Below are 55,463 nucleotides of genomic sequence, written 5' to 3'. Positions count from 1 at the left end.
TGTTTCAGGTTTGCAATGTCGCAAGTAAAGAAAAGTGATTCAAGGGCGCGCTGCCCGAGGCCTTGCTCGAGGCGGAAACGGCGCTGCTGGCGTCTATGGTCGGCGCCAGCGCGTCCGCTGCAAAGGTGCAATGGCAAGTGTACTGAAACGCCAATGCGACAGGTGTCGCAGATTTGTCTTGCATGCGTGTGACTGTTGTCGCATAATTGTGTCAACAGTCACTAAAAGGAATTTCCATGAGCACGCCCTCCGTCACCGAACTGTCGTTATTGAAAGCCTTGTGGAAAGACCACCCGCTGTCCGCGCGTGAATTGCATGCCAGGGTGGAAGACGAGCTGGGATGGTCATTTTCGTCCACGCGCAAGACGCTCGAGCGCATGCTGGACAAGGGCATGCTGTTGCAGCGCAGCGTGCATGGCGTGCTCGTGTATGAGGCGAACGTGGACAAGGTGGCCACCCTGGCCGCGTTTGCCCACGATTTTGGCCGGCGCGTGATGGAAATCGACAGTCCCTTGCCGGTCAGTATGTTTACGGGCAGCAAACTGGTGGACCAGCAGGAACTGGCGGCGCTGGAGCAACTGCTGCAGGACTGGCCGCTCGAGGGAAAGGAATAAGCGATGCTGCTGTTTTCTCTCACGCTGTTGCAGGCCAGCGCCGCCTGTCTCGTGACCGGCCCGCTGCTGTGGGCAATGCTGAGCCTGGCGCAGCGGCGCTGGCCCGCGCTGGCGGCGCAGCGCAGCGTGTGGCTGGGCGCCCAGCTGGTGCTGGCCGCCGTGTTTGTGCTGCCGCTGCTGCCCGACACGCGGCAGCTGAGCGTGGTGCCCGAGGTGAGCGTGCCCGTTTTCCTGGCCAGCGCAGCGCCCGACGTGCCAAAGGCCATGGCTGCGCCAGCTGCCGGGCTGCCATCCGCTGCTGCGTGGCTGGCCCTGGTGCCACCCGCCTGGGGCCTGATCTATGTGCTGGGCGTCGCTTGCGCGGCCTGGCGCTGGCAGCGTGGCCACGCCATGGTGCGCACCTTGCTGCAGATGGCGCGGCGCCGCCGGCTGCATGGCATGGATGTGCTGGAAGTGGATGCGCCTATCTCGCCGATGCTGGTGGGCGTGTGGCGGCCGCGCTTGCTGTTGCCGGCGCACCTGGCGCAATTTACGCCGGAACAGCAGCAGTTGGTGATCGCCCATGAGCTGACCCATGCACGCCGGCGCGACCCCTTGCTCCTGCTGCTGGCCAGCATGCTGCAGGCGTTGCTGTGGTTCAATCCGGCCGCGCGCTGGCTGGCCGGTCAGCTGGCTTGGGCGCAAGAGCTCGGTTGCGACCGCGAGGTACTGGCCGGCCGCGCCCCGCGCCAGTGCCAGCAATATGCGGCGGCCCTGGTCAAGCAGCTGGGGCTGCAGGCGCAGCCGCTGCCGGGGCTGGCCTTTGGCGGTGGCCGCATGGCCGAGCGCCTGCTGCGCATGCGTGAGGGGCAGCGACGCCCACCCGTGGCCTTGCGGGCGCTGATGGCGCTGCTGCTGTGTGCGATCGGCGCGGCCAGCCTGGCGCTGCAGCCGGCACTGGCGTGGGCCGTGGCAGCCACGCCGGCAGCCACGCTCGCCGCTCCGGCGACGGCGCCAGCTGTCTGGCGCAATCCCCTGGACAGCATGCGTGTGACCGGCTTCTTTGGCGTGGTGCGCCAGTTGACGCCACAAGGCCATAGCGGCATCGATATGGGCGCCAGGCGCGGCACGCCCGTGCATGCGGCGGCCGATGGCATCGCCAGCGTCAGTGTAGATGCGCGCCTTGGCAAGGCCGTGCGCATCGACCATGGCGGCGGCATCGAGTCGCTGTATGCCCATCTCGACCGGGTCACGCTCACGACCGGCATGGCCGTCACGGCAGGGCAGGCCATCGGCACGGTGGGCGCCACCGGTCTGGCGACGGGGCCGCATTTGCATTTCGAGGTGACCCGCGACGGGCGCCTGCAGGATCCGCAACAGTGGCTGGCCGATCTCGATGCCAACTCCACCGCGCGCGCCCTGCGCCTGCGCAAGGAACAATTCGGCCATTAGCGTGAGCTGGCCGCAGGTCGGCTGAGCGCACGAGCGAACAAGCCGACACCACCACAGACCTTTCAGGATTCCCCATGCGATTGAGTATTCTATTGTGCAGCCTTGCGCTGCCGTTGACGGCGCACGTCCGTGCCGAAGACGTCCTCCCTTCCGTGACGGTCAATGCCGGCACAGTGGATCAGCGCCGCAACGACACCGTCGCCGCCATCGTCGTCGGTCACGAGGAATTGATACGCCAGGGCGACCGCGTCCTGGCCGATGCCTTGAAGCGTCTGCCCGGCATCAGCATCGGCGCGCCCGCCGGCCCGGGGCAGGGCGGGCAAATCCAGCTGCGCGGGCTGGGCCAGGGTTATACCCTCGTCATGCTCGACGGCGTGCCCGTGCCGCCCGGTTTTTCGCTCGACTCTCTGGACCCGGAACTGGTCGAGCGCGTGGAAATCATGCGCGCCGCCACGGCGCAATTTTCTGCCCAGGCGATTGCCGGTTCCATCAACATCGTGCTGAAAAAATCGGGCAAGCGGCGCGAGCGCACCTTCAAGCTGGGGGCGTCCGCCAGCCATGGCATGCCCGCCGGCAGCGCCACCGTGCAGTGGGCGGACAAGGACGGGCGCCTGTCTTACGCGCTGGCCGGCACGCTCGCTCACACGGGGCGCCGGGGCTTGCTCGATGAATGGAACCGCGCATACGATGCGGATGGCAGGCCCACGGTGGTGCGCCATATGCCGCTGACGGAGCGCGTGACGAGCGATACCTTCGAGCTGGCGCCCCGTTTGCAATGGGCGCTGGCGGGCGAGGATAGTCTGGCCTGGCAAAGCCTGGTCAACTTGCGCCGCGTGGCCAGCCGCCGCCAGGTGGTGGAAACGGCTTACCTGGGCGGCCATACCGACTATCCGGACAATGACGCCACCTTCAGGCAGGACAGCGGCACCGTGCGCAGCGATCTGCACTGGCTGCGCAAGCTCGGACAGGGGGCCAGCCTCGATATGAAACTGGGCCTCGATGTCAACCACCGCGGCAGCGACTACCTGTTCCAGGGTGTCGGCGCGGCGCCCGGGCCGGCGAATGTGCGCCGGGTCGATGCGGGCGTGGACGAGGTGGGCGTGCAGACCAGCGGCACCTATCGCCGGACGCTGGGCGAGGGCCACGCGCTGGCGGCGGGCTGGGATGCGGGTCACCGGCGGCGCGCGGAGTTTCGCCGCGAGCGCCAGCTGTCGCCGGGCGGGCCGCCTGTGCTGCCGGACGAAGACTATGCGACCACGGTGCGGCGCGTGGCCCTGTTCGCGCAGGATGAATGGGAAGTCTCCGCGCGCTGGTCGCTGTATCTGGGGCTGCGCTGGGAAACCTGGCGTACGGCCAGCGCCACCGGTGGCGCTGGCCCCGTCGACGTGCGCGCGCAAGTGTGGAGCCCCGTGCTGCAAAGCCTGTGGAAGTTCGCTGGCAAGGATCAGCTGCGCCTGGCCGTCACGCGCACCTACAAGGCGCCGCAGATTTTCCAGCTGATCCCGCGCCCCTACCTCAACGACAACGGCAATAGCCCCGCGAATCCCGACAACCAGGGCAACCCGGCGCTGCGCCCGGAACTGGCGTGGGGGCTCGATGCGGCCTATGAGTACTACCTGGGAGGCGGGGCAGAGGGCGCCATGCTGGGCGCCAGCGCCTCGCTGCGGCGCATCGATGACGTGATGCTGGACCGGCTGTACCAGGACAATGGGCGCTGGGTGGCTACGCCCGTCAACCATGGCAGCGCGCAGGTGCGCGGCATCGAACTGGAAGCGAAGTTGCCGTTGACGGCGCTGTTGGCGGGCGCCCCGGCGCTGGACCTGCGGGCAAACGTGGCGCGCAACTGGTCGACGGTGGATGCCGTCGCCGGCCCGGACAACCGCCTCGATGAGCAGTTGCCGTGGAGCGCCAACCTGGGCGCGGATTACCGCCTGGCCAGCAAGCCGTTGACCCTGGGCGGCAATCTGCATTACCAGGGCGGTGGACTGTCGCGCGCATCGAAGCAGCTCCTGGCCTGGCAGGGCGCCCGGCGCGAACTGGATCTGTACGCGTTGTGGAAGTTCAGCGACCAGCTGCGCCTGCGCCTGTCGGGCGCCAATCTGCTGCGGCAGCTTGAGCGCACGCGCAGCCTGTATGCGGATGGCGCCGGCAGCCTGCTGCGCACGGTCGATACGCGCAGCTACCGCACGCTGCGCGTCATGCTCGAAGGCTCCCTGTAGGCTCTTAGTCGTCGATTTCCGCGACGACGTAATCCACGCCCTGCGCATCGAGCCAGGCGCGCAGGGCGGCCAGGCCGTGCCACGGGTCCGGGCGCAGGTGCTGGCAAACATACAGGCCGGCGTCCGTCAGCCTGGCTTCGGTGTCGGGCCTGGCGCTGCCGGGCGGGCGCGGCGCCGGCGCCGCCAACTCTGGCAATTGCGCGAGGTGCTGGCGCTGTTCCTGCGTCAGGCTGGCCGTGATCCTGAATTCAAATCCCATGTTTCCTCCTTGATGTGCGGGTGGCTGTTGCGCTTATTTTGTATCATCGAAAAAATTGCATATAGCTTGGCATTCTTTCCGTTTTTGTTTTCAAAGTATCTCGTCCATACTGCATAGCACTGGCCCGGCACACACAGCGTAACGCAAGGGCAGGAGCAGAAGCACCGTACAACGACATCCCTTTTTATATTCAATTATTTTCACTAAGGAAAACATCATGCCTATCGCCACCGCCCAAGCCGCACAAAAACTGCTGACCCCGAACGATCATACCCTGATCATGATCGACCACCAGTCGCAGATGGCATTTGCCACCCGTTCCATCGACCTGGCCCTGCTGCGCAACAATGCGGCCCTGGTGGCCAAGGCGGCGGCCGAATTCAAGGTGCCGACGATTTTGACGACGGTGGCCGCCAAATCGTTCTCCGGTCCGATCTTCGATGAAATCCAGTCCGTCTTCCCCGAGCAGGCGCCGATCGACCGCACCAGCATGAACACCTGGGAAGATGCGCGCATCGCCGACAAGGTGAATGGCTACGGCAAGGGCAAGATCGTGCTGGCCGGCCTGTGGACCTCCGTCTGCATCGTCGGCCCCGCGCTGTCGGCGCTGGAGCAGGGTTTTGAAGTCTATGTGATTGCCGATGCCAGCGGCGACGTCTCCGATGAAGCCCATGCGATGGCCATGCAGCGCATGATACAGGCGGGCGCGCAGCCGATGACGTCCGTGCAATATTTGCTGGAACTGCAGCGCGACTGGGCCCGCAGCGAGACCTACAACGAGACGGTGGCGACGGCCGTGGCGCACGGCGGCGGCTATGGCCTGGGCCTGATCTACGCCAAATCCATGTTCAACGCCAGCGAAGGCCATTGATTTTTCACTGATGCCCCGGCCGCGCCGCAAGCAGGCGGGGCCGTTTTTTCACCTGATTCGGGAGTTCCCATGCACGCAAACACGATCTTGCTCAATGGCCGTTTCCACACGGTCGACAGGACGCAGCCGCTGGCGTCCGCCGTTGCCATCGCCGATGGCAAATTTCTCGCCGTGGGCGACGTTGAAGACGTGATGCGTCATCGCGGCCCCGCCACGCAGGTAATCGACCTCGATGGCCGCACGGTCATTCCCGGCCTGAACGACTCGCACCTGCACCTGATCCGCGGCGGCTTGAACTACAACCTGGAATTGCGCTGGGAAGGCGTGCCCTCGCTGGCAGACGCCTTGCGCATGTTGAAAGAACAGGCGCTGCGCACGCCGAACCCGCAATGGGTGCGCGTGGTGGGCGGCTGGACGGAATTCCAGTTCGCGGAAAAGCGCATGCCGACCCTCGAGGAAATCAACGCGGCCGCGCCCGATACCCCCGTCTTCATCCTGCACCTGTACGACCGCGCCTTGCTGAACCGCGCCGCCCTGCGCGCCGTCGGCTACGATAAAAATACGCCGAACCCGCCGGGCGGCGAAATCGTGCGCGACGGGGCAGGCAACCCGACCGGCCTGCTGATTGCCCGCCCGAACGCCATGATCTTGTATGCGACCCTGGCGAGAGGCCCGAAGCTGCCGCTGGAATTGCAGGTCAATTCCACGCGCCAGTTCATGCGCGAATTGAACCGCCTCGGCATCACCAGCGCCATCGACGCGGGCGGCGGCTTCCAGAATTATCCCGAGGATTACGCCGTCGTCGACGAGCTGGCGCAAAAAGAGCAGCTGACCATCCGCATCGCCTACAACCTGTTCACGCAAAACAAGGGCTCGGAATTGCAGGACTTCCAGAAGTGGACGGGCATGCTCAAACCGGGCGACGGCACGGATTTCTATCGCCACAACGGCGCCGGCGAAATGCTGGTGTTTTCCGCCGCCGACTTCGAGGATTTCCTCGAGCCGCGCCCGGAGCTGGCGGCTGGTATGGAAGACGAGCTGGAAAAGGTCGTGCGCCATCTGGTCGAGCAGCGCTGGCCGTTCCGCCTGCACGCCACCTATGACGAATCGATCAGCCGCATGCTCGACGTCTTCGAAAAGGTCAACCGCGATACGCCGTTCGGCGGCCTGCACTGGCTGTTCGACCATGCGGAAACTATCAGTCCAAGGAATATCGACAGGGTCAAGGCGCTGGGCGGCGGCCTGGCCATCCAGCACCGCATGGCCTTCCAGGGCGAATATTTTGTCGAGCGTTACGGTGCCGACGCAGCCAAGGCCACGCCGCCCGTGCAGCGCATGCTGGACGCGGGCGTGCCCGTGGGCGGTGGCACGGACGCCACGCGGGTCGCCAGCTACAACCCGTGGACGGCGCTGTACTGGCTGGTATCGGGGCGCACCGTGGGCGGCCTGGCCCTGACGGATGCGGCGGGCAGATTGTCACGCGACACGGCGCTGGAACTGTGGACGGCGGGCAGCGCCTGGTTCTCCAGTGAGCAAGGCAAGAAGGGCCGCATCAGCGAGGGCATGCTGGCCGACCTGAGTGTACTGTCGGCCGATTATTTCACCGTGCCGGAGGAGGCGATCAAGTCCATCGAGTCCGTACTGACCATGGTGGGCGGCAAGATCGTCTACGGCCAGGCGGAATTCACGACACTGGCGCCGCCACCGATTCCCGTGCTGCCCGAGTGGTCGCCCGTGCGCACCGTGCCCGGCCATTACCGGCCCGTGGCCAGGCCGGCGCAAACGCAAGCCATGCTGCCGCACCAGTGCGCGGGCGCCTGCGGCGTGCATGCGCATGCCCACGACCGGGCGCGCAAATCGGCCGTGCCGATTGCCGACTTTTCCGGCTTCTGGGGCACCTTGGGCTGCAGCTGCTTCGCTTTCTAGCAAGCGGCCGGGGCTTACTTGGAAATGCGCAAAATGGCGGAGGCGAGCCGGGTAAAGCAGGGGCTCAGCTCGCTTTCGGTGGCCGCGTAGCAGTACAGGCCCACGGGTTCGGCCGGTTTGCGGCAAGTCGCTTTCGCATCGGGCGCATTGGCCAGGCAGCGCAGCAAGTCTTCGCCGAGTTCGTTGTCCGGTCCTTCCTTGGCTTTCAGCGAGGCGCCCATGCCCAGGGTAAACACGTAAATGCCTTCCTGGCGCGCTTTTGCCGCCATCGCTTCGACCAGGTTGCGCGAGGCGCGGTGCACATTTGTCCATTGCGCCTGCGCCGAGGCGACGGAAGCGGTCACGACGCGGGGCGTGTTGGTGACGATGGGAAATTCGCGCAGCGGGGCGGCGTCATTATTCGCGTTATACCATGCGGGAAGCGCGGTGATCTGCGTGGCGGCGCAATCGCCGTACTGGAGTGAATCGCTCACTTTCATCCTGTACAGGCCGGCCAGCGCCGGGGTTTGCAGTTTCGTGAAGGTGGCCAGCGCGCCCGCCGTCTGGCACCTGTCGCCGGTGTTGGGGAAGTACGAGGAAAAGGCGGCAGGCGAGCCATCGGAAAAAAACACGATGACGCGCAGGCTGGAGCGGTTGGCCTGTGCGATGTCGTTCAACTGTTTGCGTGCCTGGAACATGCCAGCGGATGAATTGGTGCCGCCGACAAAGGTGAATTGATCGATCTTTCCACCTTTCATGGTCATGCTGGCGCGGTCGAAACCGCGCTCGATCTGCCTGATCGGGACATCGATTTGCGCTTCCGAAGCGAAGTGCAGCAAGCCGACCCGGTCGACCGTGGAGTTGAATTTGTTCAGGAAGGACTTGCCCGCCGCCTGCACGGCGTCGGCATTGTTTTCCAGTGAGCGCGACGTATCCATCACCAGCACCATGTCCAGATCCTTGCGGATGGTTTGCGCGCTGGCGGCCACGTTCAGGGTCTTGAAGCCGAGCACGCCCATCAGCGAGACGGGCAGAGAGGCGCTGGCCGAGACGTCGATGGTGACGGTGCCCTTGCTGAACGTGACGTCGACCGGATGCAGGGTCGGCGTCGACAGCAGGAACTGATCAGGATAATTGATGTCAAAAAAATTCTTGGCCGACTGGCGCGCACTGGCCCGCTGTTCCTCTTCCGAACTGCCTGCCGTGACGCCGCGCGCCGCCGCCAGGCTGGCGGCATCGACGGCCGCATTGAGCTTGGCCTTGACGAAGTAGCCGAGGGCCGAATCGACGGCCAGGCCCACCGAGGCGACCAGCACGATGGCCGACAGCGCCACCATGACCAGCACTTGCCCGCCTTGCCGCTTGTGTGGAATGCGCATCAGAATACCGTCATCGAAGTGAGGTTGGGGCCCAGCACGGGCGTCGTGCTATTGCCAAATTTCAATGTGCCGAACAGCATGTCGAAATTGTAGAAAGTTTCCACGGCGTAGATCAGTTCGCCGTCCGCCAGCTGCGTACGCATCAACGGCACCGTGGGCGCATACTCGTCCTTGGCGATACCGGTGCACGTGCCATTGCTCCAGCTGCCGCACTGCCACACCTGGCTGGCGGGCAGGTAGCCGCTGGCCTTCGCGCCGGCATCCCAGCGATACTGTTCCAGCACGATATTGCGCAAGCCGTTCTTCGCCGTGTAGCCCATGATCTTGGTGATATAGATCATGCCGCGCGCCGGCATGTCCAGCGGCGGCGTGCTGGCCGCCAGCGCATTCATGATGTTCTGGCTCGAGCCGCTCAGGTCGGACGTGGAGCGCGAAGCCAGGTTGGCGCCTTCGCGGCTGATGTTGAGCAGGATGGTCTTGGCCTGGATGGCGCGCGACAGGTCGACCACCATGAACAGCAGCAAGGCCAGCAAGGGCAGCACGATGGCAAATTCCACGGCGGCGATGCCGCGCATGGCGCGCGGCGCGGGAGGGTGGATGCGCATCACAGGCCGCCAAAGCTTTCATTGCGCATGGTGGCAGCCACCACGAAATGCGCCTTGCCATCGCGGAACAGGGCCTTGACCATGGGCGTGGCAAACGCCCAGCGGCAATCGACGGAAATGACGACGATATCGCCGGCCTGGCCGAACATGGCGGCGCCGACCGCATCGCTGCCGTTGACGGAGATCACGGGGCCGACCTTGTCATACATGCCCATGGAACTGTCGCGTATTTTTTGCATCACGGCCTGGTAGCGCTGCTGGTTGGCGCTGTCGGGATCGAGGTCTTTGGCTCCCGTGACGGCATAGCGGGCGCCTTCGCGTACCGCGTGCTGCATGGTCATATTGGCAAAATAAGCCATGCTCAATTCGATGATGCCGATTATCAGCAGGAGAAAGACCGGTGTTATCAGGGCCAATTCAAGCAGGGTGGTGCCGCCCTGTCCGCTTTGCTTGCGGAATATGCGGGAATCGGCCTGTTTTAAACGCATGGGAATAATCCGGTTAAGTTCCGCGATGACGAATGTCGGGCGGCTGGCATTGCGCCATTTGACTGGCGATTATTCTATATCGATTTTCAAGGGTGTGGCCGCCATTTAAATTATTACAGGTCAAGATAATCGTAATTAACTGCCTTATTTCAAGTGTGCCGGCCCCGTCCCTACAGGGCCGGGGGTAATATGCGCGGGTATGAAAACAGGCCTGGTGTCAGGATTGTCCTGCGTGCAGGCAAGGACTTGTTTTGCAAGGTGATTCAACAAAAATGCTGCAATGTAAGCAACAGCAGCGGTGGCAGCAGCGATGGCGCGCCCGCGGCGCGCCCGCCCTGGCCGCGCTGCCCATTCATCGGCACACGCCCGCCATGCGGCGACCGCTGGCCTGGGTCACGCACCGCGTTTGCGCGTGCCGGCCCAAGGCCTCTTCCTTTGTGCCCCCATGACTTCTTTCCCCTGCGCGCGACAGCACATGGCGCGCGCGGACGAGGCAGGCAACCCGATTCGGATCAACAACATTCCCCCGATGGGAGTGGGCTTCAAGTAAAGAGGTAAAGCATGTCAACAAAAAATGTCATACGCGTCATGCTGGTGTCGGACCACAAGACCTGGCTGTGGGGCCTGGAGCAGTTGCTCGCCGGCGCCCAGCCGGCGATGCAGGTGGTGGCCAGCTCCACCGAGATCGACGGCGCGCTGCTGCTGGCCCGGACACTGTGTCCCGACGTCATCGTGCTCGACGCCGATCTTGGCTGCGGCGGCGCCTGCGCCATCGATTATCTGCCTGAGCTGCTCGGCAATGGCGTGTCGCGGGCATTGCTGTTCAGCGGCACGCAGGACCAGGCCGCATGCGGGCGCGCCGTGCGCAGTGGCGCGCGCGCGGTGATGGGCAAGGAAACGCCGGTCAAGCAAATGGTCGACGCCATCGCCCGCCTGCATCAAGGCGAATTGTGCCTGGATCCGGCACTGCTCGACAGCATGCTGGGAGTGCTGAACAAGCCGGAAGCGGCGCCCGATCCGGAAGAGCAGCGGATCGCCAGGCTGACGCTGAAGGAGCGCAAGATCGTTGCCATGATGGTGGAAGGAAATGGCGCGCTGAACCGCGCGATAGCCCAGCGCGCTTTTATCTCGGAGCAAACCTTGCGTAATCATCTGACATCGATCTACAGCAAGCTCGATGTCACCAACCGCCTGGAATTATATGTGTACGCCACCCGCAACCGGCTGGCCGAGCCCATACCTGCGGAATGACAGTACATATGTCCTGTTTATGAACAAAAAATTAAGATGGTTTGTACTGCGCATAAAATGACTTTTCTCTGATTCGATTTAATGTTTGTTTATATAAAATACACGCATCAGAAATTGGCAAATAAAAACAGAGAGAATGTTTTTATTTTCAGACTGTATTTTCAGTTTTTATCATGTTTAAAACTTGACCTGAAAGGGAATAATATGAATTTCATTAAAAACTTTATCGCCGAAGAAGATGGCGTGACTGCCATCGAATATGCGTTGATCGCTGCGCTGGTGGCTGCGGCGCTGGTAACGGCTGTCGGCTATTTCACCACCGGCCTCGATGGCGCCTTCAAGGCGATCGGCACCAAGCTGACGGGCGCGGCGATTTAAGGCGCCTGCCCACCGCGCTGCACCCCGACAGGCCGGCTACCCATGCGGACCGGCCTGTCGACCTCCCGCCCAACGATGCGCATGCTGTCATGCGGTCGGCTTGCATCAGGTACACGATGGACCCTCATTCTTTCTGGACGTTCAGCCCCGCCATAGTCTTGTGGGGGCTGCTTGCCGCGGCTGTCTGGCATGACGTGCGCCGCCGGCGCATTCCCAACCGGCTGGTGTTTTCCGGCGCCTTGCTTGGCGTGCTGCTCAACAGCCTGGCGTTGCCCGGGGTGACGCCGGCCGGGCCGTGGCTGGCGCTGGGCGGCCTGGCCGTCGGCCTGGGCTTGCTGCTGCCCATGTATGCGCTGAAGGCGCTGGGCGCGGGCGACGTCAAGCTGATGGCGATGGTGGGGGCCTTTCTTGGTCCGCGCCCCGCCGTGTTTGCCGTACTGTGCAGCCTGCTCGCGGGCGGCGTGCTGGCGCTGGTCGTCGCCCTGTGCCAGGGCACGCTGCGCCAGGCCATGGCCAATGCCCGGCAATTGCTGTTGCAAGGCTGGCTGCGCGCCGCGGCAGGCGAAGTGCCGCAGGTCGGCGCGCCCGCCGCGCCGGGCGGCAACTTGCCGTACGCGATCGCCATTGCCGCCGGCACCGCCATCTGGCTGGCCCTGGCGGCCGGCGGGTATGCGTGATGTGCCCGTCCGGAAACCCATGTTTTACCAAGAGGAAAAATCATGAGAAATAGCCGCGTTGCGATCGTGCTGCTGCTGGCGTTGCTGATGGCGGGGGGCGCCGTGCTGGCGGCGGCGCGCTGGATGTCAGGACAAGGCGCGCCGGCCAGCCAGACGGTGATGGTCGCGCTGGTCGATATCGGTGTGGGCGCGAAGGTGACGCCGGCCATGCTGCGCGGCATGGACTGGCCAGCGGGCGCCATGCCGCCGGGGGCGTTTGGCGAGACCGGCGCGCTCGACGGGCGCATCACGCGCACCGCCGTCAGCAGGGGCGAGCCTGTCCTGGAAAGCAAGCTCGCGCCGCCCGGCGCCACCGGCGGCCTGTCGGCCATCGTGGCTGCCGGCAAGCGCGCCATGACCGTGCGCGTCAATGACGTGGTGGGTGTGGCCGGCTTCGCCCTGCCGGGCAATTTCGTCGACATCCTCGTCCATACGCAGGATGACCGCGCCAGGCCGGCGGGCGGCGGGCCACTGGCCATTTCCAAGATCGTGCTTGAACGCATCCTGGTGCTGGCCGTGGCGCAGGAGTCCGGCCGCGACGACAACAAGCCCAAGGTGGTCAATGCCGTGACCCTGGAGCTGACGCCGGAGCAGGTGGAAAAGCTGGACCTGGCGCGCAGCGTGGGCAGCCTGTCGCTGGTGCTGCGCAATCAGGTCGATCCGGCGCCCGTCAACACGGGCGGCGCCACCAAGGAGTCGTTGCTGGAACTGAAGGCGCCGGCGGCCACGCCGGTGCGCGCGGCGCGGCGCCAGACGACCCCTGCACGTGCTCCTGCGCGCGACAGCATCACCGTCATCAAGGGCATGGATACGAGCGTCCAGCAATTTTAAAAATCAGCAGGCAAGCGAGCAAGGATGATCGATGAACAAATTTCGTAAGCACGCCTCGAGTGCGGGCATGCGCCTGGCCCTGGCGCTGGGCGGCGCGGCGGCAGGCCTGGCCTGGCCGGGCAGCGCCATCGCGGCAGCGCCGGCCAGGCAGGCCGTCATGTCGCCAGTCGCGGCGCCGGCCATGTCGCTGGGCGCCGATATCGCCCGCCTGGGCGCGCCCGTGCGCATCGCCGTGGGCAAGTCCACCTTGCGCAGCCTGAGCCTGCCGGTGTCGCAGATCGCCGTCAATGATCCGCGGGTGGCCGGCGCCAGGATGCTGGGCTCGTCCAGCCAGCTGTTCGTCTGGGGCCTGGCCCCGGGCAGCACCAACCTGATCCTGTGGGACCGGCAGCAGCGCCCCGTGATCGTCGATATTGAAGTCGAGATCGATGTCGAAGGCTTGCAGGCGCAACTGGCCTATGTCTTCCCTGGCGAGCGTGCCGTCAAGGCCGGCGCGGCCGGCGGCAGCATCGTGCTGTCGGGGCAGGTAAGCGACAGCGTCAAGGCCAGCCAGATACTGGAGATGGCGCAAGCCTATGCGCAGCGCGGCGCCGGCGAAGCGGCCGCGCCGGCCGACGGCGCCGCCAGTGCGGCAAGCGGCGTCAAGGTCATCAATATGCTGTCGATCGCGGCGCCGCAACAGGTCATGCTGGAAGTGAAAATCGCCGAAGTGTCGAAGACCCTGGTCGACCAGCTGGGCGCCAGCGTGGGCATCAGCGGCACGCGCGGCAACTGGTCTTACGGCCTGCTGTCGAACCTGCTCAGCGGCAATCCCAGCCAGCTGGGCGCCGTGCACGGCAAGAATGGCAACGGGCTGACGCTCGATGCGCAAAAGCGCGACGGCCTGGTCAAGGTGCTGGCCGAACCGAACATCATGGCCATCAGCGGGCAGGAAGCCAGTTTCCTGGCGGGCGGCAAGATTTTCATTCCGGTCGCGCAAGACAGCACCACCAACAAGATCACGCTGGAGGAAAAGGAATTCGGCATTGCCGTCAAGTTCACGCCCACCGTGCTGGAGGGCGGACGCATCAACCTGAAGGTGGCGCCGGAAGTGTCGGAGCTGAACCGCGAAGGTATCGGCATCACCACCGGCGGGGGCGCCGCCGCCAATGCGGTGCTGCCGGCCTTTACCACGCGGCGCACCACCACCACGGTGCAGCTGTTCGATGGCCAGAGCTTTGCCGTTGGCGGCTTGATCAAGAACAATGTGACGACCAATATCAAGGCTCTGCCCTTCCTCGGCGAGATCCCCGTGCTGGGCGCGCTGTTCCGCAGCAGCGATTTCCAGACCGACCGTACCGAGCTGGTGTTCATCATCACGCCGCACCTGGTCAAGCCGCTCGACAGCGCGCTCGACGGTGACATCGTGTTGCCGACCGACGCTTATGTGGCGCCCAGCCGCGGCGAGTTCTTCTTGCAAGGAAAAATGGAAGGCGCCGCCGCGCCACGGCCACGGCAGGAAGCGGCCACGCAGACAGCGCCAGCCGGCCCGGACATTCAATAGGAGCACATCATGCAGCATTCCCTTTCTCTTTCCGTGCTGCTGGCCGCCCTGGCCGCCAGCGGCTGCGCCGCCACCCCGAACCTGGACCGCCAGTTCGGCCACAGCGTTGAGCAACTGCGCCTGCGGCAAGTGCTGTCGCCGCAGGCGGGCGCGAACCGCGACCCCGTGGCCGGCATGGACGGCAAGGCCGCCCAAGCCGCCTACGCGGCGTATCAGAAAAGCTTTGCCGCGCCCGCGCCGCAAGCGGCCGCCTTTACCATCGGCGTCGGGGCGCGCCAGTGAACCTGGCATCGTCACCACAGAACAAGCAAGGCATATCGTGAAAATCGCCATCAATTCCAGGGATGAAAAAACGCTGTCCGAACTGGGGCGGCTGCTGCGCAGCCGTAATCGGCTCGACGAGATCAACGCAGGCGGCGAAACGCTCGAACCGCTGCAGGCGGCGCAGTCCCTGCCCGACGTGCTGATCTTCGACCGTCCATCGAACGATGGCGCCGACCTGGCCGCCATCGAGCGCCTCAGCAACCTGCATCCGCGCATGGCCTTCATCGTGCTGTGCCACCAGCAGGCGCCTGAATTCCTGTTGCAGGCCATGCGTGCAGGCGTGCGCGACGTGCTGCCGTTTCCCGCCGCGCCGGCCAGCCTGTATGCGGCGCTCGAACGCATCGAGGAAAAGCTGGAGCGGCGCGAGCATGGCAACGGCAAGGTGCTGGCCTTCATCTCCTGCAAGGGCGGCAGCGGCGCCACTTTCATTGCCAGCAACCTCGGTTATGCGCTGGCCGCCGGCGGCCAGCAGCGCGTTGCCCTGATCGACATGAACCTGCATTTTGGCGACGCCTCGCTCTTCGTTTCCGAGAACAAGCCGCTGGCCACGCTGTCCGACGTGACGCGCGACATCCACCGGCTCGACTCCTCGTTCCTGGGATCGAGCATGCTGCACATCCTGCCCAACTACAGCGTGCTGGCTGCGCCCGAAGACCCGGCCCACGCCAGCGAAGTGGCGCCCGAACACATCGACGCCATCATCCGGCAGGCCAGGCGCCAGTACGATTTCATCGTGCTCGACGTGGGCCGCAACCTTGACGCCGTCAGCGTGCGCGCGCTGGACCACGCCGACATGATCTTTCCCGTCCTGCAGGCGACCTTGCCCTACATCCGCGACGGCAAGCGCCTGCTGGGCATGTTCCGCTCGCTCGAATACGCGAAGGACAAGGTGCATATCATCGTCAACCGCCACGACAAGGGCGGCGAAATCCGTTTGCGCGACCTGGAAGCGGCGTATGGCACGACGGTCTACCGCACCGTGCCCAATCACTATGCCTCGGCGGCCGCCTCGGTCAACCAGGGCGTGCCGATTTTACAGCTCGACAAAGCCAGCCCGATCACCCGCTCGCTGCAGGAGTTCGCCGCCAGCCTGGCCGGCGGCGCGGCCAGCACGGCGCGCCAGGGCTGGCTGGGCCGCGTCCTGCGGCGCGCCTGATCACGCGTTTGATCCCCATCCCAGAACAGGAGCATTTCATGGCTAGTTCCCCCATCGCCGCCTTGTCCATCCGCGAACGGCTCGGCAGCGCCAAGATCGCCGCGCTCGCGCCGCAACGCATGGCGGCCATCGATAACCACGGCTACCGCGACCTCAAGCTGCGCATCCATGGGCTGCTGCTCGAACGGGTCGACCTGGAAAGCATGCAGCGCCTGTCGCAGGAGCGCATCCGCGAAGAATTGCGCGGCCTGGTCGAGCGCTTGCTGGACGAAGAGGCGGTGGTCATCAACGACGCCGAGCGCAAGAGCCTGACGCGCGACATCCAGCACGAGATGCTGGGCTTCGGGCCGCTTGAAACGCTGCTCTCGGACGCCAGCGTGTCGGACATCCTGGTCAACGGCCACAAGCAGGTCTATGTGGAGCGCGGCGGCCGCCTGGAGCTGACCGACATCAGCTTCGACGATGACGCCCACCTGATGAAAATCATCGACAAGATCGTCTCGCGCGTGGGCCGGCGCATCGACGAATCGAGCCCCATGGTCGATGCGCGCCTGCCCGACGGTTCGCGCGTCAACGCCATCATCCCGCCGCTGGCGATCGACGGCCCGGTGATGTCGATCCGGCGTTTCTCCGTCGATCCGCTGCGCCTGGCCGACCTGGTCGCCTACCACAGCATGACGGCCGAGATGGCCGAAGTGCTGCAGGGCCTCGGCAAGGCGAAGATGAATATCCTCATTTCCGGCGGCACGGGCAGCGGCAAGACCACCATGCTCAACGTGATTTCCGGCTTTATCGGCCATACGGAACGCATCGTCACGGTGGAAGACGCGGCCGAACTGCAATTGCAGCAGCCACACGTGGTGCGCCTGGAAACGCGGCCAGCCAATATCGAAGGCAAGGGCGAGGTGAGCCAGCGCGCGCTGGTGCGCAATGCGCTGCGCATGCGTCCGGACCGCATCATCCTGGGCGAGGTGCGCGGCGCCGAGGCGCTCGATATGCTGGGCGCGATGAACACGGGCCATGAAGGCTCGATGGCGACCATCCACGCCAATACGCCGCGCGACGCCATCACGCGGCTGGAAAACATGATCAGCATGGCGGCGGCCAACCTGCCCAGCAAGGCCATCCGGCAGCAGATCAGTTCGGCCGTGTCGGTGGTGGTGCAAGTGTCGCGCCTGATCGACGGCAAGCGTAAGGTCACGTCGATCCAGGAAATCACGGGCATGGAAGGGGAGGTCATCACGATGCAGGAAATCTTCAGTTTCAGGCAGACCGGCGTGGCCGAGGGCGGCGCGGTGGTCGGGCACTTCTCGGCCAGCGGCATCCGCCCGCGCTTCCTCGAGCGCCTGAACAGCTTTGGCATCGGCGTGTCGGCCGGCCTGTTCGAACCCACTGCGGCGGGGCGCTGATCCGCCATGCTTTCCTACCTTGTCTATCTGTTTCTCTTCCTGGCCGTCCTGCTGCTGGTGGCTGGCGCCTGGCTGGCGTGGCAAGCGGCGCGGGGGGCGGGCGCGGCGCGGGTGGCGCGGCGCCTGCAAGCCATGTACACGGCCAGCGACGGCGAACAGGCGCTGTCGATCACCAAGCAGCGCCCGCTGAGCGTCTATCCCTTCCTGCAAGGCGTGCTGGAAGGCTTGCCCGGCGCGCGGCGCCTCGAGCAACTGCTGCTGCAGGCGGGCATGCGCTGGCTGGTGGCCGGCTTCCTGGGCTATTGCGCACTTGGCGGGACGGCCGGCCTGCTGGTGGCCAGCGCGCTGCCCCTGCCATGGTATGTGCGCCTGGGCCTGGGTGTGGGCGGCGCCGTGCTGCCGTATCTGCTGGTGCGCCGCGCCAGGAGCAAGCGGCTGGTGCGCATCGAGCAGCAACTGCCGGACGCGCTCGACCTGATGAGTCGCGCCATGCGCGCCGGCCATGCCTTTCCGACCGCGCTGAAAATGGTGGGCGAGGAAATGACGGGGCCGCTGGCCGAAGAGTTCCGCGCCGTGTTCGACGAAGTCAGTTTCGGCGTCGCGATGGCCGATGCGCTGGGCAACCTGGCCGCGCGCGTCCCCAGCACGGACTTGCGCTATTTCGTCATCGCCGTGCTGATCCAGCGCGAAACGGGCGGCAATCTGACTGAATTGCTGAGCAGCATCAGCGCCATCATCCGTGACCGCCTGAAATTGCTGGGGCAGGTGCGCGTGTTGTCGGCCGAAGGGCGCATGTCGGCCTGGGTCCTGGGCTTGCTGCCGTTTGGCGCGGCGCTGATGATGCACATGATGAATCCGCAATTTATTGCCGTGCTGTACACGGATGGGGGCGGGCGCAAGATGGTCGCCGTATCGCTGGGCTTGCTGATGCTTGGCGTGCTGTGCATCAGAAAAATTATCAATATCCGGGTGTGATATGAAAGAACCGACACGATGAGCAACATGAGTGCGGCGCAGTTGGCTTTGCTGGGCCTGCTGTTCCTGATTGTTTTCGCACTGGCCTTGCTGGTGCTGCGCCTGCTCGCCGGCAGTGCGGTGCAGGAGCGGCTGCAGGCGCTGGGCGATGCCGGCGCCGCCGGCGACCGGGAGCGCCATGCCAGGCGGCGCTGGCTGGCGCACGCCGTCAGCCTGACGCGCCCGCTGGCCAGGCTGTCGCTGCCGGACGAGGGCTGGGAAAGTTCGCCCATCCGCAGCCGCTTCGTCCATGCCGGCTGGCGCAGCCAGGCCGCGCCCGCGCTGTTTTACGCGGCCAAGACAGGCTTGTTCGTGGGCTTGCCGCTGCTGGTGTACTTTCTGCTGCGCCAGGGCGGGCACAATTTGCCGCTGTGGCTGCTCGCGGCGGCCGCCCTCGGTTATTACCTGCCCAATGTCTGGCTGTCGCACTGCCTGAAGCAGCGTCAGCGCGAAGTGTTCGAGACCTTTCCCGATGCGCTGGATCTGATGACGGTGTGTGTCGAAGCGGGGCTGGCGATGGATGCCGCACTGGCGCGCGTGGCGCAGGAAATCGGCCTGAAAAGCGCGGTCCTGGCCGAAGAGCTGCAACTGGTGACCTTGGAGCTGCGCGCCGGCAGCGCCAAGGACAAGGCCTTGCGCAACCTGGCCCTGCGCACCGGAGTGGAGGATGTGGACGCGCTGGTGACCCTGCTGATCCAGGCTGAGCGCTTCGGCACGAGCATAGCCGCGTCGCTGCGCGTGCAGTCCGACCAGCTGCGCACCAAGCGGCGCCAGCGCGCCGAGGAAACGGCGGCCAGGATCGCCCTCAAGCTGCTGTTTCCGCTGATCTTTTTCATCTTTCCGTCGCTGATGGTAGTGCTGATGGGGCCGGCGTTCCTGCAGATTTACCGCGTGCTGCTGCCGGCCATGCGTGGCAGCTGAGGGCTGGGGACAAAAAAAAGCTGCCGGAGGAAACTCCGGCAGCTTTTTTACGTCAGAGCGCGCCTGGCAATCAGGCGAATGGCGTCAGCAGGGTAATCATCTGGCCAAAGATCTTCGGGCTGGCGGCGATGACGTCGCCCTTGTACAGGTAGTCCGATTCGCCGGAAAACTCACCGACGATGCCGCCCGATTCCGTGATCATCAGGGCGCCGGCGGCGATATCCCAAGGCTTCAAGCCTTTTTCGTAGAAGCCGTCCAGGCGGCCGCAAGCGACGTAAGCCAGGTCCAGCGCGGCCGAGCCGGCGCGGCGTACGCCCTGGCTGCGTTCGCCCATGATCGCGTACATTTTCAGGTATTCATCGAGCGCGCGGGCGCTGCCGGCCACGTAGCCGGTGCCCAGCAGGGCGTTCGAGATGCGGTCCAGCTTGGTGACGCGGATGCGTTTTTCGTTCAGGTAGGCGCCGGCGCCCTTGGTGGCCGTGAACAGGTCGTTGCGGACCGGGTCGTAGATGACGGCTTGCGTGATGACGCCGCGATGCGCGAGGGCGATCGAGATGCAGTATTGCGGGAAGCCGTGGATAAAGTTGGTGGTGCCATCGATCGGGTCGATGATCCACTGATATTCATTCTCGTCGTGCGAGTTGGCGGAAGCTCCCGATTCCTCAGCCAGGAACGCGTGGTCCGGGTAGGCTTTGGACAGCACCTCGATGATGGCTTGTTCGGCCGCCTGGTCGACGTCGGTGACGAAATCGTTATGTTGTTTTTCCGTGACGACGACGCGGTCGAGGTCAAAAGAGGCGCGATTGATGACGGCGGCGCCGCGGCGGGCGGCTTTGATCGCCGTGTTGAGCATTGGGTGCATGTGAGCTTCCGTTAAAAGCACGCGACCGCCCAGCGTCGCCTTTCGGCGCCGGTACGATAGAGTGCAAGAATGAATTAAAGAGCGGAGCGGTGCCGAAGTGGTTAAAATCCCGGCCTGGAGTCAGCGTTTTGTGACTCCGTTTCCCGAAATTTCCTGTATCGATACCGCGCAATAGCGCTATTTTAAATGAATCTGCCTGAAATCAACACGTCTCTTTTCAAACGCCTGCGATTTATTCTTGTCGAAACTAGTCGTCCTGGCAACATTGGCGGCGTCGCGCGCGCCATGAAAACGATGGGTTTTTCCGATCTGGTGCTGGTCAATCCCCGCTTTCCCGATGCCTTGACGGACGCGGAAGCGGTGGCCTTCGCCAGCGGCGCGCAGGATATTTTGTCTGGCGCGCGCATCGTCGGCTCTATCGCCGAGGCGCTCGAAGGCTGCAATTACGCGGCCGCCGTGTCGGCCCGATTGCGCGAATTTTCGCCGCCCGTCACCGCGCCGCGCGCCATCGCCAGCCAGCTGGCCGCCAGCGAAGACTTGCACGCGGCCGTCATCTTCGGCAACGAGCGCTTCGGCTTGCCCAACGAGATCGTCGAGCAGTGCAATGTGCTGATCAACATTCCCGCCAATCCCGCGTATTCCTCGCTGAACCTGTCGCAGGCGGCGCAGGTCGTCGCCTATGAATGCCGCGTGGCGGCCCTCGGCGATGCGCAGGCGGCCAGTCCCGTCGGTTTCCACGGCGACGCCGCCAGCCTGGCGCAGGTCGACGGCATGTATGCGCATCTTGAGCAGGCGCTGGTGGCCATCGATTTTCTCGACGCCGACAACCCGAAAAAGCTGATGCCCCGTCTGAAACGCCTGTTTTCGCGCACGGGGCTGGAAACGGAAGAAGTCAATATCCTGCGTGGCATCGCGCGCCATATCCTGGCGATGAGCAAAAAAGGCCCATGATAGAAACCCGGCTGCTGCGCCAGTTCATCGCCGTCGCCGAGGAACTCAATTTCCGCCGCGCGGCCGAACGGCTGCACATGGCGCAGCCGCCGCTGTCGCAGGCCATCCTGCGGCTGGAAGAGGCGCTCGGCTACCCCGTATTCGAGCGCAGCAACCGCAAGGTCAGTCTGACCCCGGCCGGTATGGCGTTCCTGTCCACGGCGCGTCAGGTGCTGGCCAGCCTGGAAGAGGGCGTGGCGGCCACGCGCCGCGTGGCGCAGGGCATCGAGGGGCACTTGCGCCTCAGTTTCATCCACATCACGCCATACGCTCACGTATTGACTGCCTTGCGCGCCTTCCGCGCCGCCTCGCCCGCCGTGCAATTTACCTTGCGCGAAGCATCGACGCAGCAACAGGTCGAGTGGCTGGAGCGGGGCGACGTCGATATTGCCCTGCTGCGCGCGCCGGGGCGCAGCACGCCAGGCTTGCGCTTCGAGCGCCTGTCCGGCGAAGACATCGTCGTTGCGCTGCCGTTGAACCACCGCTGCGCGGGGCAGGCGAGGGTGGATCTGGCGGACCTGGCCGGTGACGATTTCGTCGCCTCGCCGCGCGAGCTGGGCCAGGGTTTTCACGACCAGCTGGCGAGCCTGTGCCTGCATGCGGGCTTCGTGCCGAATGTGGTGCAGCAGGCGCGCCGCTTGCAGACGGTGCTGGGGCTGGTGGCGGCCGGCTTCGGCGTGGCCCTGCTGCCGGCCAGCCTGGCGGCGTCCAGGCCTGCCGGCGTGGTCATGCTGCCGCTGGCAAGCAGCGCGCCCGAGGCCTTGCGCCAGCTCGACCTGTACATGGCGTGGGATCCGCAGCGCACGTCCCCCGTGCGCGAGCGGCTGCTGGCGCAACTGCGGCTGGCTGCTGCTCAGTGAGACTTTGAACGTCTCGTTTCAAGATAAATAAGATATTTTACAGATGATGGCCCAGGGGGCAGCATGGCGCTTTGATTGTCAGGAATGGCCATGTCCAACGTTTCGTCGCGCAGCCGCGTGCTGCCCCCTTCCATTTATTGGCTGTCGTTGTGCAGCTTTACCTTCGGCTTGTGCGAATTCATTGCCGCCGGCCTGTTGACGCCCATGGCGCGCGACTTGCACGCCAGCGTGGCGGCGACCGGCGGGGCCATCGCCGCGTATGCGCTGGGGGCGGCCATCGGCGCGCCCGTGCTGACGGCCATGCTGGCGCGCCGGCCTACGCGCCAGGTGCTGGTGGCGACGATGGCCGTGCTGGCGGCCGGCAGCGTAGCCATGGCGGCCGCGCCGGCGCTGGGCGTGCTGCTGGGCGTGCGCTTTGCCGTCGGCCTCGCGCATGGCGTGTTCATGGCCGTGGCGTCGCACGCGGCCACCAGCCTGGTCGACCCTTCCCGCGCGGGCCGGGCGCTGTCCATCGTCTGGCTGGGGCTGACCCTGGCGCTGGCCGGCGGCGTGCCGCTGGGGACGTGGCTGGGCGCCGTCTCGTCGTGGCGCTGGGTGTTTGCCGCCATCGGCGTGCTGGCCCTGTGCGGCGGCGCCGGCTTGCGCTTCGCCATGCCGGCCGCGCACCAGGAAGCCGCTGCCACATCGGCCCTGGCCAGCCTGCGCGCCATCTTGCGGCTCCCTCTGCTGCTGGCGGCCGGCGTGGCGGCGCTGGTCAGCGTGGCCACCTTCAGTTTTTTTACGTACATCTCTCCCTTCCTGCTGCAACTGGGTGGACTCGACGCGGGCTGGCTGGGCGCCGCCATGCTGTGCTTTGGCGTGTGCGCCATCGGCGGCAACCTGCTGGGCGGCTGGTGCGCGGATCGCCCTTCCGCTCTGCGCGCCAGCGTGCTGGCCCTGGCCGCCTTGGCGCTCAATCTGCTGGCCTTTTATCTGCTGCGCGCCCAGCCCCTGGCCATGCTGGTCCTGTGCGGCACCTTGGGCTTGCTGTTCTTTGCCCTCGTGACCCTGTCGACCGTGCGTCTGCTACGCCTGGCGCAGCGGCATTGCCCGGGCAGCGACGCCGTGGCGGCGGGCCTGAATATCGCCGCCTTCAATGCGGGCACGGCCTTGGGAGGCACGCTGGGCGGCGCGCTGATCGTCGCCTTTGGCTTGCCCAGCATCGCCATCGGCGGCGCGCTGGCGGCGCTGCTGGCCATGCTGCTGCTGTGGTTTCAGTCGCAAAAACTAGACGCGCCGCTCTAGTTTTTGCGCGCGGAGCGCCGCTTCCTTTGGCGTACACTGGCTTACAAAAGGCGGTATACAACAAGGGATATATGGCAATGGAGACATGCTGATGCGACGCAGATCGTTTCTGAAACTGGGCGTGCTCGGCGCCTGCGCGCTGGCGGCCGGCGGCGCCGCGTACCGCCTGGTGCGCGGACCGGCGGCGCCTGGCCGTTTCGTCCTCGATGGCGCGGCGCGCGCGGCGCTGGCGGCCATCGTGCCGGCCATGCTGGGCAGCGCGCTGCCGCAGGAAGGCGGCGCGCGGCCCGCGGCGCTCGCTGGCGCCATCGCCGGCGTGGACACGGCCATCCGTGGCTTGCCGCTGGCGGCGCAGCAGGAAGTGCAGGACCTGTTTGGCCTGCTGGCGCTGGCGCCCGCGCGGCGCTTCGTCGCCGGCGTGCATGGCGGCTGGCTTGACGCCGACCCGGCCCAGGTGGCCGCCTTTCTGCAGTCGTGGCGCACGCACCGCCTGGCGACACTGCAGACGGCCTATCTGGCCCTGCATGATTTGATCCTCGGCGCCTGGTACGCCGATGCCGCCCACTGGGCCGCCATCGGCTATCCGGGACCGCTGCCCGAACTGAGCGCATAAGGCATCCATGAGCACATCCCCCATACCCGACCCCATCGCCATCGGCGTGGCCAAAGGCTGGAACGTCACCGACGCCAGCACCCTGGCCGCCGACCGCAGCCTGGAGGCGGATGTCGTCGTCATCGGCAGCGGTGCCGGTGGCGGCGTGACGGCGGAAATCCTCGCGCTGGCCGGCCTGAAAGTGCTGATCGTCGAAGAGGGCGGCTTGAAGTCCTCGAAAGACTTCAAGATGCGCGAAGCGGACGCCTATCCCGCGCTGTATCAGGAATCGGCCGCGCGCAAGACGCGCGACAAGGCGATCAACATTTTGCAGGGCCGCACCGTGGGCGGTTCGACAACCGTCAACTGGACCTCGAGTTTTCGCACGCCGCCCGGCACCCTGGAATACTGGCGCAAGCATTTTGGTTTGACCGGCTATTCCGTGGACGCCATGGCGCCGTGGTTCGCCATGATGGAAAAACGCCTGCACGTGAGCGACTGGGCCGCGCCGCCCAACGAAAACAATGATTTATTGCGCCGTGGCGCCACGGCGCTGGGCATACCCACCGCCGCCATCCGGCGCAATGTGAATGGCTGCTGGAACCTCGGCTACTGCGGCATGGGCTGCCCGACGAACGCCAAGCAGTCGATGCTGGTGACGACGATCCCGTCGGCGCTGGCGCTCGGTGCTGGCCTGCTCGTGCATGCGCGTGCCGAGCGTTTCATCTTCAAGGGCGAGCGCATCGACAGCCTGCAGGTGACGGCGCTGGACGCGGCCGGGCAGGCGCCCACGGGCGTGCGCCTCACGCTGCGCGCCAAACATTTTGTGCTGGCCGGCGGCGCCATCAACTCGCCGGCCCTGCTGCTGCGCTCGCAGGCGCCCGACCCGCACGGCTTGCTAGGGCGGCGCACCTTTTTGCATCCGACGGTGATTTCGGCGGGCCTGTTCAAGCAGCGCGTCGACGCCTATGCGGGCGCGCCGCAGACGATTTATTCCGACCATTTCCTGCACACGTCGCCCATCGGCGGCCCTATCGGCTACAAGCTCGAAGCGCCGCCCCTGCATCCGCTGCTGATGGCCACCACCATGGGCGGCTTCGGCGATGAACATGCGCGCACCATGCGCGAATTCCCCCATGCGCACGGCTTGCTGGCCCTGTTGCGCGACGGCTTTCACCATGAGGCGGCGGGCGGCAGCGTATCTCTCGATAGTTTCGGCGCGCCCGTGCTCGACTATCCGCTCACGCCTTTTATTTGGGATGGCGTGCGGCGCGCGCTGCTGTCGATGGCGGAAATCCAGTTTGCGGCCGGCGCCAAGAGCGTGTATCCCGTGCATGAGCTGGCCAGCCACTATACGAACTGGGCGCAGGCGAAGCAGGCCATCAACGGCTTGCCCTTCAAGGCGCTGCTGGCGCGCGTGGTGTCGGCCCACGTGATGGGCGGCTGCGCCATGTCGGACGATGCGCGCCTGGGCGTGACGGGTGCCGATGGCTGCTACCATGGCGTGCGCAACCTGTCCGTGCACGACGGCTCGCTGTTCCCCACGTCGATAGGCGCCAATCCGCAACTGACGATCTATGCGCTGGCGGCGCGCCTGGCCAGCGGCCTGGCGCAGCACTTGACGGGCAAGTCCGCGCCCGTTCCCGTTTCTGTTGCGACGATGGCATGATCGCGCGCATTCTCAAGTGGCTGATGCTGCTGCAGGTGCTGGCCGTGCTGGGGTTGGCATACCTGGCCATGCAGGCGTGGGGCGTCGCCTCGCCCGCCATGGCCTTGTTGCTGGCGCTGGCCATGCTGCTGGCCGTGCGCGCGCTGATCGTCGCGCGCAATTTCTGGGAGAGCCGGCGCACCGGCAGTCCCGTGCCAGCGGAATATCAGTTGGGTATACGGAGCGCCGCGTGCCTGTTCCTGGGCGAGTTGCGCGCCACCCTGTGGACGTCGTCTTGGGGCATGCTGCGTCCGCGCCTGCATGCGCTGGACGCCGCTACGGATGCCCGGGGCTTGCCGGTGCTGCTGATTCACGGCTATGTGTGCAACCGCGGCTACTGGGCGCAGCTGAGCCGGCAACTGGCGCAAGCCGGCATCGCGCATGACGCCATCGACCTGGAACCGATAGCCGCCGACATCGAGGAGTTCGTGCCGCAGGTCGAGCAGGCTATCGAGGCGCTGTGCGCCCGCACGGGCAGCGACCGCGCCATCATCGTCGCGCACAGCATGGGCGGTCTGGTGGCGCGCGCCTGGCTGCGCCACTACGGCGCAGCCCGCGTGGCGCGCATCATCACCATCGGCACGCCGCACCACGGCACGGCGTTGGCCAAGCTGGCGGCGGGGACGAATGCGCGCCAGATGAGCCGTATCGGTGGCGCACCCGGCGACTGGCTGGCGCAGCTGGCTGCCAGCGAGACGCCGGAACTGCGCGCCCTGATCACGTCAATTTATTCGCATCACGACAATATCGTCGCGCCGCAGTCGTCCGCGCAGCTGCCCGGCGCGCGCAATCTCGCCTTCGGCGGCATCGGCCATGTGGCGCTGGCCAGCGATGCGCGCGTGCTGCGCCAGTTGCTGGAAGAAATCACTATCAAGAACGAAGTCGCCCAGCCTCCCTCCGCCCCCCATTTCGCCTGAGTCCTGTTGTGTTTTGTCTGCATGGCAAGACTGTCTCTTTTGACTCTGCTGTTGCCCCTGTTTAACAACGCAAGAGGCAGAAAACGCTGTTTTCCACTGGCGTACTGTATTAAGCTAACGTCAGAAGATAACTGGGAGAAATTTGTTCCTGAGCCCGCTTCCACCGTTCTGCAGGCATCCGGAGACAAGCTATTTTTTTGGATGTATGGCAAGATGTTGCAGGATTGTTATGTTCCTCACGCAATCGGAAAAATGAACGCAGGCAGAAAATGAGTCCATGCAGTTTTTATTGGGGGCGCTAATTGTCCGCACGTATCCTGATTATCGAAGATAACGCCACCAATATGGAATTGATGGTGTATTTGCTGCGTGCCTTCGGGTACACGCCGCTGACCGCCTACGACGGCGAGGAGGGCGTGCGCATGGCGCGCAGCGAATTGCCGGACTTGATCATTTGCGACGTGCATTTGCCCAAGCTCGATGGCTATGGCGTGGTGGCGGAGCTGAAGAAAGACCCACAACTGCTCAATATCCCGGCCCTGGCCGTGACGGCGCTGGCCATGGTGGGCGACCGCGAACGCCTGCTCGAAGCGGGCTTCAATGGCTACATCGGCAAGCCGATCGAGCCTGACCTGTTCGTCGCGGAGCTGGAATCTTTTTTACCCGGGGCGCCGTCGACGCCAGTTAAAAACGACATAGCCACTATCCTGATCGTCGATGATCATGTGCTGAACCGCGAGTTCCTGACCGCACTGCTGGGTTACGACGGCCACCGTCTGCTGGAGGCGGCGAATGGCGCCGACGCGCTGGAAATACTGCGCACCGAGCGGCCGGACTTGATCATTTCCGACATCCTCATGCCGAACATGGACGGTTACGAATTCGTCACGCGCGTGCATGCCGATCCCGCGCTGACCAACGTGCCCATCATTTTTTATACGGCCACCTACCGCGAGCAGGAAGCGATCTTGCTGGCGCAGGCGTGCGGCGTGCGCTGGGTGCTGCCCAAGCCGTCCGATCCCGAGCTCATCGTGCGCACCGTCAACGAGGCGCTTGGGCTGATGCCGTCGGCGCCCCAGGTGCCGGCTGCGCCGGGCGTGGGCGGCAGTGCAGCGCCTCCCGCCACGGGCAAGCTGGCCGGCATCGAGGACCAGGTCAGCGGCTACATCGACGAACTCGAATCGAGCAGTCAGCAGATTTCGCAACTGGCCAGCCAGCGCGAGGGCCAGGCCGCCATCCCCGAAGACCTGGGCGTCATGACGGAGCGCCTGTCGCGTTCGCTCTCCAGCCTGCAGGCGGTAAGCCTGCGCCTGACGGCCCTGATCGAGCTGGGCATCGAGCTGGGTGCCGAACGCGATCCGCGCGCCCTGATCGAGGCTGGCTGCAGGGTGGCGCAGAATATCTGCGTCTCCAAGTACGCCTGCATTGGCATGCTGGAAGAGGGCGCCGAAAAGCTCAGCTATTTTTCCTCGTGCGGCGCCGAGAAAAACCTCGAGCGCATCGCCAGCGCGCCGCGCACAGGCATCCTGAACCGCTTGCTGGAGCAGCGCCAGCCCTACCGGGTCAATGGCTTGAAGGGCGACCCCGGCGCGCTGGGCCTGCCCGACACGCATCCGCCCGTGCATTCCTTCCTGGGCGTCGCCATCGCTTCGCGCGAGCGCAGCCACGGCTGGCTGTACCTGGTCGACAAGCTGGGGGCGAATGAATTTTCCGAAGTCGACGAGAGAGTCGCCGCCACGGTGGCGGCGCAGATCGCCGTCGCCTACGACAACCTGCTGCTGTACGACGAAATCAAGCGTCACCACGAGCAGCTGACCCTGGACATGGCGGCGCGCATCCGCCTCGATGAAGACTTGCGCCGCTTCCGCCTGGCGATGGACGCCACGGCTGATGCGATTTTCCTCATCGACCGCGCCGGCATGTGCTTCGTCGACGTCAACCAGACGGCTTGCCGCATGCTCGGTTTCGAGCGCGAGGATTTCCTGCGCGTGGGGCCGGGCCACGCACACGAGGGCGAAGCCCCGCTGGAAGAGCTGTACAACAAGTTGCTGGCCGGCGACCAGGGCGGCCCGATGACGGAATTGCAGTTGCAGCGCAAGGATGGCTCGCCGCTGTCAGTGGAAGTCCAGCGGCGCACCCTGCGCTCGGGGCAGAGCTGGATCCTGGTGGCTGTGGCGCGCGACATCACCGAGCGCAAGGACGCCGAGCAGCGCCTGATGAAGCTGGCCCATTTCGACACCTTGACGGGTTTGCCGAACCGCAGCCAGTTCTACGCTTCGCTGACCCATTCCCTGTCCCAGGCGGCCGAACACCAGTGGGCCGTGGCCGTGCTGTTCATGGATATCGACCGCTTCAAGAATGTCAACGACACCCTGGGTCACACCATCGGCGACGAACTGCTGCGCCAGTTTTCCAGCCGCCTGGTCGACTGCCTGCGCGTGCGCGATACCATCGGCCGCTTTGGCGGCGATGAATTTGCCACCATCCTGGTGCTGCCCGATGGCGCCCAGCATGCCGTGGGCGTGGTCGACAAGATCCGCGAGGCGATGCGCAAGCCCTTCGACTTGCAGGGCCACGAGGTGACGGTGACGGTCAGCATCGGCATTTCCGTGTACCCCGACGATGGCGTCGATGCGGACACCCTGATTCAATATGCCGACACGGCCATGTACCGCGCCAAGGAGGCGGGTCGCGACGCCTTCCGCTTCTTCACGGCGGAAATGAATGCGCAGTCGATGGCGCGGCTGGACATGGAAAATGCCCTGCGGCGTGCCATCGACAACGAGGAATTCGTGCTGTTCTTCCAGCCCAAGGTGAATATCATCTCGGGGCGCATCAGTGGCGCCGAGGCGCTGATACGCTGGCGCCGCCCCGGCCACGGCATGGTCTCGCCGGCCCTGTTCATCCCTCTGCTGGAAGAAACGGGACTGATCGTGCGCGTCGGTAACTGGGTGCTCGACGAAGCGTGCAAGAAGATCAGCGAGTGGGGCGCGAGCAGCATCGGACCCGTGCACCTGTCGGTGAATGTCTCGGGCATCCAGTTTTTCGTCGGCGGCCTGGAAGAGGAGGTGCTCAAGGCGATCCGTAAATACGATATCGCGCCCGAACTGCTGGAGCTGGAGCTGACGGAAAGCTCGCTCATGTCGAATGCCGAGGAAACCATCGCCGTGCTGCGCAACCTGAAGGCGCTGGGCATCCAGATTTCCATCGACGATTTCGGCACCGGTTATTCCAGCCTGGCCTACCTGAAGCGCTTCCCCATCGACAAGCTGAAGATCGACATCGCCTTCGTGCGTGAAGTGACCAGCAATCCGGACGACGCGGCCATCGTGCTGGCCATCATCAGCATGGCGCACAGCATGAAGCTGGAAGTGATCGCCGAAGGTGTGGAAAACGATGCGCAGCTGGCTTATTTGCGGCGCCACGGCTGCGACGAGATGCAGGGATATTATTTCAGCCGCCCCGTGCCGCAGGAAGAATTCGAGCAGATGCTGATGGGCGGCAAGCTGCTGCAGACGCCGCAGGATGCAGGCAGCGAAGAGCAGCAAACCTTGCTGATCGTCGACGACGATGTGTTCATGCTCGACGTGCTCAGCGACTTCCTGGCGCAGGACGGCTACCGCATCCTCACGGCGCAGACGGCTGCCGAAGGCTTCGACATCCTGGCGCGCCACAAGGTGCAGGTGATTCTGTGCGACCAGTGCATGCCGCTCATGAGCGGCACCGAATTCATGGAACGGGTCAAGCACCTGTGTCCCGACACCTTCCGCATCATGCTGTCGGCCTTTGCCGACCTGACGCCCATCATGGCGGCCATCAACCGCGGCGCCGTCGACCGCTTCTACACCAAGCCGTGGAAAGGCGCCGTGCTGCGCGAGAACATCCGCGAAGGCTTCCGCCTGCACAAACTGCTGCACGGCCCGGTGAAAGTGGCGGCCTAGGGGCTTGCTGCTCAGGCACCTGGCCGCCGCGTGCGCTGGCGCACCTTGAGCAGCCGCTTTCTATCGAATTAGACACCCGTCTCTAGTTTTGCTCACTAGAATAAAAGATATCCATGAAGTGGCATGGCCTTTCACATGACGGGAGCTGGCGATGGTGAAGAAATTGAAGGAGCTGACGGAAGACAAGGAATCGGCAAGCGCCGTGCGCTCGTCCGCGCAGCAGATATGGCAAGCGGGCCTGGGCGCGTTTGCCAAGGCGCAGGAAGAGGGCGGACGCGTGTTTTCAAGGCTGGTGAAGGAAGGCACGGAATTCCAGAAACGCGCCGAAGACAAGGTCGCCGGTGTCAGCGACAGTGTCGGCAAACTGGCCGATGGCGTGGGCAAGCAGGCCAGCGGTTCCTGGGACAAGCTGGAACAGGTGTTTGAAGAGCGCGTCGCGCGCGCCTTGGCCACCATCGGCGTGCCCACGCAAAACGATATCGCCGCGCTGCACGCCAAGATCGATGCCTTGAGCTTGCAAGTGGCGGCGCTGTCGGCCCAGGCCGCGCCAGCGCCCAGGCCCAAGGCTGCGGTCAAGCCGGCCGTGAAGGCGGCGCCGAAAGCCGTAGCGAAAGCCGCGCCGAAGGCGGCTATCGCCAAGGCCCCGGCCAAGCCGGCAGTCAGTGCCGCGCCGCGCGCCGCAGCCAAGCCAGTGAGCAAGCCACTGAGCAAGCCGGCGGCGAGACCGGCGGCGAAGAAAAAAGCGCCGGCCGCCTGAGCTGGCGCCGCATCCCTCCAGCCTGCTCGCGCAGGCTTTTTCTTGTCTGCGTTTTTCGCCGGCGGCCAGGGGCGGAGTGTTTCATTATGGCTATTTTAGGTGGTATGCTTGCGGCAGAACACAGAGAGATTGCCCGCCATGCTACAAAAAGCACCACGCCGTACCCGCGAACGCATCCTGGAGTTGTCGCTGCGCCTGTTCAATGAGTTTGGTGAGCCGAATATCACGACGACCGTGATTGCGGAAGAGATGAACATTTCGCCCGGAAACCTGTATTACCACTTCCGTAACAAGGACGACATCGTCAATTCGATCTTCGTCCAGTTCGAGGCGGAAATCGAACGCATCCTGACCGTGCCCGATGGGCGCCGCTCGAATATCGAGGATGTCTGGCTGTATTTGCACCTGATGTTCGAACTGATCTGGCGCTACCGCTTTTTCTATCGCGACCTCAATGATTTATTGTCGCGCAACCGCAAGCTGGAATTGCACTTCAAACTGATCCTGGCGCACAAGATCAAGGTGGCCACGCAGCTGTGCGAAGACTTGCGCAGCGAACAGTCGCTGGAAGCGTCGGACATGGAAGTCGCTGCGATGGCGACGAATATGGTAGTCGTCGCCACCTACTGGCTGTCGTACGAATATGTGCGCAACCCGCGCAAGTACAGCGAGCAGCAATCGATGTCCGATGCGCTGGCGCGCGGCTGCTACCAGGTGCTGTCCCTGATCGGGCCGTATTTGCGCAATGAAACGCATTTGCTGTTTCGCAAGCTGTCGGAAGAGTACGTGACCAAACTCAAGAACGACTGACCCGGCTGCTGGCGCCACGTCGTCAATTACAGGAGAGAGATATGGCTTGGAAACAATTCCCCTATCCGGACGAAGCATATGTCTACACGCCGCAGACCCTGGAGGCGGCCTGGGCGCGCCTGCATGCGGGCGACGTGGAGCCTTTTCCCACGCACTCTGCGCTGGTGCGAGCCTGGCTGGCCTTCCATGCGGGCGACTTCGAACGCGCCGTGAAGCTGGGCCTGGCCGTCGGCGTGCCCGGCTATGCGGTGGCGCACAAGGCGACCTGCATCTATGCCACGCACCTGGAAGTGAGCGACAGCCAGAAACTCGACATGTACGAAGAGGTGGCGGAGCGCTGCGAGCGCCAGCAGAGCGAGCAGCCGGACAATCCGGCCGGCTACTACTGGCATGCCTACAGCCTGGGCCGCTATGCGCTGGGCACCTCCGTCGTCAAGGCCCTGGCGCAGGGCATGGGCGCGCGCGTGCGCAACAGCCTGGACCGCACGATGACGGTGGCGCCCATGCATGCGGAAGCGCATATCGCGTTTGGGATTTATCATACGGAAATTATCGACAAGGTCGGCGCCATGATAGGCGGCCTGACCTACGGCGCGAACAAGGAAGATGGCTATCAGCACTTTAAGACGGCGCTGGCCCTGACGCCGTATTCGGCGTTGGCCCACAGCGAGTATGCGCGTGCCTTGAACATGCTTGACGGAAAGAAAAAGCTGGCGGAAGCGCTGGCGCTGTATGAAAAGGCGGCCGAGTGCGTGGCACTGGACGCCAAGGAACGCCTTGAAGTCGAGGCGGCGATCGATGAATTGAAAGGATAAGGATTACTGTGATCAAGGCTTTATGTGTGTATTGTGGCGCCAATGCGGGCGTCTCGCCCGATTATGCCGTGGCGGCGCGCGAATTGGCGCGCGTGCTGGTGGCGGAAAATATTTCGCTCGTGTATGGCGGCGGCAAGGTCGGCTTGATGGGCGTGATCGCCGATGAAGTGCTGCGCCTGGGCGGCGAGGTGACGGGCGTGATTCCCACCCAGCTGGTCGAGCGCGAAGTGGGCCACATGGGCTTGACGCGCCAGTTCATCGTGAAGGACATGCACGAGCGCAAGGCGATGATGGCCAGCCTGTCCGACGCCTTCATTGCCATGCCAGGCGGCTATGGCACCCTGGAAGAGTTGTTCGAGATGCTCACCTGGGCCCAGTTGGGCTTGCACGCCAAGCCCATCGGCTTGCTCAATGTCGACCGTTTCTATGACGGCTTGATCGCTTTTGTGCAAAACGGCAAGGAGCAGGGCTTTATCCGCCCGCAGCACGCGGCCTTCCTGAATGCCGACGCCGATCCTGCGACCTTGGTGCAGCGACTGAAGGACTGTGTCCAGTAAATTTTCCTTGTGAAATCTCATCCAGAGCCATGCACCATGAAATGCATGGCTTTTTTATTTCCGCACGGGAAAATTGATCGGGATCAATAAGTTGATCAATATAAATATAGCTATTATATTTCTATAAAAGCATGTTTTTTTGAAAATCAAGATGCTTTTTGTGCATGAGTGTGGTCTACTGGCATTGTTTAAAAGACAGGCATGCCGGACACCCGGTGTGGCGTCGCCCATTTTTCCGCGACGCCCAGGTATTGCAAGTTGCCACAACCTCGCTACTTCATCATCTTGAAAGGATGTTATTTTGAAACCAATGACCCTCTTGCGCACGGCCGCTGTCGCCGCCGTTCTCGCCGCTGGCGGTGCCCACGCACAAACCACCATCATCGGCTTCGATGCGCTGGAACATCCGGGCTACTTCGGTTCCGTCTTTAACTCCTACTCCGAAGGCGGCTATGATTTCGACAGCAGCTTCCTGGGTCTGTTGAGTTCTGCGCATCAGAGCAACTTCGCCTACGCGGGCTCGGCCGGCCTGAGCGCCACGGTCCTGTCGACGACAACCTTGAGCCGTACCGATGGTGCCGCCTTCTCGCTGAGCTCGATCAGCCTGGCTGACTTCGTGAGCTTGCCTGGCTCCTACGATGTGACCTTTGTCGGCCACCAGGTAGGCGGCGGCACGGTGACCCAGACCTTCAGCCTCGATGGCAGCCATACTTTCAGCGATTACACGTTCACGGGCTTTAACAACCTGCTGTCGGCATCGTGGAAAGAAGGCGCCTTGCACACCTTCCAGGTCGACAATATCGCCGCCAGCGTAAGCGCCGTGCCGGAACCGGCCACCTACGGCATGATGCTGGGCGGACTGGGTTTGCTGGCCTTCCTGCGCCGCCGCAAGAACGCCGCCTGAACCTGAACATGCTGCCGGCCCCGCCGGCGCAGACCTAACAATGCCGCCCGGTGGACGCCCTGGGCGGCATTGTTACGTAGACTTCACGGCCAGGACTTCAGACCAGGATTTCATGACCACAGGCGCTGGCCTGACAGGTCGAGCTGGGTCAGGTACAGGCGCACGTCGAATTCGTACTGGTGGTATTGCGGTTCCATATACGTACACAGCTTGTAGAACGCCTTGTCATGCTGCTTTTCTTTGACATGCGCCAGTTCATGCACGGCGATCATGCGCAGGAATTCCAGCGGCACTTCCTTGAACATGGTGGCCACGCGGATTTCATGCTTGGCCTTGAGCTTGCCACCCTGCACGCGCGAGATCGAAGTGTGCAAGCCCAGCGCGTGCTGGATCACATGGATCTTGCTGTCGAACGCCACCTTGTTGATGGGTTCGGCATTGCGCAGGAATTCATTCTTCAAGTCTTGCACGTACTGGTACAGCGACTTGTCGTTGCGTACATCGTGCGCGTTCGGATAGCGTTTCAACAGGACTTCGCCCAGCTTGTCCTGTGCGATCAGTTGCTGCACTTGCGCTTGCGTTTGTTCGGAATAGGCGCTCAGGTATTTCAGGGATGGCTGCATGCGGGGAAGGGCGGGACGTGGCGCGGAGGTGTCGGTAAGGCGAGAATGTACCATACCGCCGCGCCCCGCGCTGCGCCAGCCCCCGCACGGGGCCGCCTTCGCCGCCCCGTGCCTTCCTTCGTCTAGCCGCGCGCTGCAGGGGCAGCCCTGTCAGCCCGCTCAACCCTTCTCGTCCTCGTCCTTGCCGCCCTGTTGGCCAGTACCGCCGCCGCGCGCCGCCATGTTGTTGCGGCTTTCATTGGCGCGCTGGGCCGATTGCCGGCTTTCGCCGCCCTTGCGGCCGATTTCCGCCATGTGTACGCGGTTGCGGCTGACGGCTTCGCCGCCTTTCTGCCCGGCACGGCGTGCTTCTTCCGAGTCGAATTCATGCGCCGTGCCCTTTTGATGGGCGGCCTGACCGCCCTTGCTGGCGATTTCGCGTTGCTGCTCCTCGTTCATGGCGGCAAAGCCGCGCTTGCTCGTGCCTTTGCCGCTGCCCGATTCGCCGGCTTTCTGGTTGCTGCCTGCGCCTTTGCCCTGCTCATTACTGTTAGCCATGTCGCTCTCCTTGCTGTCGAGTGGGGTCTGGTGTTCAAGTCAAGTGCTCAATGCGCCTGATCGGATTGCCTGCTGGTATCGCGGCCGTGGCCCGCGCCGTCGCGCTGGCCCGTGGCATGCATTTTTTCGATCATTTCACGCTGGCGCTGCGTGGCTTTTTCCGTTTCCTCGGCCGTCTTGCGCATCACTTCGTCAGCGAAGGCGACGGCCGTGCGGCTCGCTTCGGGCAGGTGGTTCTCTGCCGTGCGGTTCATTTCGACATTGGCGTTGGCGACGAGCTTGCCAAGTTGCTGCCGGTACTGCTGCAGCTTGTTGCTGTTTGGCTGCAACTGGGCCGCAGCCAGCGACATGAACTCGCCCGTATCGCGTGCGCACAGCAGTTGCTGGCTGGCGCTGCTGCATTCCTGCAGCAAGTCTTGCGCCAGCCGCAGATGCAGCTCACTCAGTTGCTGCGCCGTATCGAACAGCTTGTGCGATAGTTCCGTGGCGAAATTGCACTGGGCCTCGAGATGGGACTTCAGGGCGGGGCTGAGACTGTGGGGGGGGCTGTTTGTGAACATGTTCTACCTCAATGAAAAACTAATCCAGGAAACACCCGGCGCACCGGATGCGACGTATGGTGAAACAAGCAAAGAGATAGACGCCGGATGGCGTGCCAGGTTCCACGCCAGATGCCGGTTTGGCGCGAGAATGGCGCTCGCCCGCCAGAAAAACGCGATGTCTTTGCGTCAGATCAAATGAACCTGAATCGGCTTGCCGCCGCCGGCAGCTATGCTGCTTGTGTGGAAAATGCAGGTTTATGGGCCCAGCCGTGCGACAATAGTCGGCTCGCGGCAGCGCAGCCGATGGCCGGCGCGCGTGGCTGAGCCGAGCATAGCCCACCTTTTTTGCCTTATTCCGCGACCATGACGCATCCCGAATACATCCTGACCCTGTCCTGCCTGGACCAGCGCGGCATCGTGCACCGCGTGTCCGGCTTCCTGGCCGAACACGGCTGCAACATCATTGATTCCGCCCAGTTCGGCGACCAGGAATCCCAGCTGTTCTTCATGCGCGTGCATTTCGCGCTGGAAGACGGCGCCGTCAGCGACGCCCAGTTGCGCAGCGACTTCGCCGACCTGTCGCAAGCCATGCAGCTCAATGGCCAATTGCACGATGCGCGCGTCAAGCCGCGCGTCATGCTGATGGTGTCGAAGATTGGCCATTGCCTGAACGATTTGCTGTTCCGCTACAAGAGCGGCTTGCTGAACGTGGAAATTCCCGCCATCGTCTCGAACCACATGGAGTTCTATCAGCTGGCGGCCAGCTACAATATTCCCTTCCACCACCTGCCGCTGGCGGCCGGCGCGCCGGAAGCGGCCAAGCTGGCGCAGGAAGCGAAGATCATCGAGTTGATGGACACGCACAAGATCGACCTGGTGGTGCTGGCGCGCTACATGCAGATCCTGTCGCCGGGCCTGTGCCGGGCGCTAGATGGCCGCGCCATCAATATCCACCATTCCTTCCTGCCCAGCTTCAAGGGCGCCAAGCCATATGCGCAGGCGCACTTGCGCGGCGTCAAGCTGATCGGCGCGACGGCCCATTTCGTCACGGGCGACCTGGATGAAGGTCCGATCATCGAGCAGGACGTCGAGCGCGTCGACCATGCGATGGATGCCGAGACCCTGACGGCCATCGGCCGCGACGTCGAGTGCGTGGTGCTGGCACGCGCCGTGAAATGGTTCGTCGAGCACCGCATCCTGAAAAATGGCGACAAGACCGTGGTTTTCCGCTGATACCGACTTCACTATTTACTTTACCGAGACAGAAACACGATGGCCCTCAAAGCAACAATTTTCAAAGCCGATCTGCAGATCGCCGACATGGACCGCAATTACTACCAGGATCACGCGCTGACCCTGGCGCGCCACCCGTCCGAAACGGACGAGCGCATGATGGTGCGCCTGCTGGCGTTCGCCATCCACGCCGACGAGGCGCTGACGTTTACCAAGGGCTTGTTCGATACGGAAGAGCCCGACTTGTGGCAGAAAGACTTGACGGGCGCCATCCAGCTGTGGATCGAAGTGGGACAGCCCGACGAAAAGCGCATCCTGAAGGCCTGCGGCCGTTCGGAGCAGGTCATCGTCTACAGCTATGGCGCAACCAGCCACATCTGGTGGAAGCAGATCGCGAACAAGCTGGAACGGGCGAAGAACCTGACCGTGATCAACCTGCCATCCGAGGCGGCGCAAGACATGAGCAAGCTGGCGCAGCGCAGCATGCAGCTGCAATGCACGATCCAGGATGGCCAGATCTGGCTGACCGACAGCGTCAACACGGTCCTGATCGACCGCGAACCGGTGAAGCCGGCGCGCTGATGTTGACTGTCTGAAACGCAAAAAGCCCGGACCATTCCGGGCTTTTGTCATTGCGGGCGTTTAATTCGGTGCGCTGCCAAGCCGTTTGATGCTGCTCGAACGCTGCATGCTGCGGCTGATGCGCGGATCGCCGTAGTAGCTCACTTCGCCCGAGCCGCCGATGCTGATGGTCAGGTCATCCTTGGCCCACACTTCCGCTTCGCCCGAGCCGCCGATGCTTACCTGCACCTCGCGCGCGGCCAGGCGGCCCGCCTGGATATTGCCCGAGCCGCCGATCGACGCCGTCAGCTGCTCCGTCTTGCCGCTGGCCTTGAAGTTGCCGCTGCCGCCGATGGCCACGGCCACCTGGCGGCTGTCGAGGTCGCGCGCGTTGATGGAGCCGGAGCCGCCCACGTCGAAGCGCAGTTTCTCGGCGCGCAAGCCCGTCGCCGTGATGTTGCCCGAGCCGCCCACGCTGATGCGTTCCACCTGGCGCGCCTGGATGACGATGGTCAGGCTGCTCTGGCGGAAGTTGGCATTGCGCTTGGCGGGGCGGATGCGCAGGGTGCCGTTTTCCACCGCCGTCTCGATCAGCGGCAGGATATTGTCGTCGGCCTCGATGGTGACGCTGTCCGTGTTGCCGATACGCAGTTCGACCGTACCCGGCACGTTCAGCGCCACGCCATGGAAGCTGCCCACTTCGCGCGTCTGCTTTTGCAGCTTGCCGCTGCCCTGGATGCTGTTGCCGGAAATCCAGTCGAGTGGCGATGCCAGCGCCGGTGCGGCCGGGATGGCCAGAGCGCAGGCGGCCAGCAGCAGGGTGGTCACGGCGCGGGCATGGCGGGGGTGGAAAATTGCGTGTGTCATTCTTGTTCCCTGTTTTGAATTAGACTGCCTGCATGGTATGCCAGCCGGCCGCGCCTGCGTACCGCGCTGCGACAGACGGCAATGCTGGCGGGACAGAATGCAGGAGGATGCGACAGGATGGCATGAGGTATCATGCCGGTATTAGACATACGACGACCGGCACGCGCTGGCCACACTACTGGAATTACATGCTGATCATCACTATCAAACAGGGCAAGGAAAAGAGCTTGCTGGGCCAATCGTGGATTTACGCGTCCGCGATTGAAAAAGTCGAAGGCAAGCCGCAGGAAAAAATGAAGCCCGGCTCGACGGCCATCGTGCAAAGCTCGTCCAAGCAGTTCATCGCCCGCGCCGCCTACAATTCGAAGTCGCAGATCCGCGCGCGTATCTGGAGCTTCAAGGAAGACGAACCGGTCGACCACGCGCTGATCAAGCGTCGCGTCAAGGCCGCCATTGAGAAAAAACTGCCAGCCATCAAGAAGGCGGGCGAGAACCAGCTGTTGACCCTGATCAAGGGCGAGGACGAGGGCTTGCCGGGCCTGGTGGTGCAGCTGTTTGGCGGCGTGCAAGGCTACCTGATCTGCGAATTCAACGCGGGCGGCGTCGACGCATGGAAAGTGGCCATCGTGCAATCGCTGATGGCGTCCACCGGTTGCGCCAATGTGTACGAGCGCTGCGACGACCTGATGCGTAAGGGCGAAGGCTTGCCTTTGATCGACGGCGCCCTGGCTGGCGAGGAGCCGCCCGATGAAGTCATGCTGACGGACAACGGCGTGCGTTATGCGCTGGACCTGAAAACGGGGCATAAGAGCAAGTTCCGCTGAGAACGGTTGCCTGACAAGAAAAAACCGGCGCTGGCCGGTTTTTTTATGCCTGTTACTCCAGGGGTACGCTGCGGTAGCGATTCACTTCCAGGGCTGACACGGCCGGGGCATCATTGCCCCACGAGGCGCGCAGATACGTCACCACGGCCGCCACTTCCGCATCATCCATGACGGGACCGAACGGCGGCATACCATACGGGCGCGGGTTGCCCCTGGTCCCGGGCGCGAAGCCGCCGTTGAGCACGAGGCGGATGGCGTTGACGGCCGACTCCGTCGTCAGTGCGCGGTTGCCGGCCAGTGGCGGATAGCCGGGCGGCACGCCCTTGCCGTCGGCCTGGTGGCAGCTCGCGCATTGCGCTTCATACAGTTTCGCGCCCAGCGCCAGTTGCTGCCTGGCTTGCTCCGACATGCTGCGCGGCGCCCGTTGCGCGGGCTGCGCCGGGCCAGGCAGGCTTTTCAGGTAGACGGCCATCGCCTGCACATCGGCGCCGCTCATGTGCTGCAAGCTTTGCCGCACCACCTCGGCCATGGGACCGAAGACGGTGGCGCGCGGCGACACGCCTGTTTGCAGCAGTTCCACGATATGCGCCGTGTCCCAGTCACCGAGGCCCGCTTCCGCGTCCGATGTCAGCGAGGGTGCGTACCAGCCCAGCACGGGGATCAGGCCGCCCGACAGGCCGTCGTCGCTGCCGCCCAGGGTGCTGCGGCTGCTATGGCAGGCGCTGCAGTGGCCCAGGCCCTGCACCAGGTAGGCGCCCCGGTTCCATTCCATGCTTTTGCTCGTGAGCGGCTGGTATACACCTGGCTTGAAATACAGCGCGCGCCAGGCGGCCAGCGCGATCTGCTGGTTGTAGGGGAAGCGCAGCGCGTGCGGCGCGTTCGCCTGTTTGTGCGGCGGCACGCTTTGGAAGTAGGCGTACAGGGCGTCGCTGTCCTCGCGCTGCACCTTCGTGTAATTGGTGTACGGAAAGGCGGGATACAGCAGCCGGCCGTCTTTCGACTTGCCGTTGTGGATGGCGTGCCAGAAATCGTCGGCCGTCCAGCTGCCGATGCCCGTTTCCCTGTCCGCCGTGATGTTGGGCGAGAGCACCTTGCCAAACGGCGTCTGCAAGGCCCGGCCGCCTGCATAGGGTACGCCGCCGCGCGTCGTGTGGCACGCCATGCAGTCGCCCGCCTTGGCCAGGTAGGCGCCGCGCGCGACCAGCTGTTCCTGGCTCAGGGTGCTGGCCACGGCGGGCGGGCCCAGGTCGTCGCCAGGGTACAGCACGAACGTGGCGCCGGCGGCGGCGATGGCCGCGATGGCGGCCACGATCATCCATTTTTTCATGGCGCCACCTGCGCGCTGGAACCCGGCACGCCGCCGCAATGCAGGGGCAGGGGCAGGTCGATGCTGCTGGCGGGGCGCGCGTCGGCGCTGGCCACTTGCGTGCCCAGCCAGGCCGAGACGGCGCCCACGTCCGCGTCGGACAGGCGCTGCGCCACTTGCGCCATGCAGTCGGGTGCGTGGGCGCGGCGGATGCCGTTCTTCCAGGCGCCCAGCTGGGCATTGATATAGTCGCGCGGCAAGCCCAGCAAGCCGGGGATGGCGGGCGCCACGCCGGCCAGCTGCTGGCCGTGGCAAGCGATACAGGCGGGGATTTTTTTGACGGCATCGCCGTGCAGCACCAGCTGCTTGCCCCGCGCCAGGGCTGTCGTGCCGGCGCTGCTGGGCTGGGCAGGCGGCGGGGCCGGGTGCTGTGCCGCAAAATAGTCGGCAATTTCGCGCAGGTAGTCGTCAGGCAAGTGTTCCACCATATAGTTCATCATCGGATACTGGCGCCGTCCCTCGCGAAAGTTCAGCAGCTGGTTGTACAGGTAGCCGGCCGGCTTGCCGGCGATGCGGGGAAAGAAGGCGTCGTGGCGCTCCTGTTGCGCATGACAGGCCGTGCACGCCTTGATGCGCTGTTCCAGGCTGTCGTGGCTGGCCGAGATGGTGGCGGGCGCGGCCAGCGCCGTGCCGGGCAAGGCGGAAGCGATGGCCAGCAGCACGAGGGGGGAATGCAGTAGCATGGAAAGTCGCATGGGAAATGGCATGGGGAAATAAGCTGTCTCGTCGGTCGGGATGGCGTGCCGGTGTTGCTGCCCGGATGTTGTTACCCTAGCATATACCGGGTGCTGTCACTGTGACAGGATCAGTTGTGCAATAAAACTACGGATCAGTTTGAGGAGCAGGCTTGAAACGATATGAGGAATTGGCGGAAGAAGTCGCCGCCATGATCAGCACGCAGTTGTTGTTGCCTGGTGATAAGTTGCCCTCCGTGCGCCAGCAGCATGCGCGCAGGGGCGTGAGTCCGTCGACGGTGTTCCAGGCGTATTATTTGCTCGAAGCGCGCGGCATGATCGTCTCGCGGCCCCGCTCCGGCTATTACGTGGCGCCGCAGCGCGCCGCGCTGGCCCCCGAGCCGGACAGTTCGCGCCCGCTCGACGCCAGCACCACCGTCGACGTCAGCGACCTGGTGTTCGAGGTGCTGGGCGCCGTGGGCGCGCGCGATATCGTGCCCTTTGGCTCGGCGTTCCCCAGTCCGCATCTGTTCCCGATGGAAAAATTGGCGCGTGCCGTGTCGGCCAGCATGCGCCGCCTCGACCCCTGGAGCACCGTCACGGATTTATCGCTGGGCAATGCGGAGCTGCGCCGCCAGATTGCCCTGCGCTATCAGCTCGATGGCGTGCTCGTTTCCAGCGACGACATCGTCATCACGAATGGCGCGCTGGAAGCGCTGAACCTGTGCCTGCAAGCCGTCACGCGGCCGGGCGACACGGTGCTGATCGAGTCGCCCAGCTTCTATGCGTGTTTGCAGGCGCTGGAGCGGCTGGAGCTCAAGGCGGTGGAAATTGCCACCAGCCCCCGCGATGGCGTCGACCTGGCGGCGCTCGAGGAATTGCTGCTGCGTCACCAGCCCAAGGCGTGCTGGCTGATGACGAATTTCCAGAATCCCCTGGGCAGCTTGATGTCGCCGGAAAAGAAGCGCGCGCTGGTCGAACTGCTGGCGCGCCATGGCGTGCCGCTGATCGAGGATGACGTGTATGGCGAGCTGTACTTTGGCAAGCAGCGCCCGGGCCTGACGAAAAGTCATGACAGCGCGGGGCTGGTCATGCATTGCAGCTCGTTTTCCAAGACCCTGGCGCCCGGCTTCCGGCTGGGTTGGGCCGTGGCGGGCCGCTACGCGCGCCAGGTCGAGCGCCTGAAACTGACCACCAGCCTGTCGGCGCCCATCCCGCTGCAGATGGCGCTGGCCGATTATCTGGCGCAGGGTGGCTACGACCGCCATTTGCGCCAGCTGCGGCTGACGTTGGCGGCGCAGCAAAACACCATGCTGCAAGCCATCGCCGTGCATTTTCCGCCAGGCACGCGGGTCACGCGGCCGCAGGGCGGTTATTTCGTCTGGGTAGAGATGCCTGCCGGTATCGATGCGCTGGCCTTGCACCGCAGTGCGCTGGCGGCCGGCATCAGCATCGCGCCCGGTCCCATCTTTTCCGCCACGCGCGCGTTTCGCCACTGCATCCGCCTTAATTACGGCCACCCGTGGAGCCCGCAGCTGGAAGAGGCCATCGCCACCCTGGGACGGCTGGCGCTGGCGGCGGCGTAGCGGCACATGCAAAATAATCCCTTGCGCCAGCAAGTGTTTCATTCCAAAGAGAAATATTGCTGTTATATTGGTGTATCTATAACGAATGATGGGAACGATAATGGATAACACGCAGCCGGAAGTGGGTCGTACGCAAGATACGACGATGGCCATTCTGTCCCACGTTGGCGGTCTGTTCACCAGCTGGGTGGCGCCGCTGATCATTTATTTGATCAAGAAAGACGATGCGGATAAATTCTCGGCCGAGAACGCCCGCGAAGCGCTCAATTTCCAGATCACCCTGATCATCTGGTATTTCGCCTGCTTCATCCTGTCGTTCGTGCTGATCGGCCTGTTCCTGTTCTGGATCGTGGCGCTGGCCAATCTGGTGTGCTCGATCGTCGCGGCCGTCAAGGCCAGCAATGGCATCACTTACCGCTATCCCTTGACCTTGCGCCTGGTCAAATAAGGCTGCACCGGTCGCCGGGTTTCAGCCCGGACGGCCGGGCAGCGCCAGGAATGCGGCAAAGTCCGGCGCCACCGCGGTGGTGGCGCCTGTTTCGTGCGACCACAGCACGACCACCGGCTCGCCCGATGGCCCCGTTTGCGCATAGTCAAAGCAATAGTAATCGCCCGTGCCGAACTGGGCAAAGGGCAGCAGGCTAGTGGCATCGTTGCCGTCACCCACATTCTCCAGCCATTCCTGCCAGTCCGTGCGGTAATGGTGTGCTATTGATTCCCATGTCTTGCGCGCACAGTCCGCATCGTAGACGGGAAACACGCACAAGGCGCCCAGTGCGCGGCCATTGTTCACCAACAACCATTGTACGTAGGATGCTGGCAGTTCGCGCCCCAGCGCCTGTTCGGCGGCGGCGATCGCGGCGGGCGTGGTGCCGATGGACTTGCTCTTGCTCATGCAGCAGGAAGGCGCGCCGGCTCAGGCGGGGGCGGGCGGCGCGGAGGGCGGCGTGCTGGCGCGCGGGGCTTTTTGCGGTGCCACTTTACCGCCGTCGGCGATCCAGCGGCGGTACACGCGCAGGGCCACTTGCGCATCGTCGGCCGCATACAGGATCTGCTTGTCCGTCAGGCGCGACGTGGCCCAGTTGGTGGTGGAGATCTTTTTCGATTTCTGCAGGTGCTGGCCGAAGAACTTGGCCACGGCCGTCTTCGCGCCCAGGTCGTTGCGCTGGCCGCCGCGCAGGGCGACGGACAGGTCGAGCACCTGGGCCGGCGCGATGCCCAGCTTGTTGCGCAGGCGCTTGACGTCGTCGGACAGGCCAAAGCCCACCTTCAGGGTGGTGGTCGACTCGAGGATGGCTTTCAGTTCGGTCAGGGCCGGCGCCGGCGTGCTGCCCACCTGGAACAGATAGGCGATGTCGTCGGTGGCCAGCTGGATCAAATGTGGCCCCGTGGAGGACTCGCCCTTGACAAACGTCGGCTTCGATTCCGTATCGAAGCCGATGGCATCGGCTGCCAGCAGGGCGGCCATGGCCGCTTTTGCATCATCGCTGGTGCGTACCAGCTTGACGTGGTCGAGTGCAATGCCTTGATAGGGGGGCAGTGGCGGTGCGGCAGCTGTGTCCATGAAACCGGATCAGCCTTTGCGCGAGAATTTCGCGGTCAGCTGATTCAGTTTTTCCAGGCGCAGACGGTTCGCCTCTTCGGCGGCGGCAGCATCGCGTTCGGCTTTCTTGCGCTCAGCTTCTTTTTTGAAGCGCTGCTGCAATACTTGCGTGGCGTGGTCGCGGTGGGTTTGCGTCACTTCCGCGCCGGCCGTGCCGTCGAGGTCGTAGCGGATCTTGGCTTTTTCCATCACGCGCAGGTAGCGCAGCGAACCCGTGTGGATGCCCAGCGCCGTGCGCATCAGCTTGCGGTCCAGGTCCGGCAGGCGTGCCAGGATCTGCTTGTCGATACCGATCGACAAGGGCAGGCAATCGCGGAATGGCGGGAATTGCTCCTGGAACTGCTTCAGCAGGGCGCGCGCGGTCAGGCCGGCCGGCGCCGGCGTGGTCGCTGCGGCCGGTGCCGCCGCTGGGGCTGCATCGACTGGCGTGTCAGGAGTGGTGGCTTGCTGGTCTGGCGTGGAGCTGGTCATCGACATCATTGGTTGGGCTATAAAAGGGGAGCATAGCACGCGCCACAGGCAAGTGCATTGTCTTTTTTGGCAACTTGCGCTGCGATCTGCATGCGCGTGGCTGGCCATGCCAAGCGCGAAATGCGGGAAATGTGTATAATGTCGGCTTGCGCTGATGACTGGACCCCGTTTTTGACGGTCTGGCTCAGGTGTGCAGGGGATAGGAGCAGTGCGGTGCAAGGCCATCATTATTGATATTTTTGATACCAGATATTTTGTTTATCAATTATCCAGATAACTGGCCTTCGTGCATAATCTTGCTCTCCGCTGTGTCTTCACTGAACAACAATAGATTCAAGCCCGTTCTGGTACGGGCTTTTTTTCATTCCGCAATGTACATCGCTTATTTATCTGACCCGGCTTCGGCCCCGCCGCCGCTGGATGCGCGGGCTTTGAACGTCCCGATAGACAGGCGCCGCTGCCGTTAACACGGCAGCCGCAACAATACGCTCCATCGAGTCCGGTTTCGCAGGCTTAGGTGGAATCATTCACTTCGCGCCGACACCATCTGGTCTCGCATTAAGAGATATCTCATGAAGAATACGCCAAAAACTTTAACGTTGTCCGCCAAGGCGCCACGCCCAGCCGCGGCACCACTTGCCGTACCCAAAACGACTTTATCTTACTTCATCGATAATGCGCAAGAGAATCCGGAAGCCACCGTCACGACGGCGCCGACCGTCGTCACCGTGGTGAAGAAAAGCCGCTCGCGCCTGGCTGCCGTGCCACCTGCCGAAACGGCTGCGGAAGCGGCCGTCAGCGCGCCGGCCGCCGAGGCCGTTGCCGAGGTCGCCGATGCTGCACCGGCCAAGACGCCGAGCGTGAAGATCGCCCCCGGCGCCAAGGCTCCGGCCGCGCCGCGCAAGGTCAGCGAAAGCGCCGCCACGAATAAAGTGGTGACGGCGGCCCGTTCGAAAGTCGTGCGCGCCAAGCCTGAAGCGGCGCCCGTGACCATCATCACCGGCGCGCAAGTGGTAAGCAAGACCACGGACGCCGATGCCCTGGCCGCCATCGATACCTCGAATTACTTCTTGCCTACAGTCAAGGTGCCAGGCCGCCGTGGCCGCAAACCAAGCGAATTCACGCCGGAAAACGATGAAGTGGCAGCACTGAACGCCGTCGAACGCGCCGAACTGAAGGCCGTCTCGAAAGCGCGCGACCGCAAGGCCAAGGGCGGCCTGGCGGACGCCTTGGGCGATCCGGAAGCATCGGCAGCGGACCTGGAACGCCGCCGCAAGCAGATCACGGGCTTGATCAACATGGGTAAGGAACGCGGTTTCCTCACCTATGCCGAGATCAATGACCAATTGCCGGAAAACATCATCGATCCGGAAGCCATCGAAGGCATCATCGCCACCTTCAACGACATGGGCATCGCCGTCTACGAGCGCGCCCCTGACGCGGAAAGCTTGTTGTTGACCGACAACGTCGCCACCGTCACCAGCGACGATGAAGTGGAAGCGGCTGCCGCTACCGCCCTGTCGACCGTCGACTCCGACTTCGGCCGTACCACCGACCCCGTGCGCATGTACATGCGTGAAATGGGCGCCGTGGCGCTGCTGACGCGCGAAGGCGAGATCGAGATCGCCAAGCGCATCGAAGGCGGCCTGAAAGACATGATCCAGGCGATTTCCGCCTGCCCGACCACCATCGGCGAAATCGTTGCACTGTCGCAAAAAATCGCGCGCGACGAAATCAAGGTCGATGAAGTGGTCGACGGCTTTGTCGACTTGAACGAAAGCAATGCCCCGGCACCAGCCGCTGCCCCCGCGCCTGCCGCCGCCAGCGGTGACGACGAGGAAGAGGAAGAAGAAGCCGAGGAAGAAGATGGCGACGCCAATGGCGGCGCGGCCGGTTTCTCCAGCGAACAGCTGGCCCAGCTGAAAAAGAATGCGTTGGAGAAATTCAACGTCATTTCGACGCAGTACGACAAGATGCGCAAGGCGCCCGAGGGTTACAACTCGAAAGCCTACATCAAGGCACAGGAAGCCATTTCGCAGGAATTGCTGGGCATTCGCTTCACGGCCAAGGTCGTCGAAAAGCTGTGCGACACGCTGCGCGGTCAGATGGAAGAAGTGCGCCACATCGAGCGCGCCGTGCTGGAACTGTGCGTGAACAAATGCGGCATGCCGCGCGCCCACTTCATCAAGGTGTTCCCGGGCAATGAATGCGACCTGGAATGGGTCGACCGCGAAGTCGATTGCAAGTATCCGTACAGCGCCATCCTCAGCCGCAACGTGCCTGCCGTCAAGGAACTGCAAAAGAAAATGATCGACCTGCAAGCCCGCGTGGCCCTGCCGCTGGCTGACTTGCGCAAGATCAACAAGCAGATGGCTGCCGGCGAAAAGCGCGCGCGTCACGCGAAACGCGAAATGACGGTGGCCAACTTGCGCCTGGTCATCTCGATCGCCAAGAAATACATCAACCGCGGCTTGCAATTCCTCGATCTGATCCAGGAAGGCAACATCGGCTTGCTGAAGGCCGTCGATAAATTCGAATACCGCCGTGGCTACAAGTTCTCGACCTACGCCACCTGGTGGATACGCCAGGCGATCACGCGTTCGATCGCCGACATGGCCCGCACCATCCGCGTGCCGGTGCACATGATCGAAACGATCAACAAGATGAACCGCATCTCGCGCCAGATCATGCAGGAAACGGGTAGCGAGCCGGACTTGGCGACCCTGGCCGTCAAGATGGAAATGCCGGAAAACAAGGTGCGCGAAATCATGAAGATCGCGAAAGAACCGATTTCCATGGAAACGCCGATGGGCGAAGATGGCGATTCGCAACTGGGCGACTTCATCGAAGACAACACCACCCTGGCGCCGCTGGACGCCGCGCTGCACGCATCGATGCGCAACGTGATCAAGGAAGTGCTCGATTCCCTGACGCCGCGCGAAGCGAAAGTGCTGCGCATGCGTTACGGCGTGGAAATGTCGAATGACCACACGCTGGAAGAAGTGGGCAAGCAGTTCGACGTGACGCGCGAGCGCATCCGTCAGATCGAGGCGAAAGCCATGAGCAAGCTGCGCCAGCCTTCGCGTTCGGACAAGCTCAAAACTTTCCTGACGCAAAACTAAGCAGTCAAAAAAAAAGAGGCGCAAGCCTCTTTTTTTACGCCTGCAGCATGCCTTGCCTACATAAAACGCGTGCGCGCGCCCAGCAGGCCCATGCGATAGTTGCGCTGCAATTTGTACAGCACCACGCCGCTGGCGGAGATGAGGAAGGTGATGACCAGCCAGTCCAACGGGTTGCTGCGGTGCGGTGCGGGAGCCGCTTGCGATGGCACGGCGAAGGCCTGGAATTTATGCCCCGTATAAATGGCGCCCACCACCAGCCCGGCGTCCGTGATCTTGTTGGTCAGGTACAGGCCATCGTCGCGGCGGCGCACCGTCATCACGCCTTCCTTGTAGACAAAGGTCATCGGTTCAAAACCGTTGATGCTGACGCTGCCGACGACGTGGCCGGCCGCGTTGACGGCCGTGGCGTAGCTGTCGCCCTGGCCGATCATGGCGCCCAGGTCGAGCATGCGCTTGCCGTCCCAGGCAAAGGCGTGCCAGCGGCGCTTCTCCGTTTCCGAAGCGCCCACGATCAGGCCCGCGTCATTGATGGCGGTGGCCGAGCTGATGCGTCCGCCGGGCAGGGTGCCTATTTCCTGCATGCCCGCGCCTGGGCGGTAGACGAAGGCGCGGCGGTAACCATCGCCGCGCTGCGCCGTGCCAACCACCACGCCATGGTTGTTCAGGCCGCTGGCATAGCTGCTGGCGCCGCCCAGGGTGCCCAGGTCTTGCAGGCTGTGGTCGGCTTTCGTCACAAAGGCGTGGAAATCGCCGCTGCTGGTATCGGCATAGCCGGCTACCTGGCCGTCACGTGCGATGGCCGTGGCATAGCTGCTGGTGCCGCCCAGGGTGCCCAGGTCGCGCATGCCGCCCGCCGCGTCGTAGTGGAAGGCGTGCCAGGCGCCGCTGGCCGTCTGCGCCGAACCGACCACCACGCCATGGATATTGATGGCCTTGGTGAAACCTTCATTGCCGCCCAGGGTGCCCAGCTCGCTGATGCGGCCATGCTGATACGTCACGGCGCGGCGCCGACCTTCTTCCTCCATGATGACGCCGGCCACCAGGCCCGCCGGGTTCAGATCGGAAGCGATGCTGCCGTTGCCATCCCTTTCACCAAAGCCACGTTCGGCATAGATGGTGGCGCTGGCAGTGGGGACGGCCGCCAGCAGGCATAGGCTGAGCAGTGGGGCGTGGAAGCGGAAAAACCGTGGCGGCATGATAGTTTCCTCAAAGAAAAAACTTACTATACTTTTTTATGTCGAAAATGCATACTTAATTTACTACTGTTTTTAATAATTTTTGTATTTCATCCTGCTCGGCTGGCGCGTTTTTCCTGGCCTGTGGCAGATGGATGGCCAGCACGGTGCCCTGGCCCGCCTGACTGTCGATGTGGAGTCGGCCACCCAGGGCGTGGACACGTTCGCGTATGCTTTTCAGGCCGAAGGCGGCCTTCTTGCCGTGGTCGTCCGGCTGCATGCCGATGCCGTTGTCGCTGATGCGCAGCACGATGGCATCCGTATCTTGCGCCAGCGCCACCTCCACCTCGCTGGCCTGGGCATGGCGCACGATGTTCGACAGCGATTCCTGCAGCACGCGGAAGATGGCCGACGTCTGGCGCTGGTCCAGGCCCAGGTCGGGCGCCTCGCTGTCGAGCGAGAGCTGGTAGCGGATGGCGCCGCGGCTTTCCATCTGGCGTATCAGCCATTCGGCCGCCGGCCCCAGTCCCAGCTCCAGGGTGCTGGGATGCAAGTCATTGATGATGGTGCGCACCGAGCGGATGGTAGTGTCGATGGTGTCGAGCACGCGCTGCGCGTGGTGGTGCAGGCGCGGGTGGGTCCTGGCCGTGCGCGCATGCAGCAGCGACACGTCGATGCGCAGCACCATCAGGTTCTGGCCCAGGTCGTCATGAATGTCGAGCGCGATGCGGCGCCTTTCTTCTTCCTTGATGGTCTGCTGGTGGTCGGTCAGTTCGCGCAGCTGGGCCAGGGTGCGCTGCAGGTTTTCCTCGTTGCGCTTGCTGTCGGTGATGTCGATGGCCATGGCGATGATCATCTGCGGCTGGCCATCGGCGTCGAATACGGGTTTCTTGTGTGTTTGCACGAGGCGATTTTCCTGCAACTGCGCGTTCCATACGAGTTCTTCGCGTATCACCACCTGACGGCTGGCAAACGCTTCCTGGTCCGCCGCGTGGAATCCCTGGGTCTGGTCCGCAGGAAAGTGCTGCACGTCGCGTCCTTCGGCGATATCCTGGAATCGCACGCCCCATTGCCGCTCGCAGGCCTGGTTCATCAGCAGCATGCGCGAATCGGCATCTTTCAGGAACAGCGACAGGGGCATCATGGAAATGATGTCCTGCAGCCGCTCTTCGCTGCGCGCCAGGGCCGCTTCCGTTTGCGCGCGCATGGCGATTTCCGCGGATAGCTGGAGATTGACATCGAGCAACTGGGCCGTGCGCAAGGCCACGCGGCTTTCCAGCTCCGCATGGGCCAGGCTCAACGCGTGCTCGGCCCGCTTGTGTTCCGTGATGTCGCTGGCCATGACCAGCGCGCCCGTCAGGCGTCCCCCGCGGTCGTACAGGCGCCGCCCGCTGAGCATGGCCCACCGTTCCGTACCGTCGCTGTGCAGGAAATGCAATTCTCCCATGCAGCTTTGCTCGGCGGCGCGGCGTAGCGGACACAGGCGCTGCAAGGTGGCTTCGTCGTGGAATTCGCTTATATTGTGACCCAGCAAGTCTTCTGCCGGGAGGCCCAGGATGTCGCACAAGCGCTGGTTGATATGCTGTATCGCGCCATGCGCATCCGTTTGCCACATGCCGTCCTGCGCAGTCTCGCTCAAGTGCTTGTAGCGCATGAGGCTTTCGTCGAGCTGCGCGCGCGTCATGGCGAGGTGGCTGCGCAGCTTGCGCATCAGCCAGAGGACCGCGCCGGCGGCAGCGGCCAGCAGCAGGGCCAGCCAGACACGCTCCCAGAAGTCGAGCTCTTGCCAGGCCACGCCGGCCACCCAGCCCATCATGATCAGGATAAGGGCGGCGCATGCCGCGCCCAGCGTTTCAATCGACCATTTGCTCATCCGCGTCCTTGGCGTCATGGTTGGCCGCTGCGGTGTGCAAGAGGCCGGAGTGGGAAAGGTGTCAACCGCTAGTGTAATATCAAATGTTGTTTTATTGAGAATATTTTGCTATTGGGCAAGCAAAAGGGCCGGCCCTTGCGGTGCCGGCCCCTGTCTGCCAATGGCAGCCTGGCGCTATCAGCCCGTATTGCGCAGGCCAGCCGCCACGCCATTGATCGACAGCTGGATGCCGCGGTGAACCCTCTCGTCGATCCTGCTTTCCGCTGACAGGGCGCGGTTGCGTTTGATCAATTCCACCTGCAAGTGGTTCAGCGGATCGAGATAGGCGAAGCGGTTCTGGATCGAGCGGGCCAGCAGCGGATTGCCCGCCAGGCGCTCCGTGTTGCCAGTGATCAGCTCCAGGCAGCGCAAGGTGTTGCCATGCTCGTCCGTGATGCGCTTGTAGATGCGCTCGCGCAAGTCCTGGTCTGCCACCAGTTCCGCATAGCGCGAGGCAATCGCCAGGTCCGTCTTGGCCAGCACCATGTCCATGTTCGACAGCAGGGTGGCAAAGAATGGCCATTCGGCATACATGGCGCGCAGGGTGGCGATCTTTTCATCCTTCGCGGCGCCGTCGGCCTGCTTGATCCAGGCCTCGATGGCGCTGCCGAAGCCGAACCAGCCCGGCAGCAGCAAGCGGCACTGGCCCCAGGAAAAGCCCCAGGGAATGGCGCGCAAATCTTCGATGCGCTGGTTGGCCTTGCGCGAAGCGGGACGGGAGCCGAGGTTCAGCTCGGCGATTTCCGCAATCGGCGTAGCCGAGAAGAAATACTCCGTGAAGCCCGGCGTTTCATACACGAGGTGGCGGTAGGCGTGATAGGCGAGGTCCGACAGTTCCGCCATCACGGCTTCGAACTGCGCCAGCTGGCCGTTGCGGGCCGGATTGGCTTCCTGCGGCGCCAGGCTCGCTTCCAGGGTGGCGGCCACCAGCAATTCCAGGTTGCGCCGGCCGATTTCCGCATTGGAGAATTTCGAGGCGATGATTTCGCCCTGTTCCGTCAGGCGGATCTGGCCGTTGACGGTGCCCGGCGGCTGGGCCAGGATGGCTTCGTAGCTGGGTCCGCCGCCACGGCCCACCGTGCCGCCGCGGCCATGGAACAGACGCAGCTTGACGCCGGCCTTCTGGAAGTCGGCCACCAGCGCCAGTTCCGCCTTGTACAGTTCCCAGTTCGAGGTGAGGAAACCTCCATCCTTGTTCGAATCGGAATAGCCGAGCATGACTTCCTGCAACTGTCCCTGCTTGGCGATCAATTGCTTGACCAGCGGCAAGGCCATCACCTGGCTCATGATGCCGGCCGCGCGCTGCAGGTCGGGTATCGTCTCGAACAGGGGGATGACCATCAGCTCGCAGCTGCTGTCGCCAGTTTGCCAATCGGTGCGCAGCAAGCCCGTTTCCTTTTGCAGCAGCAACACTTCCAGCAAGTCGGACACGGTTTCCGTGTGCGAGATGATGTAGTTGCGGATGGCCCGCGCGCCGTAGCGCTGGCGGATGTCGCGCGCCGCGCGCAGGATGGCCAGCTCGGAATCCGTTTCCGTGGCATAGCCGATGTAGGGCGAGTACAGCAGACGCGGCTGTGCCAGTTCGTTCAGCAGCAGCGCCTGCTTGTCTTCCTCGGACAGGGCCGTGTAGTCGGCGGCCACGCCGCTTTTCGCGAACAGGTCCGCCAGCACCCGTTCGTGCACGTCCGAGGTCTGGCGCATGTCCAGCGAAGCCAGGTGGAAACCGAAGATGTCGGCCGCGCGCGCCAGGGTGGCCAGGCGGGGGCGCACGAGGGCGATGCCGTGGTGCGACTCGAGCGAGGCGACGATGGTGCGCAAGTCGGCGACAAAGGCGGCCGCGTCCGGATAGGCGGCCGCGGCGCCCACTTCCTTGCGCAGAATGTTGGTGGCGCCCAGGGCGCGGGCCGTGGCGGCCAGGCGCGCATAGATGCCGATCAGGGCGCGGCGGTACGGCTCGTCGCTGCGGTGCGGTGAGGCGTCCGGCGACTGGTCGGCCAGTGCCTGCAGTTCGGCGCTCACGCCCACCATCAAGGTCGAGACGGACAATTCCGCGCCCAGCGCGTGCACTTCGTCGAGGTAAAAATCGAGGATGGTCGTGGCGTGGCGCGCCAGCGCATGCTGCATGGTGCCCGCATTCACGTTGGGGTTGCCGTCGCGGTCGCCGCCGATCCAGCTGCCCATCTGCACGTAGGCGGCGTTGATCGGTTCGATCGTGCCGTCGCCGTTCGGGTACTCGGCGGCGATGTCGTCCTCGATGTCGTCATACAGTCCCGGCAGTTCGCGCAGAAAGGTGATGCGGTAGTAGGACAGGGCATTTTCGATCTCGTCGGCTACCGTCAGCTTCGAATAGCGCAGCATGCGCGTCTGCCACAGGGTGGCCACGCGCGAGCGCAGCAGCTGCATGTTGGCTTGCCGCTCTTTCGGCGTCTGCGGCACGTCGCGTTCGGCCAGCAGGCGGGCGATGTCGTGCTCGGCGTCGAGAATGCTCTTGCGCTGCACTTCCGTCGGGTGGGCCGTCAGCACGGGGGCGATCAGGGCGTCCTGGAAGAAGGTGTCGACGGTCTTGCGCGGCACGCCGGCGGCGCGCAGTTTTTTCAGCGCGAAGCTGATGCTGCCCTTTTGCGCCGGCGAGCCGGCCAGCAGGTGGGCGCGGCGGCGGCGGATGTGGTGCTGGTCTTCCGCAATGTTGGCCAGGTGCGAAAAGTAGGAAAAGGCGCGCACGACGGAAATCGTCTGTTCGCGGCTCAGTTCCTTGAGCATGGCGTCGAGTTCCAGCGCGGCGCCCGCGTCCGCTTCGCGGCGGAAGCGCACGGAAGTCTGGCGTATGGTTTCCACCACATTGAAGACGGCATCGCCTTCCTGTTCGCGCAGCACGTCGCCCAGCAGGCGGCCCAGCAGGCGGATGTCTTCTTTCAGTGGCGCGTCCTTGTCGGAGCCGGCTGCCGGGACTATTTCTGGTGCTACTGCGTCATTGAGCATAATAAAGAACCAAAGTAAGTGGAAAAGCAAGGGAATGTGGATCGCACCGGGCGTTTGGCCGCAGAGGGAAGGGGGTGCATGATAAAATTTGTGGTCTTGAACATGGACGCTAGCCTGACTTGGCCGTATAGGCGAAGGGATAACGATTATAGCGACGCCGGGCGCCATTTCGATACATAACGATATCGCGTCCGGCGAAATGGCAACGAAAAACGACAACGACAGCGAAAGAACCTTGTTTTGAAAGCATCCGAATTGATCCCGAACGAATTGACGCCGAACGAATTGAAGCCGAAGATTCCCGCCCGTCTGGTGATTGCCACGCGCGAGAGCCGTCTTGCCATGTGGCAAGCTGAACATGTGCGTGCGCGCCTGGCCGCCCTATATCCACAGTGTAGCGTTGAAATTCTCGGCATGACCACACGCGGCGACCAGATTCTGGACCGCGCCTTGTCCAAGGTAGGCGGCAAGGGCCTGTTCGTCAAGGAGCTGGAAGTAGCGATGGAAGAAGGCCGCGCCGACCTGGCCGTGCATTCGCTGAAAGACGTGCCGATGGAGTTGCCGGAGGGCTTTGCCCTGGCCGCCATCCTCGAGCGCGAAGACCCGCGCGACGCGTTCGTATCGAACGATTACGCCAGCCTGGCCGAGTTGCCGCATGGCGCCGTCGTCGGCACCAGCAGCCTGCGCCGCCAGTCGCTGATCGCCGCGCGCTATCCGCACCTGACGATTTTGCCCCTGCGCGGCAACCTCGATACGCGTTTGGGCAAGCTGGACCGTGGCGATTACGCGGCCATCATCCTGGCCGCCGCCGGCCTGAAACGCCTGGGCCTGGCGTCGCGCATCCGCGCCGTGCTGGCGCCGGAAGACAGCTTGCCGGCCGCCGGCCAGGGCGCCATGGCGATCGAAATTCGCAGCGGGCGTGCCGACGGCGCCGACCTGGTGCGCCTGCTGGCGCCGCTGAACCATACTGATACGGCGCAAGCCGTCACGGCCGAGCGCAAGGTGTCGAAGATTTTCGGCGGCAGCTGCCAGATTCCGCTGGCCGCGTTTGCGACAGTCGAGGGCGACCAGATGCGT

The 55,463-nt window shown here is 63.9% G+C and carries 51 protein-coding genes (1 of these 51 running past the window's edge); 34 read left to right on the top strand and 17 right to left on the bottom strand.

From position 1 onward, the window contains the following. Positions 1–236: 236 nt before the first annotated feature. From ACQ4WY_RS18250 to ACQ4WY_RS18240, 3 genes are all read left to right on the top strand, one after another. Positions 237–614 carry a BlaI/MecI/CopY family transcriptional regulator gene (locus ACQ4WY_RS18250; RefSeq protein ID WP_034758847.1) on the top strand — a complete coding sequence of 126 codons (378 nt, stop codon included), beginning with the start codon at positions 237–239 and terminating at the stop codon, positions 612–614. A 3-nt stretch (positions 615–617) separates the two neighbouring features. Continuing rightward, a complete protein-coding gene (locus tag ACQ4WY_RS18245; RefSeq protein ID WP_436505213.1) occupies positions 618–2,045 on the top strand; it encodes a M56 family metallopeptidase in 1,428 nt (475 codons plus the stop codon). Between the two features lie 74 nt (positions 2,046–2,119). After that, a complete protein-coding gene (locus ACQ4WY_RS18240; RefSeq protein ID WP_436505212.1) occupies positions 2,120–4,264 on the top strand; it encodes a TonB-dependent receptor plug domain-containing protein in 2,145 nt (714 codons plus the stop codon). A 4-nt stretch (positions 4,265–4,268) separates the two neighbouring features. Here the strand turns inward: ACQ4WY_RS18240 and ACQ4WY_RS18235 are convergent, their stop codons facing one another. After that, positions 4,269–4,523, bottom strand: coding sequence for a hypothetical protein (locus ACQ4WY_RS18235; protein ID WP_353658126.1), 255 nt, complete (start codon positions 4,521–4,523; stop codon positions 4,269–4,271). 217 nt (positions 4,524–4,740) lie between these two features. Here ACQ4WY_RS18235 and ACQ4WY_RS18230 point away from each other — a divergent pair, with 217 nt between their 5' ends. Then, the gene (locus ACQ4WY_RS18230; protein ID WP_314606887.1) at positions 4,741–5,394 is read left to right on the top strand and encodes a hydrolase; all 654 of its coding nucleotides are present in this window, start codon (positions 4,741–4,743) and stop codon (positions 5,392–5,394) included. Between the two features lie 69 nt (positions 5,395–5,463). Then, entirely contained in the window at positions 5,464–7,320 is a 1,857-nt protein-coding gene (locus tag ACQ4WY_RS18225; RefSeq protein WP_436505211.1) for an amidohydrolase, read from the top strand. A gap of 14 nt (positions 7,321–7,334) precedes the next feature. On the opposite strand, the gene ACQ4WY_RS18220 is transcribed toward ACQ4WY_RS18225, so the two are convergent. Genes ACQ4WY_RS18220 through ACQ4WY_RS18210 form a run of 3 tightly spaced genes read right to left on the bottom strand, consistent with a single transcriptional unit; the run spans position 7,335 to position 9,771 of the window. After that, the gene (locus ACQ4WY_RS18220) at positions 7,335–8,678 is read right to left on the bottom strand and encodes a vWA domain-containing protein (RefSeq protein WP_436505210.1); all 1,344 of its coding nucleotides are present in this window, start codon (positions 8,676–8,678) and stop codon (positions 7,335–7,337) included. After that, positions 8,678–9,283 (bottom strand): TadE/TadG family type IV pilus assembly protein, encoded by a 606-nt coding sequence (locus ACQ4WY_RS18215; RefSeq protein ID WP_436505209.1) that lies wholly within the window; start codon positions 9,281–9,283, stop codon positions 8,678–8,680. Before ACQ4WY_RS18215 ends, ACQ4WY_RS18220 begins: the two co-directional genes overlap by 1 nt. After that, positions 9,283–9,771, bottom strand: a complete 489-nt coding sequence (locus ACQ4WY_RS18210) for a TadE/TadG family type IV pilus assembly protein (RefSeq protein ID WP_436505208.1) — start codon at positions 9,769–9,771, stop codon at positions 9,283–9,285. The genes ACQ4WY_RS18215 and ACQ4WY_RS18210 overlap by 1 nt, the downstream gene beginning before the upstream one ends. Positions 9,772–10,332: 561 nt before the next feature. Here ACQ4WY_RS18210 and ACQ4WY_RS18205 point away from each other — a divergent pair. The 10 genes from ACQ4WY_RS18205 (at position 10,333) to ACQ4WY_RS18160 (ending at position 19,314) form a co-directional block, all read left to right on the top strand. Then, positions 10,333–11,022 (top strand): LuxR C-terminal-related transcriptional regulator, encoded by a 690-nt coding sequence (locus ACQ4WY_RS18205; protein WP_436505207.1) that lies wholly within the window; start codon positions 10,333–10,335, stop codon positions 11,020–11,022. A gap of 204 nt (positions 11,023–11,226) precedes the next feature. Then, positions 11,227–11,400, top strand: coding sequence for a Flp family type IVb pilin (locus ACQ4WY_RS18200; protein WP_071650303.1), 174 nt, complete (start codon positions 11,227–11,229; stop codon positions 11,398–11,400). Positions 11,401–11,516: 116 nt separating this feature from the next. Further along, the gene (locus tag ACQ4WY_RS18195; RefSeq protein WP_436505206.1) at positions 11,517–12,077 is read left to right on the top strand and encodes an A24 family peptidase; all 561 of its coding nucleotides are present in this window, start codon (positions 11,517–11,519) and stop codon (positions 12,075–12,077) included. A gap of 42 nt (positions 12,078–12,119) precedes the next feature. After that, positions 12,120–12,947: a Flp pilus assembly protein CpaB gene (gene cpaB / locus ACQ4WY_RS18190; protein WP_436505205.1), complete on the top strand. Its 828-nt coding sequence runs from the start codon at positions 12,120–12,122 to the stop codon at positions 12,945–12,947. Between the two features lie 31 nt (positions 12,948–12,978). After that, entirely contained in the window at positions 12,979–14,490 is a 1,512-nt protein-coding gene (locus ACQ4WY_RS18185; protein ID WP_436505204.1) for a type II and III secretion system protein family protein, read from the top strand. Positions 14,491–14,499: 9 nt separating this feature from the next. Beyond that, a complete protein-coding gene (locus tag ACQ4WY_RS18180) occupies positions 14,500–14,772 on the top strand; it encodes a hypothetical protein (protein WP_353658115.1) in 273 nt (90 codons plus the stop codon). Between the two features lie 37 nt (positions 14,773–14,809). After that, complete coding sequence (locus ACQ4WY_RS18175) at positions 14,810–15,970, top strand: CpaE/TadZ family protein (RefSeq protein WP_353658114.1); 1,161 nt, start codon at positions 14,810–14,812, stop codon at positions 15,968–15,970. Positions 15,971–16,032: 62 nt separating this feature from the next. Continuing rightward, positions 16,033–17,379 carry a TadA family conjugal transfer-associated ATPase gene (locus ACQ4WY_RS18170; protein WP_436505449.1) on the top strand — a complete coding sequence of 449 codons (1,347 nt, stop codon included), beginning with the start codon at positions 16,033–16,035 and terminating at the stop codon, positions 17,377–17,379. Between the two features lie 6 nt (positions 17,380–17,385). After that, positions 17,386–18,354 carry a type II secretion system F family protein gene (locus ACQ4WY_RS18165; RefSeq protein ID WP_436505203.1) on the top strand — a complete coding sequence of 323 codons (969 nt, stop codon included), beginning with the start codon at positions 17,386–17,388 and terminating at the stop codon, positions 18,352–18,354. A gap of 27 nt (positions 18,355–18,381) precedes the next feature. Beyond that, on the top strand, positions 18,382–19,314 hold the full coding sequence (locus ACQ4WY_RS18160; RefSeq protein ID WP_436505448.1) for a type II secretion system F family protein: 933 nt from the start codon (positions 18,382–18,384) through the stop codon (positions 19,312–19,314). 70 nt (positions 19,315–19,384) lie between these two features. On the opposite strand, the gene ACQ4WY_RS18155 is transcribed toward ACQ4WY_RS18160, so the two are convergent. Continuing rightward, on the bottom strand, positions 19,385–20,167 hold the full coding sequence (locus ACQ4WY_RS18155) for an inositol monophosphatase family protein (protein ID WP_152254720.1): 783 nt from the start codon (positions 20,165–20,167) through the stop codon (positions 19,385–19,387). Positions 20,168–20,362: 195 nt separating this feature from the next. Between ACQ4WY_RS18155 and ACQ4WY_RS18150 the strand changes: the two genes are divergently transcribed. The 12 genes from ACQ4WY_RS18150 to ACQ4WY_RS18095 all read left to right on the top strand — a co-directional run bounded on the left by ACQ4WY_RS18150 (position 20,363) and on the right by ACQ4WY_RS18095 (position 34,311). Then, a complete protein-coding gene (locus ACQ4WY_RS18150) occupies positions 20,363–21,127 on the top strand; it encodes an RNA methyltransferase (RefSeq protein WP_436505202.1) in 765 nt (254 codons plus the stop codon). After that, positions 21,124–22,026, top strand: coding sequence for a LysR substrate-binding domain-containing protein (locus ACQ4WY_RS18145; protein ID WP_436505201.1), 903 nt, complete (start codon positions 21,124–21,126; stop codon positions 22,024–22,026). Before ACQ4WY_RS18150 ends, ACQ4WY_RS18145 begins: the two co-directional genes overlap by 4 nt. A gap of 90 nt (positions 22,027–22,116) precedes the next feature. After that, entirely contained in the window at positions 22,117–23,310 is a 1,194-nt protein-coding gene (locus ACQ4WY_RS18140) for an MFS transporter (protein WP_436505200.1), read from the top strand. 85 nt (positions 23,311–23,395) lie between these two features. Next, positions 23,396–23,923, top strand: a complete 528-nt coding sequence (locus ACQ4WY_RS18135) for a hypothetical protein (RefSeq protein ID WP_436505198.1) — start codon at positions 23,396–23,398, stop codon at positions 23,921–23,923. A 7-nt stretch (positions 23,924–23,930) separates the two neighbouring features. Then, the gene (locus ACQ4WY_RS18130) at positions 23,931–25,571 is read left to right on the top strand and encodes a GMC family oxidoreductase (protein ID WP_436505197.1); all 1,641 of its coding nucleotides are present in this window, start codon (positions 23,931–23,933) and stop codon (positions 25,569–25,571) included. Beyond that, positions 25,568–26,527 carry an esterase/lipase family protein gene (locus tag ACQ4WY_RS18125; protein WP_436505196.1) on the top strand — a complete coding sequence of 320 codons (960 nt, stop codon included), beginning with the start codon at positions 25,568–25,570 and terminating at the stop codon, positions 26,525–26,527. The genes ACQ4WY_RS18130 and ACQ4WY_RS18125 overlap by 4 nt, the downstream gene beginning before the upstream one ends. Positions 26,528–26,829: 302 nt before the next feature. Further along, positions 26,830–30,468 carry an EAL domain-containing protein gene (locus ACQ4WY_RS18120; RefSeq protein ID WP_436505195.1) on the top strand — a complete coding sequence of 1,213 codons (3,639 nt, stop codon included), beginning with the start codon at positions 26,830–26,832 and terminating at the stop codon, positions 30,466–30,468. A gap of 151 nt (positions 30,469–30,619) precedes the next feature. Then, a complete protein-coding gene (locus tag ACQ4WY_RS18115; protein ID WP_436505194.1) occupies positions 30,620–31,225 on the top strand; it encodes a phasin family protein in 606 nt (201 codons plus the stop codon). Positions 31,226–31,363: 138 nt separating this feature from the next. After that, on the top strand, positions 31,364–32,035 hold the full coding sequence (locus tag ACQ4WY_RS18110; protein WP_034758777.1) for a TetR/AcrR family transcriptional regulator: 672 nt from the start codon (positions 31,364–31,366) through the stop codon (positions 32,033–32,035). Between the two features lie 41 nt (positions 32,036–32,076). Next, the gene (locus ACQ4WY_RS18105; RefSeq protein WP_353658102.1) at positions 32,077–32,850 is read left to right on the top strand and encodes a tetratricopeptide repeat protein; all 774 of its coding nucleotides are present in this window, start codon (positions 32,077–32,079) and stop codon (positions 32,848–32,850) included. A gap of 11 nt (positions 32,851–32,861) precedes the next feature. After that, complete coding sequence (locus ACQ4WY_RS18100) at positions 32,862–33,407, top strand: LOG family protein (RefSeq protein WP_353661078.1); 546 nt, start codon at positions 32,862–32,864, stop codon at positions 33,405–33,407. Positions 33,408–33,717: 310 nt separating this feature from the next. Further along, a complete protein-coding gene (locus tag ACQ4WY_RS18095) occupies positions 33,718–34,311 on the top strand; it encodes a PEP-CTERM sorting domain-containing protein (RefSeq protein ID WP_353661077.1) in 594 nt (197 codons plus the stop codon). Positions 34,312–34,421: 110 nt separating this feature from the next. On the opposite strand, the gene ACQ4WY_RS18090 is transcribed toward ACQ4WY_RS18095, so the two are convergent. The 3 genes from ACQ4WY_RS18090 to ACQ4WY_RS18080 form a co-directional block, all read right to left on the bottom strand. Continuing rightward, positions 34,422–34,934 carry a YgjP-like metallopeptidase domain-containing protein gene (locus ACQ4WY_RS18090; protein WP_070304061.1) on the bottom strand — a complete coding sequence of 171 codons (513 nt, stop codon included), beginning with the start codon at positions 34,932–34,934 and terminating at the stop codon, positions 34,422–34,424. A gap of 159 nt (positions 34,935–35,093) precedes the next feature. Beyond that, the gene (locus tag ACQ4WY_RS18085; protein ID WP_436505193.1) at positions 35,094–35,471 is read right to left on the bottom strand and encodes a KGG domain-containing protein; all 378 of its coding nucleotides are present in this window, start codon (positions 35,469–35,471) and stop codon (positions 35,094–35,096) included. A gap of 47 nt (positions 35,472–35,518) precedes the next feature. Continuing rightward, positions 35,519–36,031 carry a phasin family protein gene (locus tag ACQ4WY_RS18080; RefSeq protein ID WP_436505192.1) on the bottom strand — a complete coding sequence of 171 codons (513 nt, stop codon included), beginning with the start codon at positions 36,029–36,031 and terminating at the stop codon, positions 35,519–35,521. 345 nt (positions 36,032–36,376) lie between these two features. Here ACQ4WY_RS18080 and purU point away from each other — a divergent pair, with 345 nt between their 5' ends. Next, entirely contained in the window at positions 36,377–37,246 is an 870-nt protein-coding gene (gene purU, locus ACQ4WY_RS18075) for a formyltetrahydrofolate deformylase (RefSeq protein ID WP_353658098.1), read from the top strand. Positions 37,247–37,285: 39 nt separating this feature from the next. Then, positions 37,286–37,828 carry a YaeQ family protein gene (locus tag ACQ4WY_RS18070; RefSeq protein WP_034786185.1) on the top strand — a complete coding sequence of 181 codons (543 nt, stop codon included), beginning with the start codon at positions 37,286–37,288 and terminating at the stop codon, positions 37,826–37,828. A gap of 60 nt (positions 37,829–37,888) precedes the next feature. Here the strand turns inward: ACQ4WY_RS18070 and ACQ4WY_RS18065 are convergent, their stop codons facing one another. Next, entirely contained in the window at positions 37,889–38,674 is a 786-nt protein-coding gene (locus ACQ4WY_RS18065; protein ID WP_436505191.1) for a head GIN domain-containing protein, read from the bottom strand. A 188-nt stretch (positions 38,675–38,862) separates the two neighbouring features. Here ACQ4WY_RS18065 and ACQ4WY_RS18060 point away from each other — a divergent pair, with 188 nt between their 5' ends. Beyond that, positions 38,863–39,498 carry a class I SAM-dependent rRNA methyltransferase gene (locus ACQ4WY_RS18060; RefSeq protein WP_034758744.1) on the top strand — a complete coding sequence of 212 codons (636 nt, stop codon included), beginning with the start codon at positions 38,863–38,865 and terminating at the stop codon, positions 39,496–39,498. 52 nt (positions 39,499–39,550) lie between these two features. Here the strand turns inward: ACQ4WY_RS18060 and ACQ4WY_RS18055 are convergent, their stop codons facing one another. Further along, positions 39,551–40,825, bottom strand: coding sequence for a c-type cytochrome (locus ACQ4WY_RS18055; protein WP_436505190.1), 1,275 nt, complete (start codon positions 40,823–40,825; stop codon positions 39,551–39,553). Beyond that, complete coding sequence (locus ACQ4WY_RS18050; protein ID WP_436505189.1) at positions 40,822–41,547, bottom strand: c-type cytochrome; 726 nt, start codon at positions 41,545–41,547, stop codon at positions 40,822–40,824. The genes ACQ4WY_RS18055 and ACQ4WY_RS18050 overlap by 4 nt, the downstream gene beginning before the upstream one ends. Before the next feature lie 164 nt (positions 41,548–41,711). On the opposite strand from ACQ4WY_RS18050, the gene ACQ4WY_RS18045 reads away from it, so the two are divergent. Both ACQ4WY_RS18045 and ACQ4WY_RS18040 read left to right on the top strand, forming a co-directional pair. Next, on the top strand, positions 41,712–43,124 hold the full coding sequence (locus ACQ4WY_RS18045) for an aminotransferase-like domain-containing protein (RefSeq protein ID WP_436505188.1): 1,413 nt from the start codon (positions 41,712–41,714) through the stop codon (positions 43,122–43,124). Positions 43,125–43,224: 100 nt separating this feature from the next. Then, a complete protein-coding gene (locus ACQ4WY_RS18040; RefSeq protein WP_034758731.1) occupies positions 43,225–43,572 on the top strand; it encodes a DUF4870 domain-containing protein in 348 nt (115 codons plus the stop codon). A gap of 21 nt (positions 43,573–43,593) precedes the next feature. Here the strand turns inward: ACQ4WY_RS18040 and ACQ4WY_RS18035 are convergent, their stop codons facing one another. From ACQ4WY_RS18035 to ACQ4WY_RS18025, 3 genes are read right to left on the bottom strand one after another with little or no spacing between them, the layout of a single operon-like run. Beyond that, complete coding sequence (locus tag ACQ4WY_RS18035; RefSeq protein ID WP_353658093.1) at positions 43,594–44,019, bottom strand: SMI1/KNR4 family protein; 426 nt, start codon at positions 44,017–44,019, stop codon at positions 43,594–43,596. Positions 44,020–44,040: 21 nt separating this feature from the next. After that, on the bottom strand, positions 44,041–44,688 hold the full coding sequence (locus tag ACQ4WY_RS18030; RefSeq protein ID WP_436505187.1) for a 3'-5' exonuclease: 648 nt from the start codon (positions 44,686–44,688) through the stop codon (positions 44,041–44,043). Between the two features lie 9 nt (positions 44,689–44,697). Continuing rightward, a complete protein-coding gene (locus tag ACQ4WY_RS18025; protein WP_070224995.1) occupies positions 44,698–45,207 on the bottom strand; it encodes a ProQ/FINO family protein in 510 nt (169 codons plus the stop codon). A gap of 563 nt (positions 45,208–45,770) precedes the next feature. On the opposite strand from ACQ4WY_RS18025, the gene rpoD reads away from it, so the two are divergent. Next, entirely contained in the window at positions 45,771–48,320 is a 2,550-nt protein-coding gene (rpoD, locus tag ACQ4WY_RS18020; RefSeq protein WP_436505186.1) for an RNA polymerase sigma factor RpoD, read from the top strand. A 56-nt stretch (positions 48,321–48,376) separates the two neighbouring features. On the opposite strand, the gene ACQ4WY_RS18015 is transcribed toward rpoD, so the two are convergent. The 3 genes from ACQ4WY_RS18015 to ppc form a co-directional block, all read right to left on the bottom strand. Beyond that, the gene (locus ACQ4WY_RS18015) at positions 48,377–49,516 is read right to left on the bottom strand and encodes an HAF repeat-containing protein (RefSeq protein WP_436505185.1); all 1,140 of its coding nucleotides are present in this window, start codon (positions 49,514–49,516) and stop codon (positions 48,377–48,379) included. A gap of 55 nt (positions 49,517–49,571) precedes the next feature. Continuing rightward, positions 49,572–51,368 carry a PAS domain-containing sensor histidine kinase gene (locus ACQ4WY_RS18010; protein ID WP_436505184.1) on the bottom strand — a complete coding sequence of 599 codons (1,797 nt, stop codon included), beginning with the start codon at positions 51,366–51,368 and terminating at the stop codon, positions 49,572–49,574. A 177-nt stretch (positions 51,369–51,545) separates the two neighbouring features. Beyond that, positions 51,546–54,386 carry a phosphoenolpyruvate carboxylase gene (gene ppc / locus ACQ4WY_RS18005; RefSeq protein WP_436505183.1) on the bottom strand — a complete coding sequence of 947 codons (2,841 nt, stop codon included), beginning with the start codon at positions 54,384–54,386 and terminating at the stop codon, positions 51,546–51,548. Between the two features lie 285 nt (positions 54,387–54,671). Here ppc and hemC point away from each other — a divergent pair, with 285 nt between their 5' ends. Beyond that, on the top strand, positions 54,672–55,463 hold the 5' portion of the coding sequence (gene hemC / locus ACQ4WY_RS18000; RefSeq protein WP_436505447.1) for a hydroxymethylbilane synthase. Its footprint extends 189 nt past the window's final position; only the first 792 of its 981 coding nucleotides appear in the window; it begins with the start codon at positions 54,672–54,674; the stop codon falls past the right edge of the window.

This window comes from Janthinobacterium salmonicoloratum (assembly GCF_051380845.1).
GTDB classification, from domain to species: Bacteria; Pseudomonadota; Gammaproteobacteria; order Burkholderiales; family Burkholderiaceae_D; genus Janthinobacterium; species Janthinobacterium lividum_F.
This window is presented reverse-complemented; position numbering and strand designations above follow the sequence as displayed.

What these genes read in the sequence shown, in the direction of transcription:
- ACQ4WY_RS18200 (WP_071650303.1), top strand. Translation starts at nt 11,227, where the DNA reads ATGAATTTCATTAAAAACTTTATCGCCGAAGAAGATGGCGTGACTGCC.
- ACQ4WY_RS18210 (WP_436505208.1), bottom strand. Translation starts at nt 9,771, where the DNA reads ATGCGTTTAAAACAGGCCGATTCCCGCATATTCCGCAAGCAAAGCGGA.
- ACQ4WY_RS18080 (WP_436505192.1), bottom strand. Translation starts at nt 36,031, where the DNA reads ATGTTCACAAACAGCCCCCCCCACAGTCTCAGCCCCGCCCTGAAGTCC.
- ACQ4WY_RS18180 (WP_353658115.1), top strand. Translation starts at nt 14,500, where the DNA reads ATGCAGCATTCCCTTTCTCTTTCCGTGCTGCTGGCCGCCCTGGCCGCC.
- ACQ4WY_RS18165 (WP_436505203.1), top strand. Translation starts at nt 17,386, where the DNA reads ATGCTTTCCTACCTTGTCTATCTGTTTCTCTTCCTGGCCGTCCTGCTG.
- ACQ4WY_RS18220 (WP_436505210.1), bottom strand. Translation starts at nt 8,678, where the DNA reads ATGCGCATTCCACACAAGCGGCAAGGCGGGCAAGTGCTGGTCATGGTG.
- ACQ4WY_RS18230 (WP_314606887.1), top strand. Translation starts at nt 4,741, where the DNA reads ATGCCTATCGCCACCGCCCAAGCCGCACAAAAACTGCTGACCCCGAAC.
- cpaB (WP_436505205.1), top strand. Translation starts at nt 12,120, where the DNA reads ATGAGAAATAGCCGCGTTGCGATCGTGCTGCTGCTGGCGTTGCTGATG.
- ACQ4WY_RS18250 (WP_034758847.1), top strand. Translation starts at nt 237, where the DNA reads ATGAGCACGCCCTCCGTCACCGAACTGTCGTTATTGAAAGCCTTGTGG.
- ACQ4WY_RS18195 (WP_436505206.1), top strand. Translation starts at nt 11,517, where the DNA reads ATGGACCCTCATTCTTTCTGGACGTTCAGCCCCGCCATAGTCTTGTGG.
- ACQ4WY_RS18155 (WP_152254720.1), bottom strand. Translation starts at nt 20,167, where the DNA reads ATGCTCAACACGGCGATCAAAGCCGCCCGCCGCGGCGCCGCCGTCATC.
- ACQ4WY_RS18235 (WP_353658126.1), bottom strand. Translation starts at nt 4,523, where the DNA reads ATGGGATTTGAATTCAGGATCACGGCCAGCCTGACGCAGGAACAGCGC.
- ppc (WP_436505183.1), bottom strand. Translation starts at nt 54,386, where the DNA reads ATGCTCAATGACGCAGTAGCACCAGAAATAGTCCCGGCAGCCGGCTCC.
- ACQ4WY_RS18115 (WP_436505194.1), top strand. Translation starts at nt 30,620, where the DNA reads ATGGTGAAGAAATTGAAGGAGCTGACGGAAGACAAGGAATCGGCAAGC.
- ACQ4WY_RS18030 (WP_436505187.1), bottom strand. Translation starts at nt 44,688, where the DNA reads ATGGACACAGCTGCCGCACCGCCACTGCCCCCCTATCAAGGCATTGCA.
- ACQ4WY_RS18065 (WP_436505191.1), bottom strand. Translation starts at nt 38,674, where the DNA reads ATGACACACGCAATTTTCCACCCCCGCCATGCCCGCGCCGTGACCACC.
- ACQ4WY_RS18040 (WP_034758731.1), top strand. Translation starts at nt 43,225, where the DNA reads ATGGATAACACGCAGCCGGAAGTGGGTCGTACGCAAGATACGACGATG.
- ACQ4WY_RS18135 (WP_436505198.1), top strand. Translation starts at nt 23,396, where the DNA reads ATGCTGATGCGACGCAGATCGTTTCTGAAACTGGGCGTGCTCGGCGCC.
- ACQ4WY_RS18010 (WP_436505184.1), bottom strand. Translation starts at nt 51,368, where the DNA reads ATGAGCAAATGGTCGATTGAAACGCTGGGCGCGGCATGCGCCGCCCTT.
- rpoD (WP_436505186.1), top strand. Translation starts at nt 45,771, where the DNA reads ATGAAGAATACGCCAAAAACTTTAACGTTGTCCGCCAAGGCGCCACGC.
- ACQ4WY_RS18150 (WP_436505202.1), top strand. Translation starts at nt 20,363, where the DNA reads ATGAATCTGCCTGAAATCAACACGTCTCTTTTCAAACGCCTGCGATTT.
- ACQ4WY_RS18160 (WP_436505448.1), top strand. Translation starts at nt 18,382, where the DNA reads ATGAGTGCGGCGCAGTTGGCTTTGCTGGGCCTGCTGTTCCTGATTGTT.
- ACQ4WY_RS18215 (WP_436505209.1), bottom strand. Translation starts at nt 9,283, where the DNA reads ATGCGCATCCACCCTCCCGCGCCGCGCGCCATGCGCGGCATCGCCGCC.
- ACQ4WY_RS18060 (WP_034758744.1), top strand. Translation starts at nt 38,863, where the DNA reads ATGCTGATCATCACTATCAAACAGGGCAAGGAAAAGAGCTTGCTGGGC.
- purU (WP_353658098.1), top strand. Translation starts at nt 36,377, where the DNA reads ATGACGCATCCCGAATACATCCTGACCCTGTCCTGCCTGGACCAGCGC.
- ACQ4WY_RS18015 (WP_436505185.1), bottom strand. Translation starts at nt 49,516, where the DNA reads ATGCCGCCACGGTTTTTCCGCTTCCACGCCCCACTGCTCAGCCTATGC.
- ACQ4WY_RS18240 (WP_436505212.1), top strand. Translation starts at nt 2,120, where the DNA reads ATGCGATTGAGTATTCTATTGTGCAGCCTTGCGCTGCCGTTGACGGCG.
- ACQ4WY_RS18110 (WP_034758777.1), top strand. Translation starts at nt 31,364, where the DNA reads ATGCTACAAAAAGCACCACGCCGTACCCGCGAACGCATCCTGGAGTTG.
- ACQ4WY_RS18070 (WP_034786185.1), top strand. Translation starts at nt 37,286, where the DNA reads ATGGCCCTCAAAGCAACAATTTTCAAAGCCGATCTGCAGATCGCCGAC.
- ACQ4WY_RS18035 (WP_353658093.1), bottom strand. Translation starts at nt 44,019, where the DNA reads ATGAGCAAGAGCAAGTCCATCGGCACCACGCCCGCCGCGATCGCCGCC.
- ACQ4WY_RS18055 (WP_436505190.1), bottom strand. Translation starts at nt 40,825, where the DNA reads ATGAAAAAATGGATGATCGTGGCCGCCATCGCGGCCATCGCCGCCGCC.
- ACQ4WY_RS18050 (WP_436505189.1), bottom strand. Translation starts at nt 41,547, where the DNA reads ATGCTACTGCATTCCCCCCTCGTGCTGCTGGCCATCGCTTCCGCCTTG.
- ACQ4WY_RS18225 (WP_436505211.1), top strand. Translation starts at nt 5,464, where the DNA reads ATGCACGCAAACACGATCTTGCTCAATGGCCGTTTCCACACGGTCGAC.
- ACQ4WY_RS18130 (WP_436505197.1), top strand. Translation starts at nt 23,931, where the DNA reads ATGAGCACATCCCCCATACCCGACCCCATCGCCATCGGCGTGGCCAAA.
- ACQ4WY_RS18205 (WP_436505207.1), top strand. Translation starts at nt 10,333, where the DNA reads ATGTCAACAAAAAATGTCATACGCGTCATGCTGGTGTCGGACCACAAG.
- ACQ4WY_RS18145 (WP_436505201.1), top strand. Translation starts at nt 21,124, where the DNA reads ATGATAGAAACCCGGCTGCTGCGCCAGTTCATCGCCGTCGCCGAGGAA.
- ACQ4WY_RS18245 (WP_436505213.1), top strand. Translation starts at nt 618, where the DNA reads ATGCTGCTGTTTTCTCTCACGCTGTTGCAGGCCAGCGCCGCCTGTCTC.
- ACQ4WY_RS18185 (WP_436505204.1), top strand. Translation starts at nt 12,979, where the DNA reads ATGAACAAATTTCGTAAGCACGCCTCGAGTGCGGGCATGCGCCTGGCC.
- ACQ4WY_RS18085 (WP_436505193.1), bottom strand. Translation starts at nt 35,471, where the DNA reads ATGGCTAACAGTAATGAGCAGGGCAAAGGCGCAGGCAGCAACCAGAAA.
- ACQ4WY_RS18025 (WP_070224995.1), bottom strand. Translation starts at nt 45,207, where the DNA reads ATGATGTCGATGACCAGCTCCACGCCAGACCAGCAAGCCACCACTCCT.
- ACQ4WY_RS18125 (WP_436505196.1), top strand. Translation starts at nt 25,568, where the DNA reads ATGATCGCGCGCATTCTCAAGTGGCTGATGCTGCTGCAGGTGCTGGCC.
- ACQ4WY_RS18140 (WP_436505200.1), top strand. Translation starts at nt 22,117, where the DNA reads ATGTCCAACGTTTCGTCGCGCAGCCGCGTGCTGCCCCCTTCCATTTAT.
- ACQ4WY_RS18090 (WP_070304061.1), bottom strand. Translation starts at nt 34,934, where the DNA reads ATGCAGCCATCCCTGAAATACCTGAGCGCCTATTCCGAACAAACGCAA.
- ACQ4WY_RS18105 (WP_353658102.1), top strand. Translation starts at nt 32,077, where the DNA reads ATGGCTTGGAAACAATTCCCCTATCCGGACGAAGCATATGTCTACACG.
- ACQ4WY_RS18095 (WP_353661077.1), top strand. Translation starts at nt 33,718, where the DNA reads ATGACCCTCTTGCGCACGGCCGCTGTCGCCGCCGTTCTCGCCGCTGGC.